The 45,750-nt window shown below is 35.6% G+C and carries 55 protein-coding genes; 27 read left to right on the top strand and 28 right to left on the bottom strand.

Annotated elements, in window-relative coordinates:
* On the bottom strand, nt 1–255 hold a 255-nt coding region (locus U9Q18_01935; protein MEA3313118.1), incomplete at its 3' end, for a hypothetical protein.
* Nucleotides 256–404: 149 nt separating this feature from the next.
* Between U9Q18_01935 and U9Q18_01930 the strand changes: the two genes are divergently transcribed.
* From U9Q18_01930 to nrdD, 4 genes are all read left to right on the top strand, one after another.
* Nucleotides 405–2,057 carry a 2-oxoacid:acceptor oxidoreductase subunit alpha gene (locus U9Q18_01930; GenBank protein MEA3313117.1) on the top strand — a complete coding sequence of 551 codons (1,653 nt, stop codon included), beginning with the start codon at nt 405–407 and terminating at the stop codon, nt 2,055–2,057.
* Nucleotides 2,054–2,896 carry a thiamine pyrophosphate-dependent enzyme gene (locus U9Q18_01925; protein MEA3313116.1) on the top strand — a complete coding sequence of 281 codons (843 nt, stop codon included), beginning with the start codon at nt 2,054–2,056 and terminating at the stop codon, nt 2,894–2,896. Before U9Q18_01930 ends, U9Q18_01925 begins: the two co-directional genes overlap by 4 nt.
* 171 nt (nt 2,897–3,067) lie before the next feature.
* Nucleotides 3,068–5,131 (top strand): ribonucleoside triphosphate reductase, encoded by a 2,064-nt coding sequence (locus tag U9Q18_01920; GenBank protein ID MEA3313115.1) that lies wholly within the window; start codon nt 3,068–3,070, stop codon nt 5,129–5,131.
* 25 nt (nt 5,132–5,156) lie between these two features.
* Nucleotides 5,157–5,348 carry an anaerobic ribonucleoside-triphosphate reductase gene (nrdD, locus tag U9Q18_01915; GenBank protein MEA3313114.1) on the top strand — a complete coding sequence of 64 codons (192 nt, stop codon included), beginning with the start codon at nt 5,157–5,159 and terminating at the stop codon, nt 5,346–5,348.
* 4 nt (nt 5,349–5,352) lie between these two features.
* On the opposite strand, the gene U9Q18_01910 is transcribed toward nrdD, so the two are convergent.
* Entirely contained in the window at nt 5,353–5,784 is a 432-nt protein-coding gene (locus U9Q18_01910; GenBank protein MEA3313113.1) for an OsmC family protein, read from the bottom strand.
* Between the two features lie 107 nt (nt 5,785–5,891).
* On the opposite strand from U9Q18_01910, the gene dinB reads away from it, so the two are divergent.
* Complete coding sequence (dinB, locus tag U9Q18_01905) at nt 5,892–7,070, top strand: DNA polymerase IV (GenBank protein ID MEA3313112.1); 1,179 nt, start codon at nt 5,892–5,894, stop codon at nt 7,068–7,070.
* Nucleotides 7,071–7,143: 73 nt separating this feature from the next.
* On the opposite strand, the gene accA is transcribed toward dinB, so the two are convergent.
* The 4 genes from accA to U9Q18_01885 form a co-directional block, all read right to left on the bottom strand.
* Nucleotides 7,144–8,076, bottom strand: a complete 933-nt coding sequence (gene accA / locus U9Q18_01900; GenBank protein ID MEA3313111.1) for a carboxyltransferase subunit alpha — start codon at nt 8,074–8,076, stop codon at nt 7,144–7,146.
* Nucleotides 8,073–8,924, bottom strand: a complete 852-nt coding sequence (locus U9Q18_01895; protein ID MEA3313110.1) for an acetyl-CoA carboxylase carboxyltransferase subunit beta — start codon at nt 8,922–8,924, stop codon at nt 8,073–8,075. The genes accA and U9Q18_01895 overlap by 4 nt, the downstream gene beginning before the upstream one ends.
* Nucleotides 8,925–8,948: 24 nt before the next feature.
* Entirely contained in the window at nt 8,949–9,935 is a 987-nt protein-coding gene (locus U9Q18_01890) for a 2-hydroxyacid dehydrogenase (protein MEA3313109.1), read from the bottom strand.
* 62 nt (nt 9,936–9,997) lie between these two features.
* Entirely contained in the window at nt 9,998–10,120 is a 123-nt protein-coding gene (locus U9Q18_01885) for a hypothetical protein (GenBank protein ID MEA3313108.1), read from the bottom strand.
* A gap of 116 nt (nt 10,121–10,236) precedes the next feature.
* On the opposite strand from U9Q18_01885, the gene mnmG reads away from it, so the two are divergent.
* Nucleotides 10,237–12,099, top strand: a complete 1,863-nt coding sequence (gene mnmG / locus U9Q18_01880) for a tRNA uridine-5-carboxymethylaminomethyl(34) synthesis enzyme MnmG (GenBank protein MEA3313107.1) — start codon at nt 10,237–10,239, stop codon at nt 12,097–12,099.
* Between the two features lie 31 nt (nt 12,100–12,130).
* Here mnmG and U9Q18_01875 read toward each other — a convergent pair whose 3' ends face one another.
* From U9Q18_01875 to dcd, 4 genes are all read right to left on the bottom strand, one after another.
* Nucleotides 12,131–12,976, bottom strand: a complete 846-nt coding sequence (locus U9Q18_01875) for a DegV family protein (protein ID MEA3313106.1) — start codon at nt 12,974–12,976, stop codon at nt 12,131–12,133.
* Between the two features lie 60 nt (nt 12,977–13,036).
* Nucleotides 13,037–13,594, bottom strand: coding sequence for a hypothetical protein (locus tag U9Q18_01870; protein MEA3313105.1), 558 nt, complete (start codon nt 13,592–13,594; stop codon nt 13,037–13,039).
* A gap of 113 nt (nt 13,595–13,707) precedes the next feature.
* Nucleotides 13,708–14,343: an FAD-dependent thymidylate synthase gene (gene thyX, locus U9Q18_01865; protein MEA3313104.1), complete on the bottom strand. Its 636-nt coding sequence runs from the start codon at nt 14,341–14,343 to the stop codon at nt 13,708–13,710.
* The gene (gene dcd, locus U9Q18_01860; GenBank protein ID MEA3313103.1) at nt 14,322–14,876 is read right to left on the bottom strand and encodes a dCTP deaminase; all 555 of its coding nucleotides are present in this window, start codon (nt 14,874–14,876) and stop codon (nt 14,322–14,324) included. Before dcd ends, thyX begins: the two co-directional genes overlap by 22 nt.
* 200 nt (nt 14,877–15,076) lie before the next feature.
* Between dcd and U9Q18_01855 the strand changes: the two genes are divergently transcribed.
* Nucleotides 15,077–15,706 (top strand): class II aldolase/adducin family protein, encoded by a 630-nt coding sequence (locus tag U9Q18_01855; GenBank protein MEA3313102.1) that lies wholly within the window; start codon nt 15,077–15,079, stop codon nt 15,704–15,706.
* Nucleotides 15,707–15,714: 8 nt separating this feature from the next.
* On the opposite strand, the gene U9Q18_01850 is transcribed toward U9Q18_01855, so the two are convergent.
* The 11 genes from U9Q18_01850 to U9Q18_01800 form a co-directional block, all read right to left on the bottom strand.
* Nucleotides 15,715–16,398, bottom strand: a complete 684-nt coding sequence (locus tag U9Q18_01850; protein ID MEA3313101.1) for a hypothetical protein — start codon at nt 16,396–16,398, stop codon at nt 15,715–15,717.
* A gap of 199 nt (nt 16,399–16,597) precedes the next feature.
* Entirely contained in the window at nt 16,598–16,978 is a 381-nt protein-coding gene (locus tag U9Q18_01845) for a YhfC family glutamic-type intramembrane protease (GenBank protein MEA3313100.1), read from the bottom strand.
* 327 nt (nt 16,979–17,305) lie between these two features.
* Entirely contained in the window at nt 17,306–18,082 is a 777-nt protein-coding gene (locus U9Q18_01840) for an ABC transporter permease subunit (protein ID MEA3313099.1), read from the bottom strand.
* Nucleotides 18,066–18,965, bottom strand: coding sequence for an ABC transporter ATP-binding protein (locus U9Q18_01835; GenBank protein ID MEA3313098.1), 900 nt, complete (start codon nt 18,963–18,965; stop codon nt 18,066–18,068). The genes U9Q18_01840 and U9Q18_01835 overlap by 17 nt, the downstream gene beginning before the upstream one ends.
* Entirely contained in the window at nt 18,962–19,285 is a 324-nt protein-coding gene (locus U9Q18_01830; protein ID MEA3313097.1) for a YbjQ family protein, read from the bottom strand. Before U9Q18_01830 ends, U9Q18_01835 begins: the two co-directional genes overlap by 4 nt.
* Before the next feature lies 1 nt (nt 19,286).
* Nucleotides 19,287–19,412, bottom strand: a complete 126-nt coding sequence (locus U9Q18_01825; GenBank protein ID MEA3313096.1) for a hypothetical protein — start codon at nt 19,410–19,412, stop codon at nt 19,287–19,289.
* The gene (locus U9Q18_01820; GenBank protein ID MEA3313095.1) at nt 19,409–19,648 is read right to left on the bottom strand and encodes a GntR family transcriptional regulator; all 240 of its coding nucleotides are present in this window, start codon (nt 19,646–19,648) and stop codon (nt 19,409–19,411) included. The genes U9Q18_01825 and U9Q18_01820 overlap by 4 nt, the downstream gene beginning before the upstream one ends.
* A gap of 383 nt (nt 19,649–20,031) precedes the next feature.
* The gene (locus U9Q18_01815) at nt 20,032–20,538 is read right to left on the bottom strand and encodes an SMC-Scp complex subunit ScpB (protein MEA3313094.1); all 507 of its coding nucleotides are present in this window, start codon (nt 20,536–20,538) and stop codon (nt 20,032–20,034) included.
* Nucleotides 20,507–21,172 (bottom strand): hypothetical protein, encoded by a 666-nt coding sequence (locus U9Q18_01810; GenBank protein MEA3313093.1) that lies wholly within the window; start codon nt 21,170–21,172, stop codon nt 20,507–20,509. The genes U9Q18_01815 and U9Q18_01810 overlap by 32 nt, the downstream gene beginning before the upstream one ends.
* Entirely contained in the window at nt 21,172–22,149 is a 978-nt protein-coding gene (trpS, locus tag U9Q18_01805; GenBank protein MEA3313092.1) for a tryptophan--tRNA ligase, read from the bottom strand. Before trpS ends, U9Q18_01810 begins: the two co-directional genes overlap by 1 nt.
* Nucleotides 22,150–22,159: 10 nt before the next feature.
* Entirely contained in the window at nt 22,160–22,786 is a 627-nt protein-coding gene (locus tag U9Q18_01800) for a site-2 protease family protein (GenBank protein MEA3313091.1), read from the bottom strand.
* A 253-nt stretch (nt 22,787–23,039) separates the two neighbouring features.
* Here U9Q18_01800 and U9Q18_01795 point away from each other — a divergent pair, with 253 nt between their 5' ends.
* Genes U9Q18_01795 through U9Q18_01775 form a run of 5 tightly spaced genes read left to right on the top strand, consistent with a single transcriptional unit; the run spans nt 23,040 to nt 25,842 of the window.
* Nucleotides 23,040–23,549, top strand: coding sequence for a hypothetical protein (locus U9Q18_01795; protein ID MEA3313090.1), 510 nt, complete (start codon nt 23,040–23,042; stop codon nt 23,547–23,549).
* Complete coding sequence (locus tag U9Q18_01790) at nt 23,549–23,890, top strand: PspC domain-containing protein (protein MEA3313089.1); 342 nt, start codon at nt 23,549–23,551, stop codon at nt 23,888–23,890. Before U9Q18_01795 ends, U9Q18_01790 begins: the two co-directional genes overlap by 1 nt.
* A 2-nt stretch (nt 23,891–23,892) precedes the next feature.
* A complete protein-coding gene (locus U9Q18_01785) occupies nt 23,893–24,216 on the top strand; it encodes a PspC domain-containing protein (protein ID MEA3313088.1) in 324 nt (107 codons plus the stop codon).
* Nucleotides 24,217–24,241: 25 nt separating this feature from the next.
* Complete coding sequence (locus U9Q18_01780) at nt 24,242–24,745, top strand: DUF2148 domain-containing protein (protein ID MEA3313087.1); 504 nt, start codon at nt 24,242–24,244, stop codon at nt 24,743–24,745.
* A 2-nt stretch (nt 24,746–24,747) separates the two neighbouring features.
* Nucleotides 24,748–25,842 carry an alanine--glyoxylate aminotransferase family protein gene (locus tag U9Q18_01775; GenBank protein MEA3313086.1) on the top strand — a complete coding sequence of 365 codons (1,095 nt, stop codon included), beginning with the start codon at nt 24,748–24,750 and terminating at the stop codon, nt 25,840–25,842.
* A gap of 16 nt (nt 25,843–25,858) precedes the next feature.
* On the opposite strand, the gene U9Q18_01770 is transcribed toward U9Q18_01775, so the two are convergent.
* A complete protein-coding gene (locus U9Q18_01770) occupies nt 25,859–26,371 on the bottom strand; it encodes a biotin transporter BioY (GenBank protein ID MEA3313085.1) in 513 nt (170 codons plus the stop codon).
* Nucleotides 26,372–26,913: 542 nt separating this feature from the next.
* Between U9Q18_01770 and U9Q18_01765 the strand changes: the two genes are divergently transcribed.
* The 8 genes from U9Q18_01765 (at nt 26,914) to U9Q18_01730 (ending at nt 32,032) form a co-directional block, all read left to right on the top strand.
* A complete protein-coding gene (locus tag U9Q18_01765; GenBank protein ID MEA3313084.1) occupies nt 26,914–27,444 on the top strand; it encodes an ankyrin repeat domain-containing protein in 531 nt (176 codons plus the stop codon).
* 431 nt (nt 27,445–27,875) lie between these two features.
* Complete coding sequence (locus tag U9Q18_01760) at nt 27,876–28,076, top strand: DUF1659 domain-containing protein (GenBank protein MEA3313083.1); 201 nt, start codon at nt 27,876–27,878, stop codon at nt 28,074–28,076.
* 15 nt (nt 28,077–28,091) lie between these two features.
* Nucleotides 28,092–28,325: a DUF2922 domain-containing protein gene (locus tag U9Q18_01755; protein MEA3313082.1), complete on the top strand. Its 234-nt coding sequence runs from the start codon at nt 28,092–28,094 to the stop codon at nt 28,323–28,325.
* Nucleotides 28,326–28,389: 64 nt separating this feature from the next.
* A complete protein-coding gene (locus tag U9Q18_01750) occupies nt 28,390–28,677 on the top strand; it encodes a hypothetical protein (protein MEA3313081.1) in 288 nt (95 codons plus the stop codon).
* A gap of 9 nt (nt 28,678–28,686) precedes the next feature.
* Nucleotides 28,687–28,851: a YvrJ family protein gene (locus tag U9Q18_01745; protein MEA3313080.1), complete on the top strand. Its 165-nt coding sequence runs from the start codon at nt 28,687–28,689 to the stop codon at nt 28,849–28,851.
* Entirely contained in the window at nt 28,848–29,498 is a 651-nt protein-coding gene (locus tag U9Q18_01740) for an N-acetylmuramoyl-L-alanine amidase (GenBank protein ID MEA3313079.1), read from the top strand. Before U9Q18_01745 ends, U9Q18_01740 begins: the two co-directional genes overlap by 4 nt.
* An 830-nt stretch (nt 29,499–30,328) precedes the next feature.
* Entirely contained in the window at nt 30,329–30,985 is a 657-nt protein-coding gene (locus U9Q18_01735) for a hypothetical protein (GenBank protein MEA3313078.1), read from the top strand.
* Nucleotides 30,986–32,032 carry an NADH:flavin oxidoreductase gene (locus tag U9Q18_01730; protein MEA3313077.1) on the top strand — a complete coding sequence of 349 codons (1,047 nt, stop codon included), beginning with the start codon at nt 30,986–30,988 and terminating at the stop codon, nt 32,030–32,032. It abuts the gene before it with no gap.
* A gap of 211 nt (nt 32,033–32,243) precedes the next feature.
* Here the strand turns inward: U9Q18_01730 and U9Q18_01725 are convergent, their stop codons facing one another.
* On the bottom strand, nt 32,244–33,548 hold the full coding sequence (locus tag U9Q18_01725) for a trypsin-like peptidase domain-containing protein (GenBank protein MEA3313076.1): 1,305 nt from the start codon (nt 33,546–33,548) through the stop codon (nt 32,244–32,246).
* A 600-nt stretch (nt 33,549–34,148) separates the two neighbouring features.
* Nucleotides 34,149–34,313 carry a hypothetical protein gene (locus U9Q18_01720; protein ID MEA3313075.1) on the bottom strand — a complete coding sequence of 55 codons (165 nt, stop codon included), beginning with the start codon at nt 34,311–34,313 and terminating at the stop codon, nt 34,149–34,151.
* Nucleotides 34,314–34,605: 292 nt separating this feature from the next.
* Between U9Q18_01720 and U9Q18_01715 the strand changes: the two genes are divergently transcribed.
* The 5 genes from U9Q18_01715 (at nt 34,606) to tsaA (ending at nt 38,386) form a co-directional block, all read left to right on the top strand.
* Nucleotides 34,606–35,127 carry a flavin reductase family protein gene (locus tag U9Q18_01715; GenBank protein MEA3313074.1) on the top strand — a complete coding sequence of 174 codons (522 nt, stop codon included), beginning with the start codon at nt 34,606–34,608 and terminating at the stop codon, nt 35,125–35,127.
* Between the two features lie 350 nt (nt 35,128–35,477).
* Nucleotides 35,478–36,119: a hypothetical protein gene (locus U9Q18_01710; protein ID MEA3313073.1), complete on the top strand. Its 642-nt coding sequence runs from the start codon at nt 35,478–35,480 to the stop codon at nt 36,117–36,119.
* Between the two features lie 161 nt (nt 36,120–36,280).
* A complete protein-coding gene (locus tag U9Q18_01705) occupies nt 36,281–36,820 on the top strand; it encodes an isoprenylcysteine carboxylmethyltransferase family protein (protein ID MEA3313072.1) in 540 nt (179 codons plus the stop codon).
* Between the two features lie 445 nt (nt 36,821–37,265).
* On the top strand, nt 37,266–37,736 hold the full coding sequence (locus tag U9Q18_01700; protein MEA3313071.1) for a DUF3795 domain-containing protein: 471 nt from the start codon (nt 37,266–37,268) through the stop codon (nt 37,734–37,736).
* Nucleotides 37,737–37,900: 164 nt separating this feature from the next.
* On the top strand, nt 37,901–38,386 hold the full coding sequence (tsaA, locus tag U9Q18_01695) for a tRNA (N6-threonylcarbamoyladenosine(37)-N6)-methyltransferase TrmO (GenBank protein MEA3313070.1): 486 nt from the start codon (nt 37,901–37,903) through the stop codon (nt 38,384–38,386).
* Between the two features lie 77 nt (nt 38,387–38,463).
* Here the strand turns inward: tsaA and U9Q18_01690 are convergent, their stop codons facing one another.
* The 4 genes from U9Q18_01690 to U9Q18_01675 all read right to left on the bottom strand — a co-directional run bounded on the left by U9Q18_01690 (nt 38,464) and on the right by U9Q18_01675 (nt 43,625).
* Nucleotides 38,464–39,849, bottom strand: a complete 1,386-nt coding sequence (locus U9Q18_01690; protein ID MEA3313069.1) for a PAS domain S-box protein — start codon at nt 39,847–39,849, stop codon at nt 38,464–38,466.
* Between the two features lie 311 nt (nt 39,850–40,160).
* Nucleotides 40,161–42,476: a 1-deoxy-D-xylulose-5-phosphate synthase N-terminal domain-containing protein gene (locus U9Q18_01685; GenBank protein MEA3313068.1), complete on the bottom strand. Its 2,316-nt coding sequence runs from the start codon at nt 42,474–42,476 to the stop codon at nt 40,161–40,163.
* Between the two features lie 66 nt (nt 42,477–42,542).
* On the bottom strand, nt 42,543–43,367 hold the full coding sequence (locus tag U9Q18_01680; GenBank protein MEA3313067.1) for a transaldolase family protein: 825 nt from the start codon (nt 43,365–43,367) through the stop codon (nt 42,543–42,545).
* Between the two features lie 9 nt (nt 43,368–43,376).
* On the bottom strand, nt 43,377–43,625 hold the full coding sequence (locus tag U9Q18_01675; GenBank protein MEA3313066.1) for a hypothetical protein: 249 nt from the start codon (nt 43,623–43,625) through the stop codon (nt 43,377–43,379).
* Between the two features lie 381 nt (nt 43,626–44,006).
* On the opposite strand from U9Q18_01675, the gene U9Q18_01670 reads away from it, so the two are divergent.
* Both U9Q18_01670 and U9Q18_01665 read left to right on the top strand, forming a co-directional pair.
* Nucleotides 44,007–44,645 carry a thiamine diphosphokinase gene (locus tag U9Q18_01670; GenBank protein ID MEA3313065.1) on the top strand — a complete coding sequence of 213 codons (639 nt, stop codon included), beginning with the start codon at nt 44,007–44,009 and terminating at the stop codon, nt 44,643–44,645.
* A gap of 231 nt (nt 44,646–44,876) precedes the next feature.
* Nucleotides 44,877–45,750: Na/Pi symporter (locus U9Q18_01665; GenBank protein ID MEA3313064.1), on the top strand; the 874-nt coding region annotated here is incomplete at its 3' end.

The following is a 45,750-nucleotide window of genomic DNA, read 5'->3' as shown; positions in this document are numbered from 1 at the left end:
CTTTTTTGTAGGATATGTAACGGATCCTTTATAATCCCATGCGTGAGTGCTATAGTTGTATTCCTCAATAAGAAATTTTAATGGCCAAATTCCCGAATAAGAATAGTCCCACCTTAGGTAAATATTTGTTCCGGATGAATAAGCGGCAAAGTTTGCTGGTATAGGAATTGAAGTCGAGATAGCCGATGAAGTTTTTACCCCAATAAATGAAGTTATTAACAAGATAGCAAGCATTACTGCAAAAAATTTTTTCATGATGTCCCTCCTTTTTATAATTCCCCTTGTAAAAAAATTATGCTAAATTATAACATTATTTTTATGTTATTCAAATATAATTTTTAGAATTTTTTCTTGCCTGTTAATTTTCTTTTAGTATACTATGTAAGATGATAAAGGAGGAGTATATGGGAGAAATATCGATTTTTCTCGGTGGACAAGCTGGTGAAGGTATCAAACGTGGCGCACTTACCATAGGAAAGCTACTAAATCTATATGGATACCATATTTTTATTATGGATGATTATGTCTCGACGATTCGAGGGGGGCAGGATTACAGTGAAGTGCATGCCTCTCAACAGGAAGTTTTCTCACAATCTAGGAGCGAGGATATTATATTTTCTTTCCACCAGGATGTCTATGAACGGTATAAGGGTAAATTAAAAGAAAACGGAATTGTTGTTCTTGATGGAGAAGACGGATTAAATGTTCCGTTCAACAAAATCTTGAAAGGGCATAAAGGTATTCCTGTGATGAAGCCATCAATAGTGCTTGGCATAATTAGCTATATTACAAATATTCCATTTTCGCTTGTAGAAAAAGTGCTTAAATCTGAATTTAAAGGAAAAGGACAGAAAAATATCGAGCTTGCACAATACGGTTTTAATTTAGCAAAAGAGAAAAATTTTCCTAAAATATCTTTATCATGCGGAGTTAAGTCTCCCTATCCGATTGTTTCAGGAAACGAACTAATTGCATTAGGAGCTGTATATGGCGGCATGAAAATTTATGCGGCGTACCCAATTACACCTGCGAGCTCTGTTTTACATTTTCTTGCAAGAGAATCAAAAAGGTTACATATTGCTGCTGTTCATACTGAAGATGAAATTTCTGCAATTATGATGGCTATAGGTGCAGCTTATGCCGGCGTACCTGCTATGGTTGGAACATCCGGACCTGGCATTGATTTAATGAGCGAGGCGATAAGCCTTGCGGGTGGGACAGAAATTCCAGTGGTGATACTTGATTCTCAGCGCGCAGGGCCTACTACAGGCGTGCCTACATATACTGAGCAGAGTGACTTAAACGAGGTATTATATACGGGACACGGAGAGTTTCCCCGTATTGTACTTGCTCCTGGTAGCATTGATGAGTGTTTTGAACTTTCAGTAAAAGCTTTTCAGTATGCTTGGTGGTATCAAACGCCTGTTTTTATTCTTTCTGACAAACATATTTCAGAGAGTAGTAAAACTGTAAATATATCTTTTGATAAACAGTTTAAATTACCTGTAAAATATTTTCAAGGAGACGTTGAATACAAACGGTATTTTGATACAGATGATGGTATTTCCCCTTTTGCAACCCCTGGCACAAAAGGAGTTGTTAACCATACAAATTCTACTGAACACACTGAAGAAGGGTATTCATCCGGCTTGCCCCATAATGTGATAAAAATGAAGGAGAAGAGGATGAAAAAGCAGGATACGATAAACCGTGATTTTCTTTCTGAACATACAATTAATATGTATGGGAACGTTGAAGCAAAAAATCTTATTGTCTCATTTGGCTCTCCAAAAGGAGCTATCCTTGAAGCAATTCAAGATTTGCCAGTAAAATATATGCAGATCGTCGTAGCTGACCCATTTTCATCTGAAAAGTGTAAAAATGTTTTTGATACAGTAACAAATATTATAGATGTTGAGCAAAACTCTACCGCCCAGCTTGCAAGGCTTGTTAAAGAAAAAACAGGCATTGAAATGAAAAATAAAATTCTTCGTTATGATGGAAGACCATTTGATTCATTTGAGCTCCGCAGGAAAATAGAGGAGGTATTGAAATGAACATAGGTACAACAAAAAAAATTCAATGGTGTCCAGGATGTGGGAACTATGCAATATATTCGGCGTTCAAAAAAGTTATTGAGAAAAATATTGAAAAGGGCAAACTCCAAAAAGAAAACATTGTTCTAATTTCTGGCATAGGTTGTCACGGGTACATTACAAATTACTATGATTTAAATTCTTTCCATCCGTTGCACGGGCGAGTACCTCCGCTTGCAACAGGAATGAAAATTGCTAACTCTAGTTTAATAGTAGTAGGTTTTGCGGGAGACGGAGATGTATATGCGGAAGGTATGAATCATATTGTACATGCAGCGCGGAGAAATACAGATATCACTATGATTGTGCATGATAACAGTGTATATGGGCTTACTACAGGGCAATTTACCCCGACATCACCAAGAGGATTTAAGGGGAGGTCGACGCCGTTTGGCAATGTAGAGAATCCAATTAACCCGATAAGCCTTATGATTGTCTCGCGAGCTACATTTGTAGCAAGGGGGTTTTCTGGAGAGCCGGGACACCTTGAACATCTTTTTGAGAGGGCGATTATGCACAAAGGATTTTCTATTGTTGATGTGATCCAGCCCTGCACAACATTTAATGATACCTATGCGTATTATAGAGAGCGTGTGTACAAGTTGGAGGAAACGAATTATGTTCCAGACAATTTTGCAACAGCTCTGAGTAAATCACTGGAATGCGGTGATAAAATTCCAATTGGTATCTTTTATGAAAAAAAAGGTACCAGCTTTGAAGCTGCTATAAGTGGAAGTGAAGATTTTTTAAAGAATCGTTCTATTCCTGATATAAGCACGGTGCTTTATGAAAAAATATGAAACAGTTCTTGTTACTCCTCATAATTAAAAGTTATACACATTATCCACAGCTTGTATTTTTAAAATAGGTGTTGCGCTTTAAATTTATTGTTGTAGGGTTTGACACATATTGAAATTTGATTTATACTTTTTTTACAAGGTAACATACACATGGGAAAGGAGAAAAATTTCATGAATAAAGTGTTAAAAAGAGACGGCAGAATAGTTAGCTTTAAGAGGGAAAAAATTGTCGATGCTATACAAAGAGCTGGACAATCTACAGGAGAGTTAACTGGAGATGACGTAAAACTTCTTGCCCATATTGTGATTACTGAAATAATCTATGAGAGTGGGGAAGAGCCAATCCGAATAGAACAAATACAGGATAAAGTTGAAGAAGTGTTGATGAGAAGGGGGTATTACAAAACTGCAAAGGCGTATATTTTATATCGGGAAAATAGAAGGCAGCTGCGTGCAATTAAAAATTATATCACCCCTGCATCAGTTGAAAAGTATCTTCAGCAAGGCACATGGGAAGTTCATGAAAACGCAAATATTGGTTATTCTGTACAGGGATTAAAATCATTTTTGGCTGGAAAAGCAGAAGCTGAATACTGGCTTAGTAAAGTTTATCCGCAAAAAATTGCAAACTTGCACAGGAATGGTGCAGTGCACATACACAATCTCTCTTTCTTTGGAAGCTATTGTGTCGGTTGGGACCTTGAAGATTTAATAAAGAGAGGATTTGGGGGTGTTCCCGGGAAACCATATTCAAAGCCAGCAAAACATTTTTCTTCTATACTCGGACAGATTGTAAACTTTCTTTTCACTCTTCAAAATGAGGTTGCAGGAGCTGTCGCCTTAAACTCTTTTGACACACTTCTTGCTCCATTTGTTTATTATGACCATCTCACTCAAAAGGAAGTGAAGCAGCAAATACAGGAATTTGTCTTTAATATGTCTCAAACAACAAGGACTGGAGGACAATCACCATTTTCTAACATTACTCTCGATATCCACCCCCACGTTCTGTTAGTGAATAAAAAAGTAGTTATTGGCGGGAAAGAACAGGATAAAAGATATGGAGAATTCCAAAAAGAAATTTATATGATTAACAAAGCTTTCTGGGAGACAATGATTGAAGGAGATGGGAATCATAGAGTTTTTACATTCCCGATACCTACAATTAATTTTACAAATGATTTTGATTGGGACAATCCCGAACTTACACCAATGTGGGAGGCAACTGCTAAATATGGTATACCATATGGTGCTAATTTTATTAATTCTGATTTAAAGCCAGAAGATGCAAGGAGTATGTGTTGTCGGCTTAAGCTTGATGTAAAACAGTTGAGAAAAAAAGGCGGAGGATTGTTTGGTGCAAATCCACTTACAGGAAGTATTGGCGTAATTACAATTAACATGGCACGAATTGGTTATTTATCAAGAAATGAGGAAGAATTTTTCTTATCTCTTGCTGAAATTATGGATGCCGCAAGAGATGGATTTGAAGTAAAAAGAAAAACAATTGAGGAATTTACAGAAAACGGACTTTATCCGTACTCACGCGTATATCTTGAATCTATAAAGAAAGTTACAGGACACTATTGGGATAATCATTTTTCCACTATTGGGCTTATTGGAATGAACGAGGCATTACTTAATTTTATAGGAAAAGACATAGGGAGCGAAGAAGGCATTGCTTTTACAATTAAGACAATGAATTTTATGCGTAATAAGCTGGAAGAATTTCAGGATGAAACAGGCCATATGTATAATCTTGAGGCAACACCAGCAGAGTCAACTTCGTATTCCCTTGCGGTAAAGGATAAGGAGAAATATCCCGACATCATCGTTGCAAATGAAAAAGAGGTACAAGAAGGTAATGCAGAACCATTTTATACCAATTCAACACAACTACCTGTGAATTATACAGACGATCCGTTTGAAGTAGCAGAAAAACAAGAAGAAATACAGTTACTCTATACCGGTGGAACTGTCGTACACTTTTTTTTAGGCGAATCACTGAATTACGGGGAGGAAGCTAAAATTTTCTTTAAGAAAATACTTACAAACTATAAGATTCCATACATTACAATTACGCCGACATTTAGCATTTGTCCTAAACACGGATATATTAAAGGTGAATGGAAATATTGCCCATACTGTGATGAAGAGCTTGTTAGTATTGCCGGAAGAAAAGAAACTAAAAACGTTGAAAGCAAAGATATCCCTACATTTAATATCGACAAATAGTCATCGATAAAGGAGGTGTTAAACGATGAACGCAAGAGAAGACGAAAAAGGTAACCTTATTTTGGAGAATGGAGAGGTTATCCCTGAAGAAAAAAGACAAAAAGTAGAAGTGTATTCACGAGTGGTTGGCTATCTAAGGCCAGTAAGCCAGTATAATAAAGGAAAACAGGAAGAGTTTAAAAAAAGAAAAATGTACAATCTCTTCAAAGAGAAGTAATTTATTATTCTTTAAAAATTTTGTACTCTGAGTGTATTTCAGCAGTTTTTCGCAGCATGGCCAATGCTGAGCAATACTTTGTTTCAGAGAGTTCGATTGCGGTTTTAAATTTATCATCGGGTACATCTCCCCAGATCATGTAGGTAAGATTAATTTTTGTGAATACATGCGGATGATCAGGTGCTTTTTCTGCAGTTATCTTTAATTTATAATCATTGTATTTAACTTTCATTCTATCAAGAATTGATATTATATCCTGGGATGTACATCCTGCTGCTCCCATTAGAAATAGTTCCATGGGTCTTGGTGCACCATCGTGGCCTTTAAAATCTTCTGGGCCGTCCATCACGATCCAGTGGTTAGAGTTTGCCCTTGCCATTACTGTAAGACCGTATGCTTGTTTAAGTTCTACTTTGGTAATGTTTTTTTCTGCCATTACTCTCTCCTTATAAATTATTATTTTTAACATAATATATTGTTTTGAATTTATTTGTCAACAATGTGAAATTTTTATACTCTCAAGGAAGGATGTATAATAAAATTATGGAAAGGAAAAAGAGAATAATTATGCACATTGATATGGATGCTTTTTTTGCTTCTGTAGAGCAGGCAGAAAATAGCGATCTTAAAGGCAAACCCATTGCCATTTCGGGGAATGTAGAAAGTCGTTCTGTAATATCCGCTGCATCATACGAAGCAAGGAGGTATGGCGTACATTCTGCAATGCCTTTAAAACTTGCTAAAAGGCTTTGTCCAAACCTTATATTAATTCAAGGAGACATAGCAAAATATGTGCGTATATCGAAAGAGATTGTTTTGCTTTACTATAATTTCTGCCCGGCTATTGAATATTCTTCAATCGATGAAGTTTTTATGGATTTTACATATACAGTAAAAGATTTTGCTGAAGCCATAGAAATGGGAAACAAAATAAGAAAAGAAGTAAAAGATAAGTTTCATATTACGTGTACAGTGGGCATAAGTTATAATAAACTTCTTGCAAAGCTTGGCTCAAAACTTGCGAAACCTAACGGATTGATGGTAATAAGAAAAGAAGAAACAGCAAAAATTTTGAATGGTTTGCCAGTAAATAAAATTACAGGAATTGGAAAAAAAACGGAAAGTGCACTTTTAAGCTCTTTCAATGTAAAAACATTAGGGGAACTTAAAGAAATTCCCATAAAAGTACTCATGCAGGTATTTCATTCGTACGGGAAATTTCTTTACAATGCAGTAAGGGGCATTGATGATTCTCCTGTTATTACCCCGATGGAAGAAGAGGAGTCAAAATCTATAGGACATTCGATTACATTTCCGGTAGATACGGATAAAATAGATTATATAAAAAGCGTGCTTGAGCTTCTTTCGGAAAAGGCTGGCAGTAGGGTAAGAGCGCACCATCTTTTCTCGACTGTCATTACACTTACCGTACGTTATGCAGATTTTACTACAAAAACGCATAGAAAAACTATTACAGAAACTAACAGTGACAAGAGGATCTACAAAACAGCGGTTTTACTTTTTGATGAACTGTATGTGAAGGGGCGAAAAGTACGTCTTCTCGGCATTTCTGCATCAGGACTTTCTAAAGACAATTCTTCTTTGCTTTTCAAAGATAAAGAAGAAGAAAAAGATCAAAGAATTGAAGAAACAATGGACTCTATAAGAAAGCGTTTCGGTTTCTATTCAGTAAACCGCGGAAGAGTGATTAAAAAACCATAATTTTTAGTATTATATTGTCCAGCAACCAGAATGGATAGCGAAAATAGCGAAAAAGGTATATGTGAATTTTCAGTTAATCCGCATAGATTCCAATTTTTCTATATTTTTCTATACGATTTGTTTTTAGCTGTTTTTCATTTTCCTTTAGTAGTGTTTTGAGTTCATTGTTAATTGCATCTCCTATTGCTTTTACAACTTCCTTTTTATTTCTATGTGCTCCGCCTATTGGTTCATTTACTACTTTGTCAATAGTACCTGCATTTAATAGGTCGGCTGCCGTGAATTTTAAGCTTGATGCTAACTCTTCGCTTTTTTCCCTGTTATTATATAGAATTGATGCACCTCCTTCAGGTGAGATTACCGAGAAGAACGAGTATTGCAACATAATGATTTTATCTGCAATGCTCATACTGAGTGCGCCGAGACTTATTCCTTCACCAATTATAACAGCAATAATTGGCACTTTTGCTTTAAACAGTGCAAGTATGGATTCGGAAACCGCTTCTATTTGTCCTTTTTTCTCTGATTCTTTGGATACAAATGCTCCAGGTGTATCAATAAATGTAATAATAGGACTTTTAAACGTTGTTGAAGCAAGATTAACAATTCTTGCAATTTTTCTGAATCCTTCTGGTTTTATCATTCCACAATTACATAAAATCACATCTTTTAGCGTATTTCCTTTTCTGCTTCCTATTACAGTAACCGTTGTGCCCTTAAAACTTCCAATGCCTGCTATAATTGAAGGATCATCTCCGCTCTTCTTGTCGCCGTGCAGCTCAATAAAATCTTCAAATAAAGCGTTAATATAGTCTGTTGCATTGGGTCTATCGGGATGACGGGCAATTTGTGCAATCTGGTAAGCGGTGAGGGAGCCGTAAATTTTTTTTAGTTCTTGTTGAATTTTTTCTTCTATATTGTTTGTTGCTTCCCAGTTTTTCTTTCTTTCTTCCAATTCTTTATATAGTGGTTCAAGAGATTTTTCAAACGGAAGTAAATATTTCATATCGTCCTCCTATTATAGTGTTTAAGAAACTGTGTGATAGTTGCTTTGAGCAAATATCTATCAACAACTATGTCCAGAAATCCATTTTGAAGTAAAGATTCTGCTTGTTTTAATTTATCCGGGATATTTTTCTTTGCAACCTCTTTTGTAATGCGCGGGCCTGAAATACTAATTGAAGAACCTTTTTCTGCAATTATAATGCTTCCAGTCATGGCAATAGCAGCTGCTCCACAGTAAGAAGGATTTGTTAAAATCGGTATGAATAATCCGCCGCTTTTTTTGAATGAATCTACTGCCTGAATTATTTTTGCAACTTGCATTAGGGAGTAAATACCTTCCTGTATTCTCTCTCCGCCGGAGGAGAAGACGATGATTAATGGTAACTTGTGTTTTTTTGCATACTCAGTAAGCCTTGTGAGCTTTTCTCCTGTTGCCGAGCCTAAACTTCCTCCGATAAATTCAAACGCAAAAACTCCAACTGCTGCGTTAAATCCACTGATTTTAGCTTTTCCTGTGATTACAGCACAATCAAGCCCTGTTTCTTTTTTTGCCTGTTTTATGCTCTCCTTGTAGGCGAGTAGACTTTTAAAGTTCAGCATATCAACAGCTTTTATTTCTGTATCCATCTCTGAGAATGTGCCTGAATCTGCAATGAGATTTATTCGTTCGCTTATTGTCATTCGGAAGTGATAACCACAATATGGGCATACCTTGAGATTTTCTTTTAGGTCCTCGTATTTAATAAGATTGCCGCAAGATTGGCATCTTACTGGTGTTTCTTTTACTTTTTTTTCTGTAAGAACTGGTACTACAATTTTCTTTTTTCTTCTAAAAATATTTATATCCATATGTCCTCCTTTTTTTTGCAACAGCTAATAACCTTTCTCTACACTTACAATATTTTTAATTTTTTTGCCAGAAGCAAATTGCATAATATTTGTTATAGCTTCTTCCCAATTTTGACCAATGCTTTTATCGGAATATCCAGCTGTATGTGGCGACATGATTATATTGTCCAGTAACCAGAACGGGTAGCGTGACGGGTATTGGAATTCATGCTTATTTTTTGGATATAGCCACCAGGTGTCGATTGCCGCTCCTTCTAATGTATGGTTTTTGAGTGCAACGAATAGGGCCTGTTCGTTTATTACAGATCCTCTTGATACGTTAATAAGATATTTCCCTTTCATGAGGTTAAACATTTCCTTGTTAATTAACTCTTTTGTTTCATTTGTTGCAGGCACTGCAAGGAGGATAAAATCTGCTTTTGAAACTGCATCTTTTATTTTGTTTGCTCCATAGACTTTATCTACATTTGAAACATTGGTTATATTTTTTTTCACGCCTATTACATTCATGCCAAATGCTTTTCCAAACTGTGCTGCTTTTTTACCAATACTCCCCAGTCCTATAATACAGAGCGTTTTTCCCTTGATCTCTATGTTTGGTTCGTTACTCATCCAACCATGCCACATACCCCTTCTAAGATCCCCGTTGTTTACTACTATTCCTTTTGCCAGTGCAAGAAGCAAACTAAATGCATGCTCTGCAACAGATGTTGCGTTGCCGTGGACATTTGAGAGGATAATGTTTCTGTTCTTTAGTAAATTTAGATTAAATTCTTCTACCCCTGCATACGGTACCTGTATGAGTTTAAGCTTTTTTGCTTTTATGATTTCTTCATTTGTGAGAGGACCCGAAATGACAATATCTACTTCTGGAATTGCTTTTTCTTTTTCAAGTTCATTTTTTGGTTTGATTAATGTAATTTTTCCTTTATACCCTATTTCTTTTTTTATTTTATCAAAAATTGTGTCAATATTCTGTATATAGGGCATAAAAATTCCGATTTGAATCATTTTTTTCTCCATTTTAAATAATTTTTTGTGAAATTATACTAGCAACTCAAAGAGCAGTTTGCTTATCGTGGGAATCTTTTTGTGTAATAGGTGGGAGGAGTAAGCATAAGCGCTACAGCTATTCCTACAAGTGCTGTTGTTAATCCTATAAAAAACCACTCTGTTGCAATTTTTCCATTGCTCATAATTTCTCTCCTTTTAATATAGTATAATGTTAAGAAACATAATAGCAAATTTTTGTGAATTAGCTATTCAAAACATGCGGTTGACATTTGCCAAAAAAGGGTATAATAATTGTATTATGAAAACGTTTGATTTAATTGTTGTTGGGGCGGGGCATGCTGGAGTTGAGGCGGCACTTGCTTCAGCACGAATGGGAGTGGAAACTCTCCTTATAACAATTGATTGCGACAGCATTGGCTGGATGCCATGTAACCCGGCAATTGGTGGGCCTGGCAAGGCACAGATTGTACGCGAAGTGGATGCTCTCGGTGGTGTTATGGCTCTCAATACAGATGCAACGCTTACTCAGCTAAAAATGCTAAATATATCTAAAGGCCCCGCTGTATGGAGTTTGCGGGCGCAATGTGATAAATGGGCATACTCATTAGGAATGAAAGAGAGAGTGGAAAACCAGCCGCATTTACACCTTCGTCAGGGAATTGTAACGCGCCTTATCGTTCAAAAGAATCGAGTAAAAGGCGTAGAGGTCTCTGACGGTATGAAATTTTATTCAAATGCTGTTGTTATTACTGCAGGAACGTATCTTAACGGTAGGATTTACATTTCAAAATGGATGCAGCCTGCCGGGCGATGGGCAGAACCGCCTGCTAATAGTCTTTCTGATAATTTGAAGGAGCTTGGTTTTAAGATAAAGCGTTTTAACACAGGCACAACGCCGCGTGTTGATAAAAGGTCCATTGATTTTTCTAAACTTATTGTTGAAAAGGGCGATGTGATACCACTGCACTTTTCAACCTGGAACGAGCCTAAAATCTATAAAAATCAAATTGATTCATATCTTGGTTGGACAAATGAAAAAACAATAGAAATAACCAGAAAATATTTAGATATGTCTCCTTCTGTTATGGGCATTATGGTAAAAACAGGGCCGAGAACTTGTCCATCTATGGAGGAAAAAGTACGCTGGTTTCCAGATAAGGTAAGGCATCAATTTTTTTTAGAACAGGAAGGTTTTTGCACAAACGAAATGTATATGCAGGGAATGTATATGTCTATGCCGTATGAAAATCAATTAGAAGTTTTACGTACGATACCTGGGCTTGAAAATGTAGAGATCATACGGCCCGCTTACGTGATAGACTATGATTATGTTGTCCCTACTCAACTCAATTTAAACTATGAAACAAAGATTGTCGAAGGTTTGTTTATAGCAGGACAGCCAAATGGAACTACCGGGTACGACGAAGCAGCAGGACAGGGAATCCTTGCCGGGATTAATGCTGCACTCAAAATAAAAGGAAAAGAACCGTTTATTCTGAGTAGAAGCGAAGCTTATTTAGGCGTGATGACAGATGATATTCTTACAAAAGAATTATTTGAGCCATATAGAATTACACCATCGCATTGTGAACACCGATTACTCCTCAGGCAGGATAATGCAGATTTACGACTAACCCGTAAAGGTTACCAAATTGGCGTAGTTGAAGAATGGAAATATAGAAAGTTAGAAGAAAAAGAAAAAATGATCAATGAAATTAAAATGAAACTCGAGAGTATAGTTTTAAAGCCCAATAAAGAGACTTTATCCAGGCTAAAAAGTTTTGGTATAAAAGAAATTAACAAGCCCATACTGCTAGCGGATATTTTAAAGAGGCATGATTTTACAAAAGAAGATTTAAGGAAAATTGAATCTTCTTTTGCAGGCTACCCGGATGAATTGCTTGAAGAAATCGAGAGCGATATTAAGTATGCCGGATATATTGTAAGGGAACAGAATAAGATAAAAGAATCCATACGATGGGAGAAATTCATCATACCAGAGAATTTTGATTATTCAGTTGTTCACTCACTTTCAAAGGAAGGAAGAGAACGTCTTACGCAGGTAAAGCCTAAATCTCTGGCTCAAGCAATGCGCGTGTCAGGTGTGCGGCCTGCCGACATTCAAATGCTCCTTCTATATTTCAAAAGCAGCAAGAAGTAGCGAAGCTCTTATTTTTTTATGCAAGAATTATTTACCGCTCTGTATAGAAGTGGATGGACAATACTTTTGGGCCAGTGTGTGTTACAATAACCGGGCCCAGCCGTGTAAGCGGGATTTTTACGCCAAATTCTTTTTCACATAGATCTCTGTATTCTTCTGCTTCTTCCCTGTTATCTCCCCATATTACTGAGATATATTTTAACCCCCTTTTATCCACAATCTCCTTTGTTAATTCCAGCGCTCTTTGCTTTGCCTTTTTTAAGGTACGAGGTTGCTCAAGTGTATCAACAAATCCCTCGTGGAAGTAAAGAATTGGTTTTATTTTTACTATTGAGCCAACCAGTGCCTTAGCATGCCCAATTCTTCCGAGGCGCGCAAGATAAAATAAATCTTTTAAAACAAAGAATATGTTCATTTTACCTCTCATTGCTGGCATCTCTTTAATCATATCTTCTTTACTCATTCCTTCCTCATATAGTTTTTTAGCTATTTCCAGTACTTGATATCCTAATCCTAGTGAAGTGAATTGAGAGTCAAAAATATATATATCAGGATTGCCCAGAGCTTTTTTTGCTGCATTTGCTGCATTAACCGTTCCACTCATGTTTGTAGACATAAGCGGAGAAATAATTGAATATCCCTCATCAAGAAGTGGCTCATATATTTTTATAAAATCGTCTGTTGAGGGCTGTGTTGTGTCGGGGAGTTCTCCTTTTCCCATTCTTTCGTAATATTCTTTGTCTTGTATATCTACATGTTCTGCATAAACTTTATCGCCAAATCTTACATACAGTGGAGCAATTTTGATGTCGTATTTTTTAATAATTTCCTCGGGGAGATAACATGTGGAATCAGTTACAATTTTTACTTTTTTCATTTATTTTTTCTCCTTTTTATATCTAGGCATAAAAATTCTGGCCTGATTTGTCTTAATTAATTACAGTACACCTACTACAGCGAAGGATATGCACGTAATTAAGATACTTGTTATTCCTCCGACTGCGAGTTGCATAAATGTGTGGTCGCCAAGTTTTCTTTTGCTTATATAAACCGGGATAAGCAAAAGAAACGCAAGCATGCCTTTGTCGGTGATTATTGTTAAAGCAGTGGCTGGCCCTGCAATACCAGATGAATGCCCGGATACTTTGTATGCGAATTTATTAACTGCAAAAAGAAAAATAACATTCAATAAATATGATAATCCAAGTGCAATAAAAATTTTATTGCTTTTAGTTATGACAAGAAGAGTAAATCCTATTGGATAGCTTAATGCATCAAGGATAAATGAAATTTTCCTTTCGCCATTGTAATCTCCGGGATGTTTTAAAAGGTGTGTCCATGCCAGGAGGGGTATTATTCCTATGAATATTGCTGATATCGTAAATCCCCTCAGGCTATTTGCCCCCCCTTTATTAAATTGGTAAATTATATACAGCGAAAAAAGCGCAACAACAGGCACATCAAAAACAAATGTGAGAAAACGGTATTTTTTCATTGTTTATCTCCTAAAATATTCAATAAAAGCCAAAGATTAGGGCTCACTCTCTATGTACCTCCATATTTTTATACTATTTCTATCATATATAATTATTATCATTTTACAAGTTTTTAAATATAAAAATCTTTCATTTTTTCATTAAATGTTGCCGGAGCAACTTTTTTTACTTCCTTTAACATAATCTCTGCCACTTTACGAATTTCCCACTGAGCGTACTTTGAAATTCTTTCGTGGAAAAAATGCATAAGCTCTCTTCCGTTTGCTGTTGCAACAAGTTTTGTTTCAGTTGCATTTGGCAGTATAAATCTTGCATCTTCAATGGCTACCTCGTCTGAGAGTTTTTTATAAATATCTTTAAGATATTCCATTGTCTCTGTATATAGTTTGTAGGGTTCTTTTTTGTTTTTAATTGACTCGGGAACGATGTAGGGAAAATCTGATTCTTTAATAAATCGCTGGCTTTGTTGGGTAAACGCGAAGAACCTATGCCGCACAAATTGGTGGCTGCAGCTACGAGAAATTCCTTCTACCGCAAAAGTGAAAGAGATATGCTCAAATACTGAAAAGTGACCTAGCTTTATGGCAAGATGAACGAGGCGTTCTACTTCATTTTCTTTAAGATTTAACGACATTACACTTCCCTTAAACCTGCTTTGCCGCATGGCAACTGCGACAGTATAATCCGGCCGAGGGGTATAGTTCAGCAGCTTTACCCGTACTTCTCTTAATCTATTTTTGGTAGCCATATCCCTGTTTGGTTTTGGTACTTGCCTTTTTTATCCTTATAAGAAGTTTTGCATATTTTATCGGCACTAATAAAAAGGATCTGTGCAATCCCCTCGTTTGCATATACTTTTACGGGAAGTGGTGTTGTGTTTGAGATTTCTATTGTAACATAGCCCTCCCATTCTGGCTCTAGAGGTGTGACATTTACAATGATGCCGGCCCTGGCATAAGTGCTTTTCCCAAGGACAATACAGAGTACTTCCCTTGGAATCTTAAAATACTCTACACTTTTTCCAAGAGCAAATGAGTTAGGCGGGATAATACATACATCGCCTTTATAGTTTACAAAACTTTTTGGGGAGAAGTTTTTGGGGTCAACAATTGCCGAATGTACATTAGTGAAAATTTTAAATTCGTCTGCGAGGCGCATATCATACCCATACGATGACACACCAAAAGATATGACGCCGTTGGATATTTGCCCTTTTTCAAATGGTTGTATCATTCCTTTTTCTGCTTGTTCAGCAATCCATTCATCTGATTTTACACTCATATTCGCTCCTCTTGTACTATTTTGAAGTATTATAACATTTTTTATTTGATTTCAAAAAATGTTAATTTAAGATTTTCGATAATTTTTTATGTAATATAGGTTTATAGTTTCTGCATAATTGATTCTGTATTTCTGTTTAGTCTAAACGAGGTTGAATTTTTTCATATATTTATTATATTGATTTGCATAAGGAGCTGCAAATGAAAAGAGAGATAAAAGAAACAATTGTATCAATTGGGAAAAGGCTGTATGAAAGGCGTTTAAATGGTGGATATGGAGGAAATATTTCTATAAAAGACGAGAGAGTGATTTACATTACTCCTTCTGGTGTGCCGAAAGATATTCTTTTATATTCAGATATCATTGTGGTGGATTTTAAAGGAAATTTGCTGGAGGGAGAGGGCAAACCTTCTTCCGAATTATTATTTCATGTTGCTATTTACAAAGAAAGAAGAGACATAAATGCTATTGTGCATACCCATCCACCGGTTGCAACCGGGTTTGCAATTGCTAATATGCCATTGCAAAAAGCGATACATGAAGAAGTATCGCTTATCTTGGGCGAAGTACCAGTACTTCCATATGAAATGACCGGGTCAAAAGAACTTGCAAAAAGTGTAGTAAACGCCTTCAAAAAGTATAATGCAGTCATGCTCGCAAACCATGGAGTAATTACTGTTGGTGATACGCCCGAGAAGGCATTCAGGAGAGCCGAAGAGCTTGAGAATGTTTGCATATCAACTCTTGTTGCCAATACTTTTGGTGGAGTAAAAGAAATACCTGCCGATAAACTCAAAGCGCTATTTTCGATGTTTTATAAGAAGAAATAGCTTCTTATTTAATCCTGTCTGATTATATAATAGATGTTTTCCTCACATCTTTCTACAAGGATGTGAGGAGCATCTGTCGTGTAATAAAGATCTCTTTTCTTTTTGCTAAAACCCAGGACAATATGAAATACCTCTACTTTCTTATTGTTGATTGTTTTCTGTTCCTTACCAAGATTGTAAACAGAGCAGTATGCAAATAATGATGTGTATGGGTGGTAATCGTATATGTATGCCTCTTTTTCTTCAAAATTAAACCCAGAGAAGAGAAACGGCAATGACTCGTCAGGATATGTGTTTTCATTGCTTTTCAAATTATACTGTCTTGTTTTTCCACTTTCTTCAATGCTAATTTGTATTGTTTTTTCAAAAAAATTTGCTTCTAAAAATGTAAGTACATCATTTGTTTTATAGTTCCCAATAAATTTTACGGGCTTAAGCGTTGTTTTGTCTAGCCACAAAATGGCGTTTTTTATGCTTTCGCTTATTTTTAAAAGATCGCTTTCAACTACAATAATAATTGTCGCTTCGCCTATCTTTTCATTTTTGTCTATAGAGTAAATTTCATAAATATAATTTCCTTCGGGCATTGCTTCTTTTTCGTTAAAACATGCAGGGGGTAGATTTGCTGTGTTATTTTTACAGCCAGGAAGAACAAACAGAAGTAAAACGAGCAGCAATATCGTTCTTCTCATATATCTTATTTTTTATGCACGATAACGGGGAAATTGGTAGTATATTCCATTTCTAGCATAACTCCTTAATTCATAATTTTTATTCTGCGAAGTATTTATAACACTTTCTATATAAAAAACAAATTCTTTAGAGAATTAGCAGATTGTAGCATAATAATAGAAAAATTTTTACTTTATTAAATTGAATAGTACTGTGTATCTAAATAATTGTTGTCCGCAATCGCTTTTTGTGTAAGTAGATAGAAATAATAAATAGTATAGAGGCAACAATAGCAACGAATACCTCCGTAGGAACAAGAGAAATTCTATGCATCTGATACATTACAGCTATGGTATCCCCCACAGTATGAACAAGAGAGATAATAAGATAGTAAAGAAAGAACTTTTTCCTTGTTGCTCCATACATTATGAGACTTGTTGAAGATATGTGAAATATAATGGCAAATAGTCTTTCTACTATTGCTATAATAGAAAAAGAGGCAACAGAGCCCAGTAAAAATGTAGCTTCAATAAATCCAAATCCCGCACCGGCAGATGCACCTGAAAGAATTTTATCCTTACGGTAAAATACGACAAGCATCTTAAAAAATTCTTGTACAAAACCTGCTATGGATGCATACTAAAATACTTTTAATGTGTCACTCCATGCATTCCAGAAGAGTGAATTTACAAGAAGGCGTTGCAGTGGTATTTGTATAATAAATATAGACAAGAAAGCAGCACCACCTAATAAAAAGGGCTTGTAATAATGCCTGTCTATACGTTTTCTGAAATTAAATAAGAAAAATATAAAAACTGAATAGATCAAAAAAAATACAATAATACCTATCTTTCCAGGAAATAAATTCATATTTTATCCTTCAATCTAATTGCTTAAATGTTATATTTTTCTAATAATAAATTTGTTTTAAAATTCTTTCTTTTTTAAAATGGAGTAAGATGCGGCAAGAGAAACAATAATTATACCAATTCCACAAATAAGTGGAGGAAAATAGATTGTTCCCGTTTGAAAAAATTTTGTACTAACGTACAAGTTTGCTATGTTTATCCAATGCATTCCTTTGATGGATGCGATGGGTATGGTTATAATAATAGCTGCAAATGCTGCAAATGTTGCTTTTAAGCGGTCGTTGATAAGAGTGGAAAAGAGAATAGAAATGGCAGCCGTGGCAAGTGTGCCTATCGCGGCATATAAAAGTCCTATATTAAGAAGACGCATATTAACGTTTAATGGAATGTTATTTGAAAGAATTGGGAGGAGATATGTGGGAATAACAATACTTATTATTAAAAATGCAAATACAACAATAACTTTTGATAGTAAAATTGATTTTCTTGTGACAGGGCGCGAAAACAGGAAAACACTGCTCTTTCGTTCTGTTTCGCCGGCGATAGTTCCGATTGACATAATGATGCCAAAAAATATAGCAAATTGCAATAAGTTTTTACCAAACCACTGGGAAAAGATGAAGAAGTCTATGTATTTAAGATTTGGCAGCATTGTATTTAATTGGTTTGTTAACCATCCTGGAACAGCAGGATTATTGAATAATTCACTGGGGATCTGCGAAATCATGTTATAGCCGTATGGAATAAGAAAAAATGCTGTTCCAAACATAACAAGGAACATTATAATAAATTTTGTTAGATTTTCTTTAAGTTCTTTTTTAATGAGTGGCCACATTTTTTTCCTCCATAAAATGCATAAAGATATCTTCAAAAGAAAGCGGAATTTTACGGATAACTTCTCCTCCTGCATCCTCTATCTTTTTTACTATTGCGCTAGAATCTTTAAAAAGCCTCAGATCAAACGTAGATTCATCAATCTTACTTATACTTGTTATTCCTTTACCTTCAAGTTTATTGGTATCTATTTGAGATGAAAAGCGCACAGTAATAAGATTGGCATTTTCTTTTATTTTGTCCAGCTCTTCTTGCACTATCATTTTACCCCTTTTTATTATTGCTACCGTATCACATATTTTTTCTATCTCGCTTAAGATGTGGGAACTGAAAAAAATTGTAATATTTTTTTCAACAACTTCTTTTATCAAAAAATCTAACAGACGTTTTCTTACAACAGGATCCAGGCCATCAGTAGGTTCGTCCAGAATCAAAAGTTCCGGCTCTGTTGACAATGCTATATAAAGAGAAAGTGCTTTTTTCATTCCTCTAGAGTAGGTGGATATTTTTTCTTGCAAAGGCAAATGGAATGTATCTTGTAGTTCGTCTATTTTAACAAGGTTCTTTTTCCCGAAAAGCCCCGCATTAAAGTGTAGTATTCCCCATCCGGTCATATAGTTATACAATGAAAATTCTTCCGGGACAAATCCTATTCTTTTTCGTTTTATTGTGCTTTCTATGTCAATTTTTTCTCCAAAAAGATTTATAGTGCCACTGTCCTCTTTTATTAATCTGAGCAAAATCTTGATCGTGGTAGTTTTCCCTGCTCCGTTTGGGCCTAAAAATCCAAAAATACTACCCTCTGGTACAGTGAGGGTTAAGTTATTAAGTGCCTGAACTGTACCAAAGGATTTACTAACATTGTTCAGCTCAATTACATTCATTTTTCATTTTCAAGCTTTACTGCTGTTCCATAAGCAAGCAGTTCTGCTGCTCCTTGCATTACAGAAGATGTGGCAAGCCTTACGTTAATTATTGCATCTGCGCCGAGCTCTTCAGCGTTTTTTATCATTTTTGCTATGGCTTCATCTCTTGAATCCTTTAAGAGTTCTATATATTCACCAATTTCTCCGCCTGCAAGATTTTTCAATCCTGCCATGATGTCTCTCCCAATGTTCTTCGTTTTTACTACATTGCCTGTTGCAATACCTAAAATTTCTTTTACTTTTTTTCCTGGTACATAATCCATTGTTGCTACAATCATTTTATGCCTCCTTTTTGTAAATTTTATTAATAATTTCTTCTTCTGTATATCCTGCATTATATATTTCTAGGACAAGCATATCTATAAGTTTGTCAATTTTTTCTTTTCCGGAAGAATCTCTTTTCATTTTTTTATGAATGTTCCTCTTCCTACAATTGTTTCTACAATATTTTCTCTTTCAAGCTCCCTGTATGCTTTTGCAACAGTATTCGGATTTACTGAGAGCTTAATAGCCATTTCTCTTATTGGAGGAAGCCTTTCTCCTCTTTTAAGCAGTCCTTTTGCAATACCTATTTTTACCTCACCCACTATCTGCCTATATATAGGCATACCCTTATACGGGTTTATATAAAACTTCATCATTGTACTAATACAATAATATAATTTTTAAGGATGTCAAGGAGTGCTTAATTGTTCGAAAGAAGTGTTTTGTATATATAGGTTTTCATATGAGGCATTTTTATTTTCAAAAATTGTGGATAATTTATATCTTTTTCTAAAATATTTGCTCAAAAGTAAGCATTATTTGGGGTAAAACAGTGTCATAAAAAGTTATGCACATTGTCCACAATTTGCTGTGGATAATGTTATAATCAATGCTGACAAAGAGTAAAATTTTTTTCAAATTGTCTTAACTTAGAAGCAATCAGTGGTTTAGTTATCCCCATGTTATCCAACCATATAAGGACAATAGATTTAGACGAGGATGCTCTTTATTTTTTCACATTCCCCTTGTGTACAGGCGCCTATTTTTCTTCTTTCTTAAAAAGGCTTTTGTTAAATAGCTTTCCTCGCATTTCTGGATTTATATTTTTTATGAAAAAGTCTGTGACGCTGTAATAAACGATATTGTTGTTAATCCCTTTCTTTATCAGTCCTTTTTTCAGAAGCGTATTTACCATCCTTGTGCTGTTAACGCCTCTTAATTTATCAATTTTCTCTTTTGTTGCCTTTCCGCTGTTAATCAAAATTGCTATGACCTCCAGTGCTTCTTTTGAAAGGGTAGATTTTTTTATTTTCATAAATTTTGAATAGAACCGTTTGTATTTTTCATTTGGAATTAGCGTATAACCCCTTTTGGTTAACACTACATTGATCCCCTTGTTCTCATATTGTTTTTCAAGATCAAGAAGGATTTCCAGTATGGCGTCTGCACTGATTCCAAATGTTTCCCTTAATTTTCCTATGGTAATGGGCTTCCCGGAAACAAATAAAATCGACTCAATTGCTAAGAGGTATTCTTCTTTTTTCATTGCTGTAAACCACGTAGATTGGAGCAAACGTGTCCTTTTGTGTTATTTTTGCAAATTTGCTCTTTGCCAGTATGAGAATTGCCAGAAACATCAAAACAATTTCCAGGCGGGATCTTTTGCCTGCGAAGAGTTCTTGAAAAACAATCTTCTTTTTCTTTTTTATTTCTTCTTTTAACATTTTCATCGTCTCTTTTATTGAAATTTCGTTTTTCTTTATCTCTTTTTCGTCAAGATAACTTTCTCTTTCTAAAAGTTTCTGCACAATTTTTGAAAGCTTTGAAAGAGGGACACTGTCTGCTTCCTCAACTTCAACGTACTGAGCCTTTTTAAAAGTGTTTTTTTTCGACATGCTTCTTTGTATGATAGAAAAAATTTCCATAAGCTCCGTATCTTCGGACATTTCCTTCTTTCTTTTACTACTTTCTAAAGAAAAGAGGTAAAGCAAAAGTTCTGATTTTAACGCTATAAGGGTGCTGAGATACAGAATGGTGTTCCCTACTTCCAGAAAATCTTCACTGCTACGTATGTCTTTAAGCTCTTTTTCTACGGTCGAGATTAAATTAATTGTAAGCAGGTTTTCTCTACTTTCTTTTGCGTTTTTTATTATTTCTGAAAGTACTGTTGTTGCGTTCATTAATCAATCTTCATCATTGAGAGGGTTTCTTTTAATGTTTCCGAAGCAACTTTTTTTGCTTTTCTGCTTCCCTCTTCGAAGATTTCTATAATTTTTTGTTCATTGTTTTCAAGCGATTTTCTTTTTTCGCGCATTTCTTTGAGAAGCTCATTTAATTTTGCTGCGCACTGTTTTTTGCAGGTAACGCATCCTAATTGCCCTGACTTACAATCTTGTTTTATCGCGGGTACTTCTTCTTTGTTAAAAACTCCGTGATATTTGAAAATGGTGCATATTTCGGGATGTCCTTTGTCATGCAATCGTATTTTTGCGGGGTCTGTAATAGCAGACATAATTTTCTTTGTTGTTTCCTCTTCCGTATCTGCAATTTTTATGTCATTGTTTAAACTCTTTGACATCTTTCTTCCGTCAATTCCCGGAATGGATGGAAATTCTGTGAGCAGTGCCTGTGGCTCAGGAAACAAATTCCCGTATAAACTGTTAAACCTTCTTGCAATTTCCCTTGCAATTTCAAGATGATGCACCTGGTCTTTTCCCACTGGCACATAATCTGCTTTGTATATAATAATATCAGATGTCATAAGAATTGGATATCCGAGCAGTCCATATGATACATTCTCTTTAAGGTTTAAATCTCTTATCATTTCTTTTACCGTCGTGTTTCTTTCGACCCATGGAGTGGGGACAATCATCGAGAGAAGTAAAGTGAGATATGCATGTTCAGGAACTTTTGACTGTATGAACAGCGTGCTTTTTTCGGGGTCAATACCTGAGGCTAGCCAGTCAAGCATTGCCTCCATTCTGTTTCTCTTTATTTCCTCGGTATGGGCATATGCTGTCGTTAGTGCATGAAGATCTGCAATAAAATAGTACGAATCATACTGCTCCTGTAATTTGACATAGTTTGAAAGAGCGCCAAAAAGATGCCCTATATGTAATTTCCCGGTGGATCTCATACCGCTTAAAACTCTTTTCATCTATTTCCTCCTATAACAGCAAATTTATCACTGGTAAAATAATCTTATTTAGAAGATTAAAAGGAATTCTCAAAAATATTAAAATAATAAGAAGAAACATTCCGTATAAGTTTATTGATTCATCTAAAAGATAACGTTGAGGTCTTTTAGTAAAAGCAAATAATACTTTTGAGCCATCCAGTGGCGGGATGGGGATAAGATTAAACATGCCAAGGAATATACTGTAAACGATGATGTACTGTAGCAGGATAACAATATAGCTAAAACTTGTAAGCATAATGGAAGAATTTACTGCCCATTTATATATGGGAGAAAGAATAAGTGCCGTAATAAAATTCATTACCGGGCCTGCAAGCGAAACAATTACCATCCCTGAGCGTAGTTCTCTTAGCGCAAAAAAGTCCACGGGGACTGGTTTCCCCCAGCCGAATCTAAATAGGATGAGGGTAATCATGCCGATAGGGTCTATATGACGCAAGGGGTTTAAGCTTAACCTACCCATTCGCTTTGCTGTTGTGTCACCCAATTTATATGCTGAGTACGCGTGGCCAATTTCGTGCAGCGTTAAAACAACTAAAACAGCTGGCAGCGTGAAAAGTAACAACTTAATCCAATAATCTGTACTAAATTCAAACATTCTTTTTACTCCTTTCTATTTTGAAGTATTATAATACTTTTTTTGATTTCTTAAAATTGCATTAGTATTTTCTCATTTTTAATGGGATATGGACGGAGAGATAAAGATCAAACGATTATAAACTTGAATGATTTAAGAAAAAAGTGTACAATAATATGTATGTGATATTGAATGCAATACGTAAAACGAGAGAAAGATTAAAGTATTACAATTGTTTTTAAATAGGACAAAAATTAAATAAAGGGGTGAAAAAATGAGAGATCTTGATTCAAGATTTAATATTGGAAGCCTGCTTATCGCGTTAGGCTGTGCTTTTATCCTTGGAAATATAGGTGCCGTAAGCTCTATTTTCTGGGCTTTCGTCGGGTTTTTCTTGCTGTTTGACGGAGTTCGTTACACGACTAAATATTTGCAAAGAGAAGACAAATCCGGCATAGAAAGTTACCTATCTATGATTTTTATAGGAATTTTTGTCCTTCTTTTTGCATTCTCTATATTGCAATTTTCAATTGTGGCAGCTGTTGCTGCGGGGTTTATTTCTGTAGGCCTTGCATTGCTTATTAAAGGGTTTTTTTATAAATTGCATGGCAGAGACATTACCACCGGGCTAATACTTATTGCAATAGGACTATTTTTATTTATTCCCTTTGTATTAAATATTTCCGGAATAGTTTTTAAGGCAGCGAATAAGTATGGAATCTGGATACTTATTATCATTCTTGGTATCATTATGCTTATTCCACACAAAGGAGGCAAAGGCTAATGAAAAAAGACACCGGCAAAGCAAAAAAAGAAACAGTCGGCGTATGTGCGCGCTGTGGCAAAACAGTTTATTTTGACGAAGCAATTATCATTGATGAAAAACTTTACTGTAAAGAGTGTGCGGAAAAGATAAAAATGGAAGAAGAGCGGTCAAAACAATTACATAAATCAACTAAAAACAGGATGCTTGGGGGTGTTTGCGGTGGGCTTGGCGAATATTTTAACATCGATCCGACCATAATAAGGGTTATTTTTGTAGTATTGCTTTTTATCCCGAATCTACGGTTCTGGTTTATGCCGCTTATCTATCTCTTACTCTGGATTATTATGCCTGAGGAATAGTGATGAAAAGCTATAATAATCCCGAAAAAGAAGCAGTCGGAGTATGTGTACGTTGCGGGAAGGCAATTGGGCCGGACGAAGCAGTAACAATTAAAGGGAAACTTTATTGCAAGGAATGTGCAGGAAAAATAGGCGGGCAAAAAAGATTGTATCGATCAAGGAAAGACCGAATGCTTTTTGGTGTTTGCGGCGGGCTGGCAGAATATATTGGAATTGATCCGACCATTATCCGCGTTCTGTGGGTTATAATTTCTTTAATTTATGGATCTGGCATTTTAATTTACATTGTTCTTACCTTAATTGTGCCGAAAGAGCCTTTAAATTAACAGATACATTTAATGGAGGTTTCAATTGATAAAAATAAATCCTGAAGATGAACAGCATATTTTGTTGAATGCTGCAGAACAGCTGTGCGTTGCTGCAAGGACGGCACCAAAGGCGTACGGTAAAGATTCAATTGTTACGGGAATAGTATATGGGGAAGAGCTTAAAAAGCTACGGGAAGAAATGATAAAAATAGGCAAAGAAAAAAATCTCAATTTTTTAATCAGAGACGCAGGAAACATTGAGGGCAAAGTAGTTGTTTTGATAGGAACCAGGTTGAAAAAGAATCAATCTTTATTTTGTATCTCCCGTGACGAAAAGGAGGGGAAATGTATTGACTCTGCTGTTGATATGGGCATTGCAATAGGTTCTGCCGTTTCAACTGCAACGCAGCTTAAAGTTGACAACAGAATAATGCTCAGCATCGGGCTTGCTGCACTTAATCTTAATTTACTTAAAGAAGACGTGAAGATGATATACGGTATTCCGATTAGCATTTCGGGTAAAAATCCATTTTTTGATAGGGGGTAAAAATGGAAGAACTGTTACTTATCCCAGGTCCTACACCGGTAAGCAAAGATGTACTTAAAGCTCTATCCCAAAATACGATTTCGCACACGGATGAGCGTTTTGTCGAAGTTTTTTTAAAGGCCTTAAACAAAATGAAACCACTTTTTGGGACACGAGACGGGCAGATATTTATTATTGCGGGTTCCGGTACGCTTGGGATGGAAATAGCGCTCACAAATATTTTGGAAGAAAATGAAAATATTCTTGTTGTTTCTCACGGTTATTTTGGAGACCGTTTCGTTGAAATAGGGAAAACATTAGGATTAAATGTTGATTTATTAAAAAGCAAAGCCGGAATGCATATTAATTCTTCTTTTCTTGCTAATTACCTTACCAAAAAGAAATATAAGGCAGTAACGTTTACCCATGTTGATACCTCAACGGGCGTGATGACAAATATGAAAGAAACGAGCAAGATTATCAAAGAAGTCTCGCCCGATACGTTAACTGTTTTGGATGGGGTGTGCGCTACCGGCGGCATTCCTGAAAAAATGGACGAATGGGGGATTGATGTTTTATTCACCGGTTCTCAAAAAGCAATTGCTGTTCCCCCAGGGCTTACCATGCTTGCTTTTTCAGCGCGGGCAATTTCAGCGCGAAAGGAAATGAAAAAAATGAGAACCTACTATGCCGACATACTTAGATGGGTACAGGTTATGGAAAATCCGCATAAGTACTTTGCCACGCCGGCAGTAAATATGATTTTTGCTCTTGAAAAATCTCTTGATGACATTTTGCGGCAAGGTTTAGACAAATATCATGAAAAACATAGAATACTTGCCAGCTTAGTAAGAACTGGTATGAAGACATTTGGATTTAAAAACATGGCTGCTGCTGACATTGCAGCGCCTACTCTTTCAGTATTTATCTATCCGCCAGGCATTGACGATGCAGGATTCAGATCTTTGCTTAAAGAAAAAGGTGTTACAGTTGCGGGAGCAATTGGTGAATTAAAAGGAAAATGTTTTAGGATGGGGCATATGGGGAGCGTTACCGAGGAAGATATACTCCATGCCTTAAATCACATTGGCCAGGTCATAAAAGAAGAATATATGTAGATAGTTTAAATATTTTTTAAAAATTTATTGTTTTTTTGAGTTTGTTTGCTGCGGCTACAGCCACTCCTGTTTTTATTAAATCTATAAGCACAAATGGAGCTACGCCGACAATAAATGCTTTTTTAAGATCATTTATAAAGAGACCAAGCCTGAGCCATCCGAATATGTATATTACTGCTATTCCGGCAAGTGACGCTGCTGAATAAAATAAAGTGCTGCTCCTTTTTTTACTTATCCAACCTACGAGAAATGCTGCTATGGGGAATGCAATTAAATACCCTCCCGTTGGACCGTAAATATAAGCAACTCCTCCAGTGAATCCCGCAAAAACGGGAAGCCCCATAAAACCCATGAACAGGTAAAGTGCCTGGCTTAAGAACCCAAACCGTGCTCCCAATACCAACCCGCTAAGCAGAACAAAAAATATCTGAAGCGTGATAGGTATCTGTCCGATAGGAATTGCTATCTGTGCCCCGACTATTGTTAAAGCTGTGAATATTGCAGTGTATGTTATATCTCTTGTTTTCATTTCTCTCCTTATTTTTTACCCTGTCATTTTACGGATTTGCTGCAAAAAAGCAATCTCTAGACTTTTACACTTTTTTCTGTCATTATTCTCTTTTTCTTTGTCATTGCGAACCTACGTAAGCCGGTGAAACAATCCCTTTTTAGTCGTTGTGTACTTTTAAAATGTATCCTTGCGCTCTTTTCCTCATGATATGCATTATGTCAAGTAAGCGTAGCGACGAAGCAATCCCTGTTTTGCCTAGAAAATTGTCATTTTTAGATTTAATCCTCCCTCAAATTGTTGAGGACTATTACTTTTTAAAATTTGGAATTTGCCTATAATAAAAGATAGGAGCTATTAAAATTAGAGGAGGAACAATGAGTGAAAGCTTAAAGGAGAATGCTTGGCTAAGAGTATACGTGAGTAAGTATTAAAAGGACGAAAAAGGAGAAATCTGGTTTGAACCCGCTAACTCTCATTACAGGGCAATCAAAGGAAAGAACTTCAGAATTGTAGGCGTCATCACCTACATGGTTAAAAAGTTTACTTAAGGGAGATAGCTTATGGGCTTAAATTTTTTTAAAAAAGCAGGAGCAAAGAAACAAGCTGCAAAATTAAACGAATCTTTATTGAATGCAGCAAAAAATGGTAATATAGCAGGAGTAAAAGAAGCTTTAGAAAACGGTGCAAATGTTAACACGAAAGATAATAAGGGTATGACTCCCTTAATGTATACTTCTGTAAATGGACAGACAGCGGCAGTAAAGCTATTAATAGAAAACGGTGCAAATATTAATGAAAAATCCAATGACGGTTGGACTGCTTTAATACGGGTTTCTTTTGAAGGATATATAGATGTAGTAAAGCTACTGATAGAAAACGGCGCAGATGTTAATATAAAAGCCAATGATGGTATAACTGCATTAATGGCAGCTTCTTACAGGAAGTATGCGGATGTAGTTAAGCTACTTATAGAAAGCGGGGTGGATGTTAATGCAAAAGATAAATATGGTAAAACTGCTTTAATGTTCGCTTGTCAAAAAAGGTGTATAGAAATAATATCTTTGCTAAAAAACGCTGGCGCAAAAGAATAATATTAACTCATGATAATAATAACAAAAATAGGCGATGGCAAAATGAAAGCGGCAATCTACACGAGAGTTTTTACAAACGACCTATATAGTAAAGGGCGTTGTATAACACAGAAAGGGAAAAGCAAATAGTTACCACCGAGGGCTATTTGCTTTTCTTGTCGTTCTTCCCTATGTTTTTTCTCATATCTCTCAGAAGTTCCAGAGAAAACCACTAAGAAGCGTAAAAATCACAACTGATTAAAAATAAATATTTTTTCTATACTCCAAGATAGCTTGTATTCAAAAGACGTTCTTGTACTTCTAACAACACCATCAAAAATATCAAAAAAACCTTTTTTTCTCCCCCCCTTGCATAATTATATATGTAGGTGGAGGTTAACGTAGTAATCTGACAGTCCTTCTTCTGCAAAATAAAAAATGGAGGTGTTTTGATGATTGTAGTAGAACAAGAAGGTAGTTTGCAGTTCACATTTGACGATGGAACTGGCGAGACAAGAAAAGAGAGCATAAGAGGGATAAAGCCAGCTGCGCTTGACCAGGATGTTTATGATTGCGGAGTTGCTATTTCCGGGCTTATCGTTGACGCCACAGTAGGACTCAGGCGTTCTCTTCTCAAGGATTACGAAGGATAAAGGGGGTGATGGATAATGGCATTAGAAAACACAACTAAAAAGACAATCCAGATGTCATTTATGACAGAGAACGGCAAGACGTACAGAATGGAATTTAACAATCCCAAAGCTACTCTCACGACAACAGATGTGCAGACTGTTATGCAGATGATTATCGACAGGAACATCATACTGACAACGAACGGAGCACTTGTGAGCATTAAAGACGGCGGAGTAGTAGACAGAACTTACACTGACCTCATTCCGTAGATTCTTTTTCTTTCTTGGTGCAGGTGTTTTTCAACCTGCACCTTTTACTTAAAGGAGGTGTTAAATGAATATTCAACCAGAATGGCTATCAGGACTTATAGGAGTGATTGCTCCTCTCATTGTGCGGTGGATTACGGGAGCAAACCTTTCAAGAAGAACTAAAAGCATCTTTGCGATACTTGTATCTGCCGTTATAGGATTTGCTTCTTCTTTTCTCTCCGGACAGTTTGACCCAAACACAGTACTTAAATCTATTGCTATTTGCTTTTCTATCTCCCAGATTGTTTATGACCAGCTATTCAAGGATATCTTTAAAAGAAAAGAAGAACAAGATATACCTTTTGTACAATAAGGATATAAGATGAGCTACACGGATATATTAAGAGCAGTTGCTGATGTTGGTTTCCCCGTTGTCGTGTCTATTTACCTTTTAATGGTGTTCGGGAATAAAATAGATAAACTCTCAAGAGCGGTAGACAACCTTTCCAAATACATTGACGCGCTGCTCAGGACACAGGGAAAGTGAGAGGCATACGATACATCATACTGCACCACTCAGCCACTGATTATCAAGCAAACAAAGAAGATATAGATGGCAAACAGGTAGGTAGAGTAATATGTGAAAGAGCAAAGGAACGCTGGAAAGATAAATACCTTAATTACAGATGCGATTATCACTTTCTCATAGGGCATACGGGTAAAGTATTTACAGGGCAACCAATTGAAAACTCTTCCTGGCACTGCACTAATTACGAAGCAAACCTCATAAGCATCGGTATATGCTTCTTAGGAAACTTTGAAAGAATAACAATGCCAATAGAGCAGTTCAATACCGGCGTAAAACTTGTTAAAAGCTTAATGGAACAATACGATATCCCCCTTAAAAACATCCTGAGGCATAAAGATGTTATTTCTGATATCACTCATCACTCAAACTCTACTCTCTGCCCCGGTAAAAACTTTCCCTATCTAGAACTGCTTGATGCCCTCCGTGACGGTGAACCGTTTTTTGACATTGGAGAAGATTACAAATATATAAAAGAGATAAAATACCTCAAAGAAAAAGGGATAATCAAAGGTGACGGCAAAGGATACTTCAACCCAGATGAAAGCATAACACGAGAAGAAGTTGCACTTGTTGCGTATAGGATAGTAAAACTACTTTTAAAATAAATTTTTCAATTTACTTTTTTTCTTATATTTTACTCTTACAAATATTTTCAAACTTCTTAGAAGGTTTGTAATAATTTCTTTTAAGGTTGTCGAGTGTTTACGGTAAAAATATGGCAGGTATGCGCCTGCCCTCAAAAACTTTTTCCTTTTTATGTATCTTCTACAGCCAGTAATACATTGTTATAGCACAAGAGTCATTATCCCAGTCAACAACTCTTTACCACAGTTTGGGCAGAACATTTTAGCCTCCTTTATAATTTTTATCTTTTAATTCTAATATTTACATTATTCATTTCAGCTTCTAAGAATAATTTTATTATATTCATTTTTATTTTAGATCTTTTTTTTAAAAATCAAAATGTCAAATCGAATTATCAAAAATCTATATTGAATAAATGGTAATGTATTTTTTCTTCCGGGTGGGGAACATTCTTTCTTGCCAGCCGCTGTTTGCAGTCTGCGAAAGGAATAGGTTTGTTATGAGCGAGCTGTCTGTGTTGTTTGGCTGGCTGGTAACTGAGGGTGGGACTATATGACTACCGTTGACTGCACAGTGTCCGCAAAAAGAAAACAACGAACAAAAAAAAAGCGGGGAATTACCCCGCTTGACTTTATGAATACCAGCTTCCCGTGTATGGAAGACCGTGAAACCCTTTTTCAATTTACTTTTCTGTTGTAAAAAATTTATTTAGATATAAAAATGTGGGGCACAGGCTAGTTTTTACGGGAGGGGATTTGCGACTTATAATTTGCTAAAATTCTAAAATTAGCTAAAATTCTCATAGAGTGATAAGGAATTACTCAATTTAGATTAAAAAAGAGAGAAAGTTATGAATAAAAAATTAATCCTAGGAATTGCGATTCTGGCAATAGTAGTACTTGCCTCTTCTATTTGGTTATATACAGAAAGACAAACGGCGGAATCATCATTTACACCTCCACTTCCAACAGAACCAGCACTGGGATCGCTATCAACCCAAGAGTATGTTTATGACGATAAACTCGGCTATTGTTTTGAGTATCCAGGTGGTTGGGAATTTTCTATTTATGTAGATAAAGATGTTGAACAGTGCGATCCATCACTTGATTATAAAAATTGTTATTGTGTAGATTTTCCAGATAAAAATATTAAAAAAGTTGTATCCTTCGAGAAGAAAATACTTAAGGACGGGCCACAATTCCCAGTGGAAATCGAATTAATAGTAAAATCAGCCACAGATTTACAAGAAGTTAAAGAGGAGTTCAAGAAAGGATTAGAGATGTCGGGTGGTGTACCAATCTTAAATGAGGTCGTAATTTCGGTAAATAATATAAGCGGGTATGATATACTCTCCGGAACACCTTATTGGAAACTGAGGCAGGTAGCATTTTTCGAAAATGGAATAGCTTACGTTTTCAAATATTCATCTCAAGATGAGTTTTATCGTATGTATGAAGATGATTTTAACAATATGATAAATTCATTTAACATAAAAAAGGAGGCATAAATGACAAATCTTTTTTCTCAGATTAGAATAAGAAATATTGATTTAAAGAATAGGATATTAATGCCTCCGCTTGCTGTGAAGAACCCGGAAAAGAGCGGATTTGTAAATGATATTGTCGTTGATTACTATTCTAAAATGTCAGGATTGGGAATGGGTTTAGTAATTACTGAGAATGTTTTTGTATCTCCTGAATCGAAGGTTATGCCAAATCAATTGCTTTTGTCGCATGATAAGTTTGTTGAAGGACATAAAAAATTGGTTAACGCTATTTATAAAAATGGGGCAAGAGTTGCAGTTGAAATTAATCATGCAGGGGCAAACCTTTTTGATATCCCCGAACTTAAGACCATGCTTGCAAATAAAGATGAAGGCGATTTTGTTGTAGACAATGAGGGCGATGTAAGGGAGACGCTGAATTCTATAAACGAGAAAGACCTTTCTAAAAGAGATATAACTGGCATAGTCGAGTCTTTTGGTGATGCTGCAAAAAGAGCTATTGGTGCAGGTTATGATATGGTAGAAATTCATGCGGCGCATGGATTTTTGATAAATCAATTTCTTTCGCCGTTTATAAATAAAAGAAGCGATGAATATGGTGGCAGCCTGACAAATAGAATGAGAATTTTAATCGAAATAATTGAAGATGTAAGACATAAAATTGGCGAGACACCTATTATAATCAGATTCCCGGCGTCTGATAATCCACCGCAATTTACTTTTTACCCAAACGGGCTTAAGCTTGAAGACGGGTTAAAAGTAGCAAGAGAGATTTCAGTTAAAGGTGTTGATATGATTGATATATCCGGTGGTTATTCGGGAAGCAGGCCAAAAGAGCTAAAGGAGATTGAAGGATATTATGTTCCCTATAGCAGTGCTCTTAAAGAAATTATCAATATTCCGGTTAATGTAACTGGCGGGATTAGAACGCCGGAATTTGCAAATTATGTCATTAAAAGCGGTAAAGCGGATACCGTAGGTATAGGAAGGGCATTGCTTGCTGATAAAAAGTGGATATCCAAAGCAGCAGAAAAGATTTTAGAAGAATAAAAATATAATTTATTTCTTTTTTATCTTTTTACTTGTCGTATGTAATTGCTGTTGTCCTTGCATCATTGTCTCAACCAATATTACGGCGGAGAGGTTGTGGCAAAAAGTTATTATTACATAGCCTAAAGGAAAAGGGCATTTTAATATCTGACTCAACGAAAGCCGCCATAGGACAACAAATTGCTGTGGCGGCCTTCCTCTTTTTTATTTTTTATGCTTTTTTGCCATCGTTTTTAATACTACCTTTTTTGCGACGCATTAAAATAAATGTAACTAATGCTGCGGATACTACAATTAGTCCGATTATAATCCATAGCACAGGGACATCTTTTTTATCATGCCCTGCATCAATCTCTGTGCGACAGAGTTGTATAAACTCTGATGTATATGGATGTGCGGGGTACATTTGATTTACAATAGTAAATTCATCCAATGCTTTTGAATAATAGCTGTTCCACATATAGTTTAAGGCGGTTTCGTAACGTTCATCAAGTTGACCTTGATGTGGAGTAGCGCCAAGTTCATTTAAGTAATCTTCAACAAGATTTATTGGTACAAGAAAATTGAAACCTTCGATTGTTTGCCCTGTATTGTAATCTATTGTGCCAAACGTAGAAATTCCAATTGCTTCACCTTCTTCATTGAACGCTGGCCCTCCGGAATTTCCATGATAGATTGCAGCATCTGTCTGGAGAACAGACCATCCGCCGGGCATTTGCTTTACAGCGCTGATAATACCTGTTGTTACAGTAGAGACGGTGGCACTTTCCCCTTTTAAATATGGATGGAATGTTGCAACGCCAGGGTAGCCTATACAGTAAATTTTTTCGCCAGCTGCCATTTTGGATGAATCTCCTAATTTTACGGTGGGAAGTGCAACACTTGATTCTACTTTTAGGATTGCAATATCCTTGCCTGTACCTGTGCCGGATGGATCGCCAACTTTTTTTATCTCTGCTTGTAAACCTTCTTGTATAATTGCAATGCCGGGAATTGACTTACCCAAAGATGCATAAACTTTTATTGGTACATTTTTTATCTGCGCATGTTGAAATAAAAACTGGAAAAACCCATTCGAAAATGCTGATACCTCTGATTCTGCTATCCAACCATTTTCAGTCTGTAATTCTATTTCTTTTTCCACCACTGTTTTTAAAATCATAAATTTTTTAAAATCCTCTGTAAATTTTACAACATGTGCATTTGTTACAATATAACCTTCAGGTGTAACAATAAACCCAGAACCAGAAACACCAGTTTGTGCATATTCTTCCCAGAACCCTCCTTCTGGGTCTTCCCAGAAAGAGAAATTCTCATCAAACAAAGCATTCGGGGCCATTACGTGACCTTCAATAATTGTCTGAATGTACGTAACTCCGGGTTGTGTGAGCGCAATAATCTGTTTAGGGGTGAGTACACCAGTAGGGTTTGCGGCAAGGGGAATGTTAGCTGGAATAAGCAAAGATGCAATGATGATTAATACAATGAGTGCACACAATGCTTGTTTTCGTACCATTTTTGCCTCCTTTAAATATATATTTTTTACTGTATTTCCATAGTAAAATAAAATTCAATTTTTTTATTATTTTTTAAGCTTACAATTATTTTACGGTGTGTCAATACAATATATGGAGATCTCTGAAAAAGTATGGGAATAGAATAAAATGTTATGATAAGTTTGCTTCTGCATCAGAGAAAACCGACAAGTTACCAGACCCTGAAATAAATTCAGAGTGACAAACAGAGTTTTTCAGAGATCTCATATGAATTATATACATTTTCTAGTTATTTTTAAAGTTTTTACTTTCTATCTGTGATATTTTTTGAAGTGATAATTATAAAAAGAGCAGGTTGTTTCCCTACCCTCTAAAGATGTATTTCCTTTTGTTTACCTGCCATATGTGATCGTTATTGTTCTTGTGTCGTTGTTCAGATCAACGATATTGCAAGTAATTTGTTTATCCTCTGGAAATTCTTTTTTGATTTTGTCTTCTTAATAAATACCTTCAAGTTTATTTTTATGGTTTAATAAAAGTTTTTTACTTATTGATTTACAAAAGACTTTTTATAGTAATTAAAATGATGCTTATAATGAAAATTGTTATTTCAAGACCTGCTACTTGTTTTTCCTTTTATTTTTTTTCATAATTTTTATCCATTTCTTTCTCATAATGCTTAAATGCCTGCGGTAAGATAGACTATACTTACTGGATATTAAACTTCTTAGTCGTTTAAAACTTGCCTGATCTCGTGTCATTCTTTTGCTCATTCTTTTTCCCATTTTTTAAACCTCCCTTTTAAAGATTAAAATCGAGGTGTTGAGTAGGTTAGGTTTTGAAATATAAGATTTTAGATCTGACAAAAACTCTATTTCTTTTTTGTTTGTAAAAAAACGAGAATCACTGCTCATCATTTTTATTTTCCTCTCCTTTCTTATATTTTATCCTTCTTGACTAACATTTGCAAATTTGTTTTGGGATTTTAAGAATTAGTTGGATATCTTTCCTTGACTATAAAAAATTGTGGGATATAAAATAATAAGGTGTTTTACGAGAATAAAAAGGAGAAGCGGAATGAAAATTAATGTTGAATATTTAGAGTTTATGTGGCCGATGAGACATTTTTTAATAACATGTGGGGATATAAGCGGGGAATCAAATATCATAGCGGTTAGCTTTTGTATGCCTGTGTCAAAGGAGACTCCATTTATAGCTTGTGCCATAGGAAAAGGGACTTATTCATATAAATTAATTGAAGGCGCTAAAGAATTTATTGTAAATGTTCCTTCGGAGAACCTAAAGGCAGAGATATATTATTGCGGCTTCCATTCAGGGTATCACGTGGATAAATTTAAAGAAACTGGTTTGACGCCGCAACCGGCACGCCAAGTAAGAGTTCCCATTATTGATGAATGTGTAGCGCATATGGAATGCAAGCTTAAGCAAGAAATAGAAGTGGGAGATAAAAGTCTGTTTATAGGCGAAGTGGTAGAGGCATATGCAGATGAAGATGTTGCAAAAGGGAAAAAGAAGATCGTGTATGCAAAAGGCGATTTCCCGCGAAAAATATATGCTATAAGATTTAAAACTCCGTAATTCACTTCGAAAACACGCAAAATTGCTGCCATAAAAAGCAAAGATGTGTTTAAAAAAAGGAGAGAAAATGAATAGAAAACTTCCACAATATCTTTGGTTAATAATTATTGTACTATTTATTTGCTTAGAAATATATCATTTTATTGTTGGGAATTATTTTGATTTAATCATCAGTCTTCTGATAGTGGTAATTCTTTTATCGATGATAGGAGTTTTTTATCTTATTAAAAAAAATGTAAAGAAATAATGGAATATTCGGATATAGTAAGTTGGATTAAAAGCAAACTTCAAAATGTAAAATAAATGGCTATGTAAATTTATTTAGGCCTAAAAAAAGAGGATGATTTCTTATGACAAAACAAGAACAGACGAATAATCCCTACAACACATGTTGCTGGAGAGCGCTTTCTGAATGTAAAGATTGCCCTCTTGCTAGTCGTTTAAAGTGTCGTTACAATTCAGGAGATTTGTTTCATTTTATGGGTCTTTTCTGGACCTTTGCCATTCCAGCTTTTATTGGGATGATAGTGGGTGGCTATGGTTGGTATATTCTGGGAGAAGTTGGTTTTATGATTATCTTCTTTAATTTCTGGGAGATTCGTATCCTTTGCAGTCATTGCCCTTATTATGCTGAGAAAAGGAAAATATTACACTGTATCGCCAATTATGGTTTTCTCAAGGTTTGGAAATATCATCCAGAGCCAATGAGTAACTCGGAAAAAGTTCAACTTATAATTGGTTTTATTATATTGTTTATTTATCCATTTATATTTTTGATTATCGGAAAGCAATACATTTTTACTTTCCTTGCTGTATGGGGAGGTATAATGTTTGTTTGGACTTTACGAAAATATACTTGTTCTGAATGCATCAATTTTTCTTGTCCTTTGAATCAGGTATCTAAAGATGTCGTTGATGAGTATCTCAAACGCAATCTTGTGATGAGAAGGACATGGGAAGAAAATGGCTGGCAAATAGGAGGGAAGTCATGATAATGAAGTTTAATAAATTCTCATTCGTGCTATCGTTTAACTTAGTATATACGCTGCAGGTTAATGTCCCTTCTCTTCGGGACATTGTTTCCTTTAGGTGCAGCCGTATATAATGGAGATGTTAGGTGACATGCTTAGTTTTGAGCCATGAAGAGGTGCATATGAGTAGATTCAAAAAATGGGCTGAACGTGAATATAGTAAGAAACAACGAGTTATTGTTCTGTTTCTGGGAGGAATATTTTTTGTAGTTGCAATTCCGTTTTTTCTTATCACAGCATCTTCCCATATTGATAAGTGGTTTCACTTCCAAACATTTGTTTATGGAGCAATAAACCATATTATTGGCTTGCTATTTATCAGTATGGGGTTGTTATTTGCTGTGTGGTCTATACAAGTCCAGTTTTTCGTCGGTCGTGGAACACCGGTACCGATGATCCCTACACAGAAATTGGTTGTACAAAGGCCTTACAGTTATTGCCGAAACCCAATGTCCTTGGGAACTATTATATTCTATCTAGGAATTGCTATCTGGAGTGGTTCGCTTTCTACGGTTGGGTTAGCTTTGATCTTTGCAATGTTACTCATGGTATATAATAAAATGGTTGATGAAACAGAATTAGAGGAGAGATTTGGTTTTGAATACCTAGAGTACAAGAGGAAAACTCCATTTCTGATACCACGCCTACGGAAAAAGAATTGAGTAAAAGCATTTCACTTGTGTTGTAGCTAACACAGTCTTTGCGGTTCGCTTTGTTTGTCTAAATTTTGCTTTGCAAAATTTAGACAAAAGCCGAAAACGTTGTATAAAATTAAGAATGGTTTTTTAGATGTAGGAGCTTCTTTTTAGCAACTTTATTCATATTATTATATAAAAGATATTTTAGTGTGTTCCTCCCGAGCAGGTAAGTCATTTTCTCTAAACATACTTGACTACAAAAAATTGTGGAGTATAAAATAATGAGGGGTTTTACGAGAGTAAAAGGGAGAGTCTAGAAGGGATGTATATGTGAATTACTCGTATATGTTGATAAACTGGAATGATATCTGAACCATTCGGATATAAACGATGTATATAAAATTCTGACTCTGCTTTTAAAACAAGAAGATTTAAAGGTGCAGAAATAATTCAACAGGGAGGTGAAGAGATGGGGAATAGTAATAAAGAAAATAAAAACTTAATTGCATACTGTGGTCTTTACTGCGGGGATTGTCCCAATTATAAAGGAAAGATTGCTGACTTGGCAAGAGATCTCAGAAAAGAACTGAAAGGAGTAAGATTTGACAAAACAGCAGAAGCTTTATCAGAAATCTCATTCTTTAAGACATTCAATAACTATCAGCAATGCTATGAAGTGTTAGGAGCGATGGTAAAACTCCGCTGCAGAAAGATCTGCAAAGATGGCGGAGGCCCACCTTTCTGTAAAATTAGAAAATGCTGCCAGAAAAAAGGGATTGATGGTTGTTGGGAATGTGAGGAATTTGAAACGTGCGAAAAACTGGATTTTTTAAAGCTGGGCCATGGCGATGCTCATATAAAAAATATAAGAAAAATCCGTAAACAAGGAATTGGAGAATTTCTTAAAAAGGAAAAATATTGGTATGCAAAGCCCAAATAAAAATCATAGGCGGAGCTTAGAACTTTGCGGCTGCCTTATAACTTTGCCCTCAAGGACATAGAATAACGGATAAAAGGCTTTCTTTACTTTACCTAAATTGCTTTTGGTAACTTCTTTCGCCCGTAAAACGTTACTAAAATTGTATGTATAAGGAAGTGGAAATTATGAATGAAATAAAGTACAAACCAATTGGGGTCATTCATTCTTCATTTAAAGAACCTAAGGGAACTCCCATACAACCTGCAGGTGCTAAGAATGTTAATGGAACGGTTGAGCTATTTACAAAATATGCTGAAGGCCTAAAAGATATTGAGGGCTTCTCGCATATTATTTTAGTATACCATTTCCATTTATCCAAAGGTTCACCATTAACGGTGAAACCATATATGGACAATGAGGTACGTGGAGTTTTTGCGACGCGAGCTCCAAGTAGACCAAACTCTATTGGTATCTCAATAGTACGGCTTGTCAGAGTTGAAGAGAATATACTTCATATTCAAGATATAGATATTATAGAAGGAACTCCTCTTTTGGATATAAAACCTTATGTTCCAGAATTTGATATAAGAGAAACGGAGAAAAGAGGATGGCTTGAGAAAAATTTAGATAAACTTTCAACATCAAAAGATGATGGTAGATTTATAAAATGATTTGTGCGACTTTTGATAACAACGGGACGTTAGGCGAAACTGTTTTTTATGAGGGTTTGTTTATATGATTTAATTTGCTAATTATAATTTTCCTTTTGAGTTAACTTATAATCTTCCCGTATTTCTTTCTTCTCTTCATACATCTTTTCATCAGCTGTTTTAATTAATTTTTCTATTGAGGCAGGATTAGTTGGGTCATAAACAGAAAAACCGATACTAAAGCTTATCTTATAGGGCTTATTTAAATTTTTGTTTAATTCTTTTAATTTTTTATTTACTCTTTCTTTGATTAGAGGTTCATCATCCAAGGAATTGTCGGGAAGGATTAACATAAATTCATCTCCTCCTATGCGGCAGACAATGTCGGCTTCTCTTAAGATAGATTTAAAGAATTGAGCTACTTCTTTTAAGGCTTCATCTCCTTCTCCATGACCAAAGGTATCATTGATATCTTTAAGGTTATCTACATCGAGGTAGGATAAAAGAATAGGATTTTTCTTTCGATTGGCGATCTTAATCTGCTGTTCTAACAGAGCAAGCCCGTATCCTCTGCTGTAACAATTGGTAAGAGTGTCATAGCGAGCTAATTTTTGCAGTTCTTCTTCCATCTTTTTTCGTTCAGTGATATCAATATAAGTGCCAATTATCCCTTTTATCTGCCTGCCGATTACTATATCAGAGCCAGATACAGATACTGGGAAGCAAGTACCATCTTTCTTTTTTCTTACCGTTTCATAATTAAAATAACCTTTAGACAATGCTGTTTTATCCAAATTTTTTCCTTCTTCTATTTTGTCCGGGGGATGAATCATCCCGTCGTTGATGTTTTTGCCTTTAACCTCTTCCAAAGTATAGCCAAAAAGCTCGGTAAAGCGTGGGTTTATATTTACGATATTACTGTTTTTATCTAAATAGACCAAAGCCTCGGGACTATTTTTGAATAGACTGGCAAATTTCTGCTGGCTTTGTTGTAGGGCTTCTTCAGCTTTCTTTATTTCAGTGATGTCTCTAGAGACAAAAAGCAACTGATTGCCTATAATATTTCCGGTGCTTTGAACATAGCGCCAATTTCCACCCTTTTCTTTAAAACGAAATTCTATTCTCTCAGTAATCTTAGATTCTTTTCCGGCAAAAAGCTTTTTAAACTTGGCAGTAACATATTTTGTTAATATTGGTAACAATTTCTTTTTATCGTCAGGATGGATAAAATCAAAAGGAGATTTACCGACTAATTCTTCTGGCTTATAACCCGTAGCATCTTTAATTGAAGGGCTGATATATCTGTATTTTGTTTGTAAATTAAAATCTTGGAGAGTAACCACATCACTGGTATTTTCAGCAATTAAACGGTAGATTTCTTCAGATTTTACTGATTTTTTCTGTGCTTTTAATTCAACAATCTTCTGACGCAATTTTGCTAATTCATTTTGCAGCTGCTCTTTTGTTTTTTCTTTGCCTTTCATATATTTTGCTTTATCCTTTTGGGGTTTATATTTTTTAACTTTCCTTTTTCCTACCATATAGAATTATGCGATTAGCGCACTTTATACAGATATTAGTTAACATTATAATACTAAAAAATTATATTTGCAATATTATTTTTTACACCTTCCCTTTTTATATTTTATTCCTTTAATAAATATCTCTAAATTTATTTTGGGAGGTTTTAAATGACTTTTTAAGCAAAAGAATGCAATTGAACGGTATTTTGAAAAATGATTTTATGGAATAAAAAAGGGGGCTTTTGCCCCCTGATCTATTTGTTATCTATTTTTTATATGATGTCTTTTAGTTTTGAGATTCTTTTTTCTCTGTCTTTTACGAAGCGTTCTATCCCGCTAAAGACATGTTTTTCGTCGAGGTGTGCTTCTTCGGTTACTTCGGCAAGGGTACCGCCCGTTCTCCATCTGTTGTCCCAGTCGCATGAGAGCGAATATTCTTTTACAACGGGGTTTCCAATCCAGTGATACATCAGTTTGATTGATTCATTTGTAATAACCATTGCATCATTAAACTGTTTCCACGGTAATACCTTGTTTTTGTATTCCTCTGATTCTCTCCTGAACAATTCATAGCTTGGGGCGGCAACGATACGCACGTTAAGATTTGCGTTTCTTAATTCATCTATTATATTTACGACGCTGAGTGTTGAGCTCGTGCCCTGTACAATGACTGTGCCCATTTTTTCTTTGCCTTCTTCAAAATCTTTAAGAATGTATGCACCGTGAGCTGCTTCAAAATATGATCCCAATCCTCTTGTTTCTCTGTCCGGTATTGTAATACTTGGTCGTGTTAGGACAAGAGCAATAATTGGTACGTCAAGTTGCAATGCCTTTCCCAAAAGTACGGGTACTTCATTGTGTTCCCATGGGATAAGATCTATAACCTGTCCCTCAGGGAACATATCCCTTACGCCTGGTGCATATATACCGAAGTGCGTTCTTGAATCATCTGCTGTTTCAGGGCCTGAATGTCCTTCAACCCAGATTGTTTTTCCTATTTTCAGGGGACAGTCCTGTGCCAGCTGTGAAAATATTCTCATCATTCCGTATTTGAGATATGCAAATGAACCGTAAGTTGAACTGGTTGAGTAAAAACCTGAAAAATCTTTGTAGGGATCTTTTGCTAAGTTTGTTGTTTCTATTCCTGCCGAGATACCAGCATTAACAAATTCTGTAATTTCCTGTGGGAGGAGTGTGCCGTCAGGGTTTTTGTTTCTGTCGTACCAGCCGTATCCCGGAAAATCTCCAAATGGTTTTGCAAACCCTGAAATTTTTGTGGAGTCTGCAAGGTCCGCTGACATTGCTATAAATAGCGGCCTGTTGTATTTCTTTGCGCAGTATGCATTGACCCAGGCCCCCCATTTACTGAATGCGCTTCTATTTGCGTCCTTTGTACCGGGTTTTGCGTAGAGTTCTTCAGGATAATTTTTATAGTCAGTGAGCACCGGATCATATACCGGATTATTTTCTCTTCCGTCTGATAATTGTAGTGTAGGGATTGTTTCCGGGATTGATTCCCCGATTGCAACAAGCCGGTTTGAAAGATAATCTACAAGTTCTTTATCATTGAGTATAACGCTCATTGCTACATCAATATTTTCTTTGAACTGCTGGTGAATTTCTTCTTTTGTTTTTGGCGCTCCTTTTCCATAACCGACAAATTTAACACCGTATTTTTCTTGGAAAGGCCTTTTTGTTTCCCAGAATATTTCTGAATTCATTTTATGCGGCGAACCATGTGATTTATTATCGTATTTTAAGTATCCCCTACCTTTCCTTGTTTTGAACCAGCATATATTTGGTATGTTTTTTTCTATTTTTTCATCATCAAATAGATTAAGCATAATCTGTGTTATTTCTTTATAATTTGAACCTTTTTCTGTGCCCATTGTGCGCCAGCCGTGTGGGCTAAACCATTCTTTAGGGCCGCCATAGACGGTTTCTTTTAATGGATGATCATCGATACCAAAGTTATTCCAGTCGATAAGGAAGAAAAGATTGTCCAACCCTAATGCCCATGCTGAGTTCAATGCTTCGTGCGTTCCGCCCGGCGTGAGTCCAGCATCTCCTTCAAGGGCAATTACTTTTATATTGCCTGCACCTGCTCGCTTTAGAGCAATAGCTTCTCCTACTGCTCCAGTGGGACCGTGTCCGGATGGGCCTGTGTTGAATTTTAGGAAGAGTGTTTTGCCGCCGAATTCAGCGTGTCCTGATAATCCTCCCCTTCTTCTAAATTGCAATAAATCTTCCGGGAGAAGGGTGATATCTCTTCTGAGTCTGAATTTTTCGTCTCCTGTTTCTTTATATTTTTTATCCATAGCGCCGTTTAATGCCGCAAGTGTTGCATATACTAACGGTATTGTGTGTCCTGCAGAAAGAATAAATCTATCCGAAAAGCGTTTTTCAGGATTTCTTATATCCCATTTCATTATTCCCGAGAGCATAAGGGATACTAAAATGTGTCTTTTGGAACGCGATCCACCCGGATGGCCACTTTGTCTGTAATTAAGCAAGATGTCTATGAGTTGGTCTATTACATCACCGGTTTTTTCCCAGTACTGAAATTCTTTTTCGCTAATGTTTCTCATAATATCTCCTTTTATTAAAGTTTATTGTACTCTAAAAATTCTTGTCAAGATTGTATATAAAAATGTTTATTTAAATATATTTTTGTACTCTTCTACTGTATCGTTTGTAAATTTTTCCATTCCCTCTTTTGTTTTATGGTGGAAAATCATTTTTTTTAATACGGGAAAGGGAATCGTTGCGATATCTGCCCCTATTTCTGCAAGCTCTTGTACTTGAGTCGCATTTCTTATGCTTGCTGCGATTATTTCTGTAGCAAAATCATAGTTTTCAAATATGTTAACAATGCTCCGGACGAGGTTAATTCCACTTACAATAGTATTGTCATGCAGAATTTTATTGTTAACAACAAGTCCATCTTTTGGATAATAGTCTGGTTTTGTAAAAGGGATTTCATTTTGAAATCTCAGATAATCGTCAATTCTTCCAGCAAAAGGGCTCACGTAACGCGCACCTGCTTTTGCTGCAAGCAATGCTTGTGACGGCGTCATAATGAGTGTGCAGTTTACAGGGATTCCATCGGCAGAAAGTTTTTTTATTGTTTTTAACCCGTCAAAGTTGTGGGTGCCATTTTCTGAAATCTCGGGGTTTACTGGGATTTTTATTACAACATTCTGTGCAGCACCATTAAATTTTTTGAATAGTAATTTACCTTCCTTATACATTTTATCTTCTGTATTCCCAATTACTTCGAGGCTTACCGGATGGCCTTTGCCTGCCGTAACAAGCATATTTTTTACATAGTTTTCTAGCGTGATGTTCTGTCCTTTGTTCTTGTAATATTTTACTGCTTTTTTAATCAGGGAAGGGTTTGTAGTAATTCCATCTACAAAGCCCCAGGAAAATGCTTCTTTAATTTCGTCTATGTTTGCTGTATCGATAAAGATTTTCATCTCTAGTTTTTAAAATTCATCTTCTTCGTCTACATAGTATTTTTTTGGCAGTGCAATAAGAATTAAACCAAGACCCAGAAAATTTAAAAATAGTCCCATGAAAAACCAGCCAAATCCATTTCTTCCCTTTCTGGAAGCAACGATTGCGGTGATAATTGCGATTATAAGACCAAAAGCAAGTAAGGCTCCGTAAATTCCTATTAACCAACCTATCGCCAATCCCAAATCGGGCATTTCCGTAAAATTTTGTCCAAACATTATAATACCTCCTTTTTTCTAATTTTAGCAAGTTTTGTTTATTTATCAAAGAGGCGTATCGGAATAAATTTATCATACAGTGCATAAAGAGTAGACTGCATAACGTGTTGAAGGAATTTTCTAAAAAGAAGTAATTTTTTTGTTTAACTAATTTCTGCAAAGAGGAAATAAAAGTTTTTAATGAAAGGAAAACGGCAAAATATAGGCATCAAGGTGTATTCGCAAGCAAATCTTTTATTTCATTGTGATTGATGCTAAATGTTGGATTTCATTTGATTTGCGATATAATAAAATATAATGAAAAATATTGTTTGTTGAGCATATTTTCTTTCTTTAATTTGATTTTTTAATATTAATGCAGTTCGTTCTCGGAGGGAAAAAATGAAAATAGTGCTTATTGTAGCAAACGGGAATAGTAATTCAAAATTGTTCTACCAAAAACTTTCAAAAAAAGTTGATTTTATTATTGGAGTAGATGGGGGGGCAGGCAAACTTATTAAATGTGGCATAATACCAGATCTTGCGGTAGGCGATTTTGATTCAATAGGGTGTGACGAGTTAAATCTTTTAAAGAAAAAAGGGGTAAACATCTTGCAATTCCCGGAAGATAAGAATTATTCAGACACAGAGCTTGCAATAAATGTTGCGCTGGGAAAACATTTTAATACGTTTATCCTTTCAGGGATGCTTTATGGAAGAATTGATCACATGCTTTTTAATGTTTCTCTTCTTTATCCGCTTCTTAAAAAAGGTAAAGATACATACATTCTTGAAGAAAGAGAAGAGATATATATTGTAAATGGCAAAAAGAAAATTAAAACGAAGAAAAGTAGCACGGTATCTCTTTATCCTATGACAAACATTGTGCAGGGAGTGAAAACCTCAGGACTTAAATATCAGCTGAACGGGAAAACACTTTTTAAAGGGAAAACACTGACATTAAGCAATATAGCTGTTTCCGGCGAAATTCAGGTAGAGGTTAAAAAAGGAGTATTGCTTGTCGTCATTCAAAAAAAGTGAATAGAAAAGACAATTTGAATGTTTTAGTTGATGCTCATAAAAGAAGTTTTTCTAAAAAGCATTGAAATTTTGCGTATATTTATTATATTGTAGTAGGTTTACAAAGAGAGATCCTATAAAAAAAGTGAAGGCTTTGAGGGGAAACCAAATGGCAAAACGTTTAGCTACTGTTTTTTATTTTGGTAGGGGTTGCGTGAATAATATCTCTAAATTATTTATAAAAATAGAATTATGAACATTCAAAACACTTTCTTATTTATTGGCGGCATGGCGCTGTTTATTTACGGTATTACCTTAACCAGTAAAAGCATGGAAAGTTTTGCTTTTACTGAATTTAAAAGATTTCTTAATAAAATTATAGCAAGACCAATTTATGCTCTGGGTCTTGGTGCCCTTTTTACATCCATTGTTCAATCAAGTTCTGCCACTACGGTTACTGTAATAAGCCTTGCAAACTCCGGGATATTGAGATTTGAGAATACGCTGGGAATCATTTTTGGTGCAAATGTTGGTACTACAGTAACTGCCCAAATTATTGCTTTCCATCTCACAAAGTACGGCCTGCTTATTTTTGCAATAGGGTTTTTAATTACTTTATCCTTTAAAAAAGAGTATACTAAAGCAATTGGTACCGCCATAATGGGCTTTGGTTTAATATTTGTAGGAATGCAATTTATGGAGGCTTCCGTAGCGTTTATGAGAGAATCCCCGTATTTTGTTAATCTTTTTATTCGTCTCAGTGAAAAACCGATTCTCGGTGTTTTAGTTGCCGCTGGTTTTACTGCTATTGGACAGAGTTCATCGGTTACTATTGGTATTGTACAGGCACTGGGAGCTCAACAACTTTTGACATTAAATGCTGCTTTTGCATTAGTAATAGGGGCAAATATTGGTACAACAGTTACAGCATTAATTGCTAGTATAGGTGGAAATATTCAGGCGAGGAGAGTTGCTGTTTCACATGTCATATTTAATGTTATTGGAGCGCTTATTTTCCTGATTATATTTAAGCCATATGTAAATTTGGTTTCAAAAACATCGGGAGATCTTGTGAGACAAATTGCTAATGCTCACACATTTTTTAATATTGCATGCGCTCTTTCGT

Source organism: Caldisericota bacterium, assembly GCA_034717215.1.
GTDB lineage: Bacteria > Caldisericota > Caldisericia > Caldisericales > Caldisericaceae > UBA646.
Note: the sequence above shows the minus strand (reverse complement) of the source record. Positions and strands in the feature narration are given on the sequence as shown.

Excerpts from the sequence above, each read along its gene's own strand:
- U9Q18_01930 (MEA3313117.1), top strand. The coding sequence starts at position 405 with ATGGGAGAAATATCGATTTTTCTCGGTGGACAAGCTGGTGAAGGTATC.
- U9Q18_01925 (MEA3313116.1), top strand. The coding sequence starts at position 2,054 with ATGAACATAGGTACAACAAAAAAAATTCAATGGTGTCCAGGATGTGGG.
- U9Q18_01920 (MEA3313115.1), top strand. The coding sequence starts at position 3,068 with ATGAATAAAGTGTTAAAAAGAGACGGCAGAATAGTTAGCTTTAAGAGG.
- nrdD (MEA3313114.1), top strand. The coding sequence starts at position 5,157 with ATGAACGCAAGAGAAGACGAAAAAGGTAACCTTATTTTGGAGAATGGA.
- U9Q18_01910 (MEA3313113.1), bottom strand. The coding sequence starts at position 5,784 with ATGGCAGAAAAAAACATTACCAAAGTAGAACTTAAACAAGCATACGGT.
- dinB (MEA3313112.1), top strand. The coding sequence starts at position 5,892 with ATGGAAAGGAAAAAGAGAATAATTATGCACATTGATATGGATGCTTTT.
- accA (MEA3313111.1), bottom strand. The coding sequence starts at position 8,076 with ATGAAATATTTACTTCCGTTTGAAAAATCTCTTGAACCACTATATAAA.
- U9Q18_01895 (MEA3313110.1), bottom strand. The coding sequence starts at position 8,924 with ATGGATATAAATATTTTTAGAAGAAAAAAGAAAATTGTAGTACCAGTT.
- U9Q18_01890 (MEA3313109.1), bottom strand. The coding sequence starts at position 9,935 with ATGATTCAAATCGGAATTTTTATGCCCTATATACAGAATATTGACACA.
- U9Q18_01885 (MEA3313108.1), bottom strand. The coding sequence starts at position 10,120 with ATGAGCAATGGAAAAATTGCAACAGAGTGGTTTTTTATAGGATTAACA.
- mnmG (MEA3313107.1), top strand. The coding sequence starts at position 10,237 with ATGAAAACGTTTGATTTAATTGTTGTTGGGGCGGGGCATGCTGGAGTT.
- U9Q18_01875 (MEA3313106.1), bottom strand. The coding sequence starts at position 12,976 with ATGAAAAAAGTAAAAATTGTAACTGATTCCACATGTTATCTCCCCGAG.
- U9Q18_01870 (MEA3313105.1), bottom strand. The coding sequence starts at position 13,594 with ATGAAAAAATACCGTTTTCTCACATTTGTTTTTGATGTGCCTGTTGTT.
- thyX (MEA3313104.1), bottom strand. The coding sequence starts at position 14,343 with ATGGCTACCAAAAATAGATTAAGAGAAGTACGGGTAAAGCTGCTGAAC.
- dcd (MEA3313103.1), bottom strand. The coding sequence starts at position 14,876 with ATGAGTGTAAAATCAGATGAATGGATTGCTGAACAAGCAGAAAAAGGA.
- U9Q18_01855 (MEA3313102.1), top strand. The coding sequence starts at position 15,077 with ATGAAAAGAGAGATAAAAGAAACAATTGTATCAATTGGGAAAAGGCTG.
- U9Q18_01850 (MEA3313101.1), bottom strand. The coding sequence starts at position 16,398 with ATGAGAAGAACGATATTGCTGCTCGTTTTACTTCTGTTTGTTCTTCCT.
- U9Q18_01845 (MEA3313100.1), bottom strand. The coding sequence starts at position 16,978 with ATGCTTGTCGTATTTTACCGTAAGGATAAAATTCTTTCAGGTGCATCT.
- U9Q18_01840 (MEA3313099.1), bottom strand. The coding sequence starts at position 18,082 with ATGTGGCCACTCATTAAAAAAGAACTTAAAGAAAATCTAACAAAATTT.
- U9Q18_01835 (MEA3313098.1), bottom strand. The coding sequence starts at position 18,965 with ATGAATGTAATTGAGCTGAACAATGTTAGTAAATCCTTTGGTACAGTT.
- U9Q18_01830 (MEA3313097.1), bottom strand. The coding sequence starts at position 19,285 with ATGATTGTAGCAACAATGGATTATGTACCAGGAAAAAAAGTAAAAGAA.
- U9Q18_01825 (MEA3313096.1), bottom strand. The coding sequence starts at position 19,412 with ATGAAAAGAGATTCTTCCGGAAAAGAAAAAATTGACAAACTTATAGAT.
- U9Q18_01820 (MEA3313095.1), bottom strand. The coding sequence starts at position 19,648 with ATGATGAAGTTTTATATAAACCCGTATAAGGGTATGCCTATATATAGG.
- U9Q18_01815 (MEA3313094.1), bottom strand. The coding sequence starts at position 20,538 with ATGAAAAAAGAAGAATACCTCTTAGCAATTGAGTCGATTTTATTTGTT.
- U9Q18_01810 (MEA3313093.1), bottom strand. The coding sequence starts at position 21,172 with ATGAACGCAACAACAGTACTTTCAGAAATAATAAAAAACGCAAAAGAA.
- trpS (MEA3313092.1), bottom strand. The coding sequence starts at position 22,149 with ATGAAAAGAGTTTTAAGCGGTATGAGATCCACCGGGAAATTACATATA.
- U9Q18_01800 (MEA3313091.1), bottom strand. The coding sequence starts at position 22,786 with ATGTTTGAATTTAGTACAGATTATTGGATTAAGTTGTTACTTTTCACG.
- U9Q18_01795 (MEA3313090.1), top strand. The coding sequence starts at position 23,040 with ATGAGAGATCTTGATTCAAGATTTAATATTGGAAGCCTGCTTATCGCG.
- U9Q18_01790 (MEA3313089.1), top strand. The coding sequence starts at position 23,549 with ATGAAAAAAGACACCGGCAAAGCAAAAAAAGAAACAGTCGGCGTATGT.
- U9Q18_01785 (MEA3313088.1), top strand. The coding sequence starts at position 23,893 with ATGAAAAGCTATAATAATCCCGAAAAAGAAGCAGTCGGAGTATGTGTA.
- U9Q18_01775 (MEA3313086.1), top strand. The coding sequence starts at position 24,748 with ATGGAAGAACTGTTACTTATCCCAGGTCCTACACCGGTAAGCAAAGAT.
- U9Q18_01770 (MEA3313085.1), bottom strand. The coding sequence starts at position 26,371 with ATGAAAACAAGAGATATAACATACACTGCAATATTCACAGCTTTAACA.
- U9Q18_01765 (MEA3313084.1), top strand. The coding sequence starts at position 26,914 with ATGGGCTTAAATTTTTTTAAAAAAGCAGGAGCAAAGAAACAAGCTGCA.
- U9Q18_01760 (MEA3313083.1), top strand. The coding sequence starts at position 27,876 with ATGATTGTAGTAGAACAAGAAGGTAGTTTGCAGTTCACATTTGACGAT.
- U9Q18_01755 (MEA3313082.1), top strand. The coding sequence starts at position 28,092 with ATGGCATTAGAAAACACAACTAAAAAGACAATCCAGATGTCATTTATG.
- U9Q18_01750 (MEA3313081.1), top strand. The coding sequence starts at position 28,390 with ATGAATATTCAACCAGAATGGCTATCAGGACTTATAGGAGTGATTGCT.
- U9Q18_01745 (MEA3313080.1), top strand. The coding sequence starts at position 28,687 with ATGAGCTACACGGATATATTAAGAGCAGTTGCTGATGTTGGTTTCCCC.
- U9Q18_01735 (MEA3313078.1), top strand. The coding sequence starts at position 30,329 with ATGAATAAAAAATTAATCCTAGGAATTGCGATTCTGGCAATAGTAGTA.
- U9Q18_01730 (MEA3313077.1), top strand. The coding sequence starts at position 30,986 with ATGACAAATCTTTTTTCTCAGATTAGAATAAGAAATATTGATTTAAAG.
- U9Q18_01725 (MEA3313076.1), bottom strand. The coding sequence starts at position 33,548 with ATGGTACGAAAACAAGCATTGTGTGCACTCATTGTATTAATCATCATT.
- U9Q18_01720 (MEA3313075.1), bottom strand. The coding sequence starts at position 34,313 with ATGGGAAAAAGAATGAGCAAAAGAATGACACGAGATCAGGCAAGTTTT.
- U9Q18_01715 (MEA3313074.1), top strand. The coding sequence starts at position 34,606 with ATGAAAATTAATGTTGAATATTTAGAGTTTATGTGGCCGATGAGACAT.
- U9Q18_01710 (MEA3313073.1), top strand. The coding sequence starts at position 35,478 with ATGACAAAACAAGAACAGACGAATAATCCCTACAACACATGTTGCTGG.
- U9Q18_01705 (MEA3313072.1), top strand. The coding sequence starts at position 36,281 with ATGAGTAGATTCAAAAAATGGGCTGAACGTGAATATAGTAAGAAACAA.
- U9Q18_01700 (MEA3313071.1), top strand. The coding sequence starts at position 37,266 with ATGGGGAATAGTAATAAAGAAAATAAAAACTTAATTGCATACTGTGGT.
- tsaA (MEA3313070.1), top strand. The coding sequence starts at position 37,901 with ATGAATGAAATAAAGTACAAACCAATTGGGGTCATTCATTCTTCATTT.
- U9Q18_01690 (MEA3313069.1), bottom strand. The coding sequence starts at position 39,849 with ATGAAAGGCAAAGAAAAAACAAAAGAGCAGCTGCAAAATGAATTAGCA.
- U9Q18_01685 (MEA3313068.1), bottom strand. The coding sequence starts at position 42,476 with ATGAGAAACATTAGCGAAAAAGAATTTCAGTACTGGGAAAAAACCGGT.
- U9Q18_01680 (MEA3313067.1), bottom strand. The coding sequence starts at position 43,367 with ATGAAAATCTTTATCGATACAGCAAACATAGACGAAATTAAAGAAGCA.
- U9Q18_01675 (MEA3313066.1), bottom strand. The coding sequence starts at position 43,625 with ATGTTTGGACAAAATTTTACGGAAATGCCCGATTTGGGATTGGCGATA.
- U9Q18_01670 (MEA3313065.1), top strand. The coding sequence starts at position 44,007 with ATGAAAATAGTGCTTATTGTAGCAAACGGGAATAGTAATTCAAAATTG.